The organism is Oerskovia gallyi, from assembly GCF_014836745.1.
GTDB lineage: Bacteria > Actinomycetota > Actinomycetes > Actinomycetales > Cellulomonadaceae > Oerskovia > Oerskovia paurometabola.
In genome coordinates this window covers 10,838-62,375 of sequence record NZ_JACSQE010000011.1, presented here as the reverse complement: position 1 = coordinate 62,375, position 51,538 = coordinate 10,838, and the positions used below count along the sequence as shown (strand labels likewise).

The following is a 51,538-nucleotide window of genomic DNA, read 5'->3' as shown; positions in this document are numbered from 1 at the left end:
CCCCACGCCCGATAAAGGGCACTAGCACCTCAAGCTAGCGCGTCTGCCATTCCGCCACCCGGACAGGTGTCAGGTCCCGGCGTTCCCGCCGGGGGCCTTGCGGGGAAAAACATAACACGTCTCGGGCACCGAGCGTGCATCCGGCCCGTGGGGCAGACTGGGGAGCGTCCCCGGGCCCGTCGCACCGGTCGGTGCAGGTCAGGGGCGGTTTCATCGTCAAACCGACAGCGGATGGGGTGCTCGTGGCTGAGGACAAGGACGCAGGACCCGACGACGTCACGGCGTCGAGCCCGGGGAGCGGGGCCGACCGCCCGGCGGCGTCCGTCAAACACCTGGCCGGGCTGAGCCCCGCGGCCAAGAAGGTCGCGGGCGCGCGCCGCAACCCGTCGGTCGTGGGGGCCGACGACTCCGTGCCGGCGTGGCTGCGCACGAGCGCGGGCTGGTCGTGGCGGATCCTGCTGCTGGTCGCGGCGGTCGGCCTGGTCTTCTTCGCGACGTCCCAGGTGCAGATCGTCTTCATCGCGGTCTTCCTGGCCCTGGTCATCACCTCGGTCCTGAATCCCGTGACCGACTGGTACGCCAAGATCATGCCGCGCGGGCTCGCGACGGGCCTCGCGCTCCTGTCGGCCTTCCTGGTGCTCGGCGGGCTGCTGACGTACGTCATCACGTCGGTCGCGGGCCAGTGGGAGAGCCTCGCGGGGCAGTTCAACACCGGCATCGAGAAGATCTTCGACTTCCTGGAGAACGGGCCGCTGCCCGTGACGATCACCCCGCAGGACATCGAGACCTGGATAGAGAACGCCCGCACGTGGATCACCGAGCACGGCGGCGACATCGCGAGCCAGGCCGCGGCGAGCGCGGGCTCGGTCTTCGAGGCGTTCGCGGTCCTCGCTCTCGCGATCTTCTGCACCATCTTCTTCCTGGCGCGCGGCAAGGACATGTGGACGTGGTTCCTCAACCAGCTCCCGTCCCGCTCGCGCGAGACCTGGACGCTGGCCGGGGGAGCGGGCTGGTACACGTTCTCCGGCTACGCCCGGGGCACGGTCATCATCGCCCTGGTGGACGGGATCCTCGCCGCCATCGTCCTGGTGGTCCTCGGGGTGCCGCTCGCTGCGCCGCTCGCGGTCCTGGTGTTCATCGGCGCGTTCATCCCCCTCATCGGTGCCCCGGCCGCGATGGTCATCGCGATGGTCGTCGCGCTGGCGGCGAACGGCATCGTCAACGCCGCGCTCGTCGGCATCTTCATCGCCCTCATCGGCCAGTTCGAGGGGCACATCCTGCAGCCCCTGGTGATGGGCAAGCAGGTCTCGCTGCACCCGGTCGTGGTGGCGCTCGCGGTGACGTCCGGGACGTTCATCGCGGGCATCCTCGGTGCGGTCGTGTCCGTGCCGCTCGTCGCGGTCGCGTGGGCGGTGTTCAGCAGGCTGCGACGCAAGGACCCGCCCATGGAGAAGGAGATCCCCACGGCCAAGGAGATCGCGCTCTCCGGCAAGGAACGCTCCTCGAACGGCTCGAACGGCTCGAACGGCTCGAACGGCAAGGGGAGCGACAAGGAGGCGACGGCCGACGCCTGAGGCGGGCGTCGTCGTCGGGCAGGAGGACGGCCCGACGGCGCCGCTCGCCTCGCGCCGCCGGCGCCCGCGCGACAGCACCAGGACGAGCGGCGCAAATCGCTCGCCGCTCCGGCCGGCGGCCTGCCACAGTTCTCGCCATGAGCACGAACACCACGAAGAACGCGGCGACCCGCCTGACCCCGACCCTGTGGAGCTGGGCCTCGATCCTCGACGACGGCGCCCGCGAGCAGGCAGAGCGCACGTCGACCATGCCCTTCGTCCACCCGCACCTCGCCCTCATGCCCGACGCGCACCTGGGCCTGGGCGCGACCGTGGGCTCCGTGATCCCCACGCTGCGCTCGATAATCCCCGCCGCGGTCGGCGTCGACATCGGCTGCGGCATGGTCGCGGTCCGGACCCAGTACACGGCCGGCGACGTCACCGGGCCCGCATTGCGCGACCTGCGGCTCGCGATCGAGAAGGCCGTGCCGACGAGCGCCGGCTCCTACAACCAGCGCCTGACCGACACGGCGACGGCTCGCGTCGCCGAGCTCGAGGCGCTCGCGGACAAGGCGGGGTTCGATCCCGCGCGGTACGCCGGGAACTGGCGCCTGCAGCTCGGTTCGCTGGGGTCCGGGAACCACTTCATCGAGGTCAGCCTCGACGAGGAGGACCGGGTCTGGTTCTTCCTGCACTCGGGGTCGCGCGGCGTGGGCAACAAGATCGCGCAGCACCACATCGCGGTCGCGCGCGAGCTCATGACCCGGTACTGGATCGACCTGCCGGACAAGGACCTCGCGTACCTCGTCGAGGGCACCGACGAGTTCTGGGCGTACATCCGCGAGCTGCGGTGGGCCCAGCACTTCGCGCTGCTCAACCGCGAGGAGATGATGGACCGCGTCGTGGCCGCGTTCGACGCCTGGTCGGGGCTCGCCCCGGTCGAGGAGGCCGAGCGCATCAACTGCCACCACAACTTCACCGAGCGCGAGCACCACTTCTCGAAGGACGTGTGGGTCTCGCGCAAGGGCGCGATCCGTGCCCGCGAGGGCGACCCGGGGCTCATCCCGGGGTCCATGGGCACCGCGTCGTACGTCGTCGTGGGCAAGGGGCACCCGCTCGCGCTCGACTCCGCGCCGCACGGGGCGGGGCGCGAGTACTCGCGGAGCAAGGCGCGCAAGACGTTCACGCACGACCAGCTCCGCGAGGCCATGGCCGGGATCGAGTACCGCGACACCGACGCGTTCATCGACGAGATCCCGGCCGCCTACAAGTCGATCGACCGGGTCATGCAGGACGCGGCGGACCTCGTCGAGGTCCGCCACACCCTGCGGCAGATCGTCAACGTCAAGGGCGACTGACCTGTCGCCCTGGGGTGCCGAGAACGGGGTTGAGATCGTCTCCGGGTCGGAAACGGCCTCAACCCCGTTCTCGGCACCGGGGCCCGGCCCGACGGCGGAGCGCCCCCTCGACGAGGGTGCGCTTCCGGGCGCTCGACGCGCGCGATCCGCGTGCACGCGACACGCTGACGGCATGAGGATCGGGATACCTGCCGAGGTCAAGAACAACGAGTTCCGCGTCGCGCTGACCCCCGCGGGCGCCCATCACCTGGTCGCGGCGGGGCACGAGGTCCTGGTCCAGGCGGGTGCCGGGACAGGCTCGGCCATCTCCGACGAGGACTTCACGTTCGCGGGCGCGCAGGTCCTGGGCACGGCCGAGGAGGTCTGGGGGCGCGCCGAGCTCGTCTGCAAGGTCAAGGAGCCCGTGCCGAGCGAGTACCCGTTGCTGCGCAACGACCTGCTGCTGTTCGCCTACCTCCACCTGGCCGCCGATCCCCTCGGCACGGCCGCGCTGCTCGACGCCGGGACCACCGCGGTCGCCTACGAGACCGCCCAGGCGCCCGACGGTTCCCTGCCGCTCCTCGCGCCCATGAGCGAGGTGGCCGGGCGCATGGCGACCCAGGTCGGGGCCTACCACCTGATGCGACCCGCGGGCGGCTCGGGCGTGCTGCTCGGCGGCGTCCCCGGCAGCAGGCCGGGACGCGTCGTGATCCTCGGTGGCGGGACCGCCGGCCGGCACGCGGCCGAGATCGCCGTCGGGATGCGCGCCGAGGTCACGATCCTCGACCTGTCGCTGCCCGTGCTGCGCGCGCTCGACCAGGAGTTCGCGGGCCACGTGCGGACCGTCGCGTCGAGCGCGTACGCGATCGAGCAGGAGGTGCTCACGGCCGACCTGGTGATCGGTGCGGTGCTCGTCGCGGGGGCCAGGGCGCCGCGCCTCGTCACGAACGACCTCGTGTCCCGCATGAAGCCCGGCTCGGTGCTCGTCGACATCGCCGTCGACCAGGGCGGGTGCTTCGAGGACACCCGCCCCACCACCCACGACGAGCCCACCTTCCGGGTGCACGGCTCCACGTTCTACTGCGTCGCGAACATGCCCGGCGCGGTCCCCGTGACCAGCACGCACGCCCTGACGAGCGCGACCCTGCCGTACCTCGCGCTCCTCGCGGACGGCGGGACGAGCGCGCTGCGCAGCGTCCCGCTGCTGCGCAGCGGGCTGACGACCGTGTCCGGGACCCTCGTCAACGAGCAGGTGGGCGCCGCGCTCGACCTGTCCTGGACGCGCGCCGAGGACGTCCTGGGGGACTAGCTCCGGTCGCTTCCCGAAATGCCCTGTCGGCCCTCATGGCGTGGTGGCATGCTGTCCGGATGGAACCTTTCGTCCTCGCCAACGAACGCGTCCACCTCGCCATGCCCACCGCGACGGACGTCGACCGCATCACCGAGCTCTGCCAGGGAGCGGAGATCGCCGCGTGGACTACCGTGCCCAGCCCGTACACGCGCGCCGACGCAGCGTCCTTCATCGAGGAGATCGTGCCCGAGGCGTGGCGCACGGGGCGGGGGAGCACGTGGGCGATCCGCCGCCCGGACGCCCCGGACGCTCCCGTCCTGGGCATGGTCGGGATCACCCTGGACCCCGCGCCCACGCGCGAACGATCGGCCGAGATCGGGTACTGGCTCGCGCCCGAGGCGCGGGGCGAGGGGCTCATGTCGGAGGCCGCCCGCCTCGTGGTCGACTGGGCGTTCGACCCCGAGGGCCTGGGGCTCTCGCGCATCGTCTGGACCGCGTACACCGGCAACTGGGCCTCGCGCCGCGTCGCGTGGCGGCTCGGGTTCCGGGTCGAGGGCACGGTGCGGGGCTTCGGCATCCAGCGGGGCGCACGTCGGGACGCGTGGATCGGGACGTTGCTCGCCGGCGACCCGCGCGAACCGGTCGAGCCGTGGCCGTCCGCCGAGGCAGGGGACCACGCGGGCCAGACGCGGGCACGCTGACCTCGCCGGGAATGATGTCGTGAGCCGGGCGCCCGCCGGGTGAAGATAGGACGCATGACGAGCACCCTCGACCCGGCCAACCCGTTCGCCGCGGCGTCCACCCTCCCGTACCAGCTCCCCGACTTCACGACGATCCGCGAGGAGCACTACCTCCCCGCCCTCCGCGCCGGCATGGAGGCCGAGCGTGCGGAGGTCGAGGAGATCGTCACCAACCCCGAGGCGCCCACGGTCGCCAACACGCTCGAGGCTCTCGAGTCCGCGGGCCAGCTCCTGACCCGCGCGGTCACGGTCTTCTACAACGTCGCGAGCGCCGACTCGACACCCGGCCTCGAGGACATCGAGGAGACCGTCGCGCCCGAGCTCTCGGCGCACCACGACGCGATCTACATGGACGCGCGCCTGTACGCGCGGGTCCGGGCGCTCCAGGACGCCGTCGACGCCGGTGAGCTCACGCTCGAGGCGGACACGGCCTGGCTCCTGCACACGCTGCTGGTCGACTTCCGCCGCTCGGGCATCGAGCTCGACGCCGCCGACCAGGACCGCCTGCGCGAGCTCAACGGGAAGCTGACCTCGCTCGAGGCCGCGTTCGGTCGCAAGCTGCTCGCGGGCGCCAACGCCGCGAGCGTCCTGGTCGACGACGCCGCCGAGCTCGAGGGCCTGCCCGAGGACGCGATCGCGGCCGCGGCCGCCGCGGCCGCGACGCGCGGTCACGAGGGCAAGTACCTCCTGGAGATGCAGCTGCCCACGCAGCAGGGCGTCATCGCGTCGCTCGCTCGCCGCGAGACCCGCGAGCGCGTCCAGCAGGCGTCCATGACGCGTGGCGCCACGGCCGACGACAACGACACGCGCCAGATCGTGCTCGACCTCGCGCGCCTGCGCGCCGAGCACGCGCGGCTCCTCGGGTACGACCACCACGCGTCGTACATCGCCGAGGACGCGACGGCCAAGACGACCGACGCCGTCAACGCGATGCTCGCGCGCCTCGCGCCTGCCGCGGTCGCGAACGCCCGCCGTGAGGCCGGGGACCTCGAGGTCGCGCTCGCCCGCGAGGCCGGCGACGACGCCGAGCTGCGCGCCTCGGACTGGGCGTACCTCGCCGAGCAGGTCCGCAAGGAGCGCTACTCGCTCGACGACGCCGCGCTGCGTCCCTACCTCGAGCTCGACCGGGTCGTGACCGACGGCGTGTTCAAGGCCGCGAACCTGCTCTACGGCATCTCGTTCGCCGAGCGCACGGACCTCGTGGGCTACCACCCCGACGTCCGCGTGTTCGAGGTCTTCGACGGCCCGGTCGGCGAGCGCGACCAGGGCCTCGGGCTGTTCCTCGCCGACTTCTACACGCGCGAGTCCAAGCGGGGCGGAGCGTGGATGAACAACCTCGTCGACCAGAACCACCTGCTCGACCAGCCGCCCGTCGTCGTGAACAACCTCAACATCGTCAAGCCCCCGGCGGGCGAGCCGACGCTGCTCGTGTGGGACGAGGTCATCACGCTCTTCCACGAGTTCGGCCACGCGCTGCACGGCCTGTTCTCGGACGTGCGCTACCCGTCGCAGTCGGGCACCGAGGTGCCTCGCGACTTCGTGGAGTACCCCTCGCAGGTCAACGAGATGTGGGCCTGGGAGCCCACGATCCTCACGTCCTACGCGGTCCACCACGTCACGGGCGAGCCCATGCCGGCCGAGTGGGCCCGGACCATGCTCGCCTCGCGCCTGTTCAACGAGGGCTTCGGGACGACCGAGTACCTCGCGGCCGCGCTGCTCGACCAGGCCTGGCACCAGCTCGCCCCCGAGCAGGTCCCCACGAGCGTCGACGAGGTCCTGCCGTTCGAGGCCGCTGCGCTCGACGCGGCCGGGGTCGCCTTCGCGCCCGTGCCACCCCGCTACCGCACGACGTACTTCAACCACGTGTTCGGTGGTGGCTACTCGGCCGGCTACTACTCCTACATCTGGTCCGAGGTCCTCGACGCCGACACCGTGACCTGGTTCGAGGAGAACGGTGGCCTGAACCGGGCCAACGGCGACGCGTTCCGCAAGAAGCTGCTCGCACGCGGCGGCTCGGTCGACCCCATGGTCGCGTTCGCGGACCTGCGTGGCCGCGACCCGGAGATCGCGCCGCTCCTGACGCGTCGCGGGCTCGACGCGTAGTCCCCGCTCCATCGCGCTCCCGAGCGCCGAGGTGGCCCCCGGTCGACCTCGGCGCTCGGCCGTCCGGGCCAGGGTCGGTTCAGGGGCCAGGTGGGGGACACCCCCGATGTGCCCGACGGCGGGCCCTGCCTAGCCTGGGGTGAGCCGCACCGGGCGTCCGCACGACAGCGACCCGCTCACCGCGGCACCAGCCACCTTGGGAGCATCGCACCGACATGACCGCCACCCCCGACGACGACGCCGTCGCCTCTGCGACCACCGCCGAGGCGGACGGTCCCGTCGGGCCTGCGCCCCGCCGTCGGCGCCGCTGGGTGGTCGTCGTGGGGGTGCTCGTCGCCCTCGTCGCCGGTGGGATCGCCGGCGGCGTCGCCGTGGCCTTCTCGCGCGGTGCGACCTCGACGGCCGGCGAGGTCGAGTTCACACGGCCCCTCGCGATCCCGCCGCTCGCGACCTCGACCGTCGAGGACGGGGTCCGGGTCTTCACGCTCGACCTGCAGGAGGGCGAGACGGACCTGGGCCAGGGCGGTCCCACCCCGACCCTCGGCGTCAACGGCTCGTTCCTGGGCCCGACGGTGCGCGCGGCGCGCGGCGAGCAGGTCCGGATCGACGTCACGAACTCGATGACCGAGACCAGCACGCTGCACTGGCACGGCATGAAGCTGCCCGCGGTCATGGACGGCGGCCCGCACCAGCAGGTCGAACCGGGGCAGACGTGGTCGCCGACCTGGACGATCGACCAGCCCGCCGCGACGCTCTGGTACCACCCGCACCTGCACGGACGAACCGCCGACCACGTGTACCGGGGCCTGGCCGGTCTCTTCCTGCTCGACGAGCCCGCAGGGTCGCCCGAGGCTGCGGTCCAGGACGCCCTGCCGCACGAGTACGGCGTCGACGACGTCCCGCTCGTCGTCCAGGACAAGAAGTTCCACGCCGACGGCAGGCTCGACGACGCGGACCCGTTCCTGTCGAGCACGGGGGTGCGGGGCTCGGTCGTCCTCGTGAACGGCACCGCGAACCCCTACCTCGACGTCACGACCGAGCGGATCCGGCTGCGGATCCTCAACGGCTCCAACGCGCGCGTCTACGCCTTCGGGTTCGACGACGGCCGCGACCTCCAGGTGGTCGGCTCCGACGGCGGTCTCCTGGACGGGCCCGTCACGACCGACCGCCTCCAGCTCTCCCCGGGGGACCGCGCCGAGGTCGTGGTCGAGGTCTCGCCGGGAGAGCGGGCCGTGCTGCGCAGCTTCCCGCAGGAGCTCGGCGCGAACCCGTTCACCGTGCGGTTCTCCGGCGGTGACGACACGCTCGACGTCCTCGAGCTGCGGGCCGCAGCCGAGCTGGCACCGTCGGCCCCCGTGCCGGCCGTGCTGGGGGTCCTGCCCGTCGCGGACGAGTACGCCTCGACCGTCACGCGCCGCTTCGAGCTCTCGGGAACCTCGATCAACGACCAGGACATGGACCTTCGCCGCATCGACGAGGTCGTCGACGCCGGCGCGACCGAGGTCTGGGAGGTCACGGGACTCGACGACACCCCGCACAACTTCCACGTCCACGACGCGCAGTTCCAGGTGCTCGACGTCTCGGGAGCCCCTCCGCCCCTCGAGCTCCAGGGCTGGCAGGACACCGTCTACGTCCGCCCGGGCAAGGTCACCCGGCTCCTGGTCACGTTCGGCGCGACCCCCGACGCCGACAGCCCCTACATGTTCCACTGCCACCTGCTCCGCCACGAGGACCAGGGAATGATGGGGCAGTTCGTGGTCGTGGACCCGGCGGCAGTCGCGGGTACGGCGGGACGCCCCGCCCCGGGGGACCTGCTGCCCGGGGTGAGCGACGACGTCGGGCACGAGGACGGGCACACGGACGCAGCGCCGCGGGGCGGGAGCGGTCCGCGGCTCCCGGCCCAGGGGAGCGTGGGCCACTCCACCCGCGACCACGGCTGAGGTCCGACCACAGCCCGGTCGGGCGCGTGCCCACGGGTCGAGACACCCCGGGAATGCCCCGGAGCGTGCCGCGACAGCGGGTACCGTGTGGCCATGACGAGCCACGCCCACCCCGCGAACCCGCCGCAGACCCACCCGACCGCCGAGCAGGAGGTCGCCCGCATCTGCCAGGAGCTGCTGCGCATCGACACCTCCAACTTCGGGGACGGGTCGGGGCCCGGTGAGCGCGCCGCCGCGGAGTACGTCATGGCCTCGCTCCACGAGGTCGGGCTGAGCCCCGAGCTGTTCGAGTCCGCGCCGGGGCGCGCGAGCGTCGTCGTGCGCCTGCCGGGGCAGGACCCCACACGGCCCGCGCTCGTCCTGCACGGGCACCTCGACGTCGTGCCCGCCCAGGCCTCCGACTGGTCGGTCGACCCGTTCGCGGGCGAGGAGAAGGACGGGCTCCTGTGGGGGCGCGGCGCGGTCGACATGAAGGACATGGACGCGATGATCCTCGCGGTCGTGCGCCAGATGGTCCGTGAGGGACGCCAGCCCGCCCGTGACATCGTCGTCGCGTTCTTCGCCGACGAGGAGGCCGGCGGCACGTACGGCGCGAGCTGGGCCGTCGACCACCGCCCCGAGATCTTCGAGGGTGCGACCGAGGCCATCAGCGAGGTCGGCGGCTTCTCGGTCGACATCGACGGCAAGCGTGCCTACCTGCTCCAGACCGCGGAGAAGGGCATCGCCTGGCTGAAGCTCGTCGCCGACGGTCGTGCCGGGCACGGCTCGCAGGTCAACACCGACAACGCCGTGACGCACCTCGCGGCCGCGGTCGCGCGCATCGGCGCCTACCAGTGGCCCTACACGATCACCCCGACCGTCGACGCGCTGCTGCGCGGCGTCGCCGAGCTCACGGACCTGCCGTACGACCCCCGCGACGAGGCGAGCATCGACGCGCTCGTCGCGGCCCTCGGTCCCGCCTCGCGGTTCGTCGGCGCGACCGTGCGCCACACGTCCAACCCGACCCAGCTCGACGCGGGCTACAAGGCCAACGTGATCCCCGGCCGGGCCGAGGCCGCGATCGACGCGCGCCTGCTGCCGGGCCACGAGGACGAGGGCTTCGCGGTCATCGAGGGCCTCGTGGGCGAGCACGTGCGCATCGAGCCCATCCACCGCGACATCTCGCTCGAGGTGCCCTTCGAGGGCGACCTGGTGGACGCCATGATCGCGTCCCTGCACGCCGAGGACCCCGGCGCGACGGTCCTGCCGTACACGCTCTCCGGTGGCACCGACAACAAGTCGCTCGCGCGCCTGGGCATCACGGGCTACGGCTTCGCCCCGCTCCAGCTCCCCGCGGACCTGGACTTCTCCGGGATGTTCCACGGCGTCGACGAGCGTGTCCCCGTCGAGTCCCTGAAGTTCGGCGTGCGCGTCCTGGACCGGCTCCTGCGGACCTGCTGACCTGGCGCTCGACGCGTCAGAGCGTCGAGCGCACCCGGATGATCTTGCGGCGCAGCCACACGCGGCGCTCGCCGCCCACGTAGAGCCGGGTGCGGTCGAGCTCCCATCGTCCGTACTCGGCCTCCTCCGTCAGGAGGCGGACGGCGTCGTGGCGGCTCACGGACCTGTCGATCGTGAGCACCCGGTACTCGTACTGGCTGCTGGGCTCGGCGCGGGCCACGCGCTGCGGGGGAGGAGTGCTCGCCATGTTCCACCGTCCTCGGGTCGGTCGTGAGCGGGGGAGCCGTGAGCCGTACCTCACTCTCCCGCGCCGGGATTCCGAGTGCCATTGTGCCTCGGGCAGGGCTACCGTCAGGGTATGACCGCTGACCCGCGCGCCGCGCTCGACCGATTCATCGCGGCCCTCGAGGCCCACTACAACGCTGTCGCCGCGCGCCGAGGCGAGGACGATCCCGCGGTCGACGACGCATACTACGTGCTCGCGGACGCGTACGAGGTGTACGACGAGTCGCTCGCGCAGGTCCACGGCGAGGCCACGCCGTTCTACCTCGCGGAGGACGACGACGAGGACGACGACGACTCGAACGACGACGAGGACGACGAGGACGACGAGGACTCGGACGACGAGAGGGACGGGGACCCGGACGACGACCGGCTCGACGAGGAGTTCGACGAGGTCGACCTCCACGACGGCGCCAGCCGCTGACCGGCCCCGACGGGAGGGGCTACCAGCGCTCGGGGTAGCCGAACGAGAGCGCACTGACGTCGTCGAGCGCGTGGTGGACGGCGTCGGGCAGCTCGAGGTCGCTCGCCGCGAGCGAGGCGCGGAGCTGCGACGGGGTCCGCGCCCCGACGATCGCGCTCGATACGCCGGGGCGCTCCAGGAGCCAGGCCAGGGCGACGTCGAGCGGTGCGCGCCCCAGTCCGTTCGCGGCCGTCACGACGGCCTCGACGATGCCCGACGACGGGCCGTCCAGGTAGGGCTGGACGAACCCGGCCAGGTGCGAGGACGCCCCGCGAGAGTCCGCGGGCAACGAGGTGCGGTACTTGCCCGTGAGCACGCCGCGGCCCAGGGGAGACCACGCGAGGACCCCGAAGCCCATCTCGGTCGCGGCGGGCACGACGTCGCGCTCGATCCCGCGCTGCAGCAGCGAGTACTCGAGCTCCACGGCACTGAGCCCGACGTCGCCGCGCGCGTCGAGCGTCGCGGCGGCCCGCGCGGCGGCCCACCCGGGGTGGTTGGACAGACCCACGTAGCGGGCTCGCCCGGTCGTCACGGCCAGGCGCAGGGCCGAGAGCGTCTCGTCGAAAGGCGTCCGGGGGTCCGGGGTGTGCACCAGGAACAGGTCCACGTGATCCGTCCCGAGGCGCGCGAGCGAGGCGTCGAGCGAGTCGAGGAGCGCGCCCCGGGACGCGTCGACGGTGTTGCCGTCCGCGGTCGTGCGGATCCCGGCCTTGGTGCACAGCAGCACGTCGCCCCGGTCGACCTTGCCCGCCGCGAGCAGCGAGCCGATCATCGACTCGCTCGCGCCCCCGCCGTACGAGGCCGCGGTGTCCACCAGGTTGCCGCCTGCGTCGACGAAGTCCCGGAGCTGCTCGGCCGCGTCGATCTCGTCGGTGTCCCGACCCCACGCCATGGTCCCGAGACCCAGCGGCGAGACGCGAAGGCCGGTGCGGCCGAGCTGACGAAGTTCCATGCGCGGCAGGTTACCGGCGAAGAGGTCGCGATGCCCGGAGACAGGGCGCTGCCGGGAGGGTGAGGTCCGTCGCTCTGTCTCGCGCGCGGGTCCCCAGGTGACCGGCCGGTGTCTTGCGCGGGGCCGTGGGGTGTCCACCGGACGACGCTCCGACGACGCTTTCCCCGATCCGGCCTGTCCGGCCGGGCGGGGGCTCGTGGCGCCGGTATCGTGCCCCTCGTGAATGCGTGGGATGCCGTCCTTCTCGGCCTCGTCCAGGGCCTGACCGAGTTCTTGCCCGTCTCCTCGAGCGCGCACCTGCGCATCGTGGGTGAGCTGATCGGCTCGTCGGACCCGGGGGCGGCGTTCACGGCGATCACGCAGATCGGTACCGAGACCGCGGTCCTGCTGTACTTCCGGCGGGACATCGCGACGATCTGCCGAGCCTGGTGGCGTGCGGTGCGGGGCGAGAACGGCACCGACTGGCGTGCCCGGATGGGCAAGGGCGACCACCACGCCGCCATGGCGTGGTTCATCGCACTGGGCTCGGTCCCGATCGTGGTCCTCGGCCTGCTGTTCCAGGACGCGATCGAGGCCTCGCTGCGCAACCTCTACATCACGGCGTTCATGCTCGCCGCGTTCGCGCTGCTGCTCGGGCTCGCGGACCGGGTCGGGGCCAAGCGGAGGACGCTCGACGAGCTGACCCCGCGCCAGGCCGTCGGGTTCGGGCTGGCGCAGGCGCTCGCCCTGGTCCCCGGCGTCTCCCGGTCCGGCGGCACCATCACCGCGGGCCTGCTCATGGGCTTCACACGGGAGGCAGCCGCACGCTACTCGTTCCTGCTCGCGATCCCCGCGGTCCTCGGCTCGGGGTTCTACCAGCTCGCGAAGTCGGTCGCGGCGGACCCCGTGCCCGGCTCGCCGGGCTTCGGGGCGACCCTGATCGCGACGCTCGTGGCGTTCGTCGTCGGCTACCTCGTGATCATCGCGTTCCTGAAGATCGTCTCGACCTTCAGCTACACGCCGTTCGTGATCTACCGGCTCGTGCTCGCGGGAGTCGTGGTCCTGCTGCTCACGTTCGGTGTCCTGCAGCCGCTCGCCTGACCCGCGCCCGCCGACCCGGTGGGTCGTGCCCGCTACATCCAGCCGACCTTCTTGAACGCCCCGTACAGCCCGCAGCAGCCGACCACCATGATCGCGAGCGCCATCGGGTAGCCGAGCGACCAGTGCAGCTCGGGGATGTGGTCGAAGTTCATGCCGTAGATCCCACCGACGATCGTCGGGAACACGAGGATCGCGGCCCAGGCGCTGATCTTGCGCATGTCCTCGTTCTGGCGAACCGAGACCTGCGACAGGTGCACCGAGAGCATGTCGGACAGCAGGTCGTCGTGCGCGTCGAGGTGGCGGTCGATGCGCTCGACCGTCGAGACCAGGCGGTCCATGAGCCGCTTGTCGAACGTGACACGCGACCGTGCGCTGCCCGACACGAGCTCGGGCAGCTCTGCCGTGATGGGCAGCAGCGCCCGCCGGGCCTCGGTGATCTCCCGCTTGAGGTCGTAGATGGGCAGGACGGGGTCGGCGTGCCGCCGGGGCTCGAACACGATCTTCTCGACCTCGGCGACCGCGTCGCCCAGGGCGAGCTCGACGTCGGAGGCGGTCGCCACGAGCGCGAACAGGGCCTCGCCCGCGAGGTGCTGGACGCCCTTGCCGCGCCCGTGCGCCGGGCCCGTCAGGTGCTCGCGCATCCGGTCGTGGACGCCCCCGGCGCCCTTCTCGACCGTCACCACGACGTCCGGCCCCACGAGGATGCAGAAGCTGCCCGTGCTGACCTGCCGGTCCTCCTCCGAGAAGGCCAGGGTCGGGGTCACGACGAGCAGCCAGTCCATGCCGATGTGCTCGACGTGCGCCAGGGGGTGCTTGACGTGCCGCACGTGCACGGGCAGGTGCCCGCGCCCCCACTGCGTGCTCAGGCCGACGCCGAGGGCCTCTGCGGCCTCCACGAAGTCGTCGAGCGTGCGTACCTCGTACCAGCGCGCACCGGCCTCCTGGTCGGCCGCCCCCGGCTCGGGTGCGTCCGCGGTACCACCCGGTCCCGTGCGCCCCTGGGCGGGCCGCACGCGCCCGTCGGCCCCCTCGACCCACAGCTCCTTGTAGCGCGTCGGCTCCGAACGCGGCTTCTCGTGGGCGTCCGGCTCGGCGGGTCGGGGGTCGGCGGGGCGTGTGGGTTCGGTCACCCCTGCATTCTTGCCCGACGCCGCAGGCACGCCACCCAGGACGGGCTCGCGGCGCCGTCGGGCAGGCTGGGGCGCCCACGCACGACGACCGTCGAGGAGCCCGGGGCCGTTCGCGGCTAAGGTTGTCGCGTGCACAGCTGGCCCATGCCTCAGATCCCGTCCCTGCCCGGTCGAGGACTCCCGATCCGGGTGCACGACAGCACCACCGGGGAGCTCGTCGTCGCCGCGCAGGGGGACACCGCGACCATGTACGTCTGCGGGATCACCCCGTACGACGCGACCCACATCGGGCACGCCGCGACCTACGTCGCGTTCGACCTCCTGAACCGCGCCTGGCGCGACGCCGGGCACGAGGTCACCTACGCGTCCAACGTGACCGACGTCGACGACCCCCTGCTCGAACGCGCGACCGCGACAGGCGTCGACTGGTGGGACCTCGCCGTCGAGCAGACCGCCCTGCTCGCCGAGGACATGACGGCGCTCGGCGTCGTGCCCCCCGACGTGTACCGGGGCGCGGTCGAGGCCATCCCGGACGTCGTGCAGGCCGTCGAGGCCCTCATCGAGGACGGCTTCGCGTACCGCGTGCCCGTCGAGCCCGGAGCAGGCGGCGACACCCCCGAGCTCGGCGACGTGTACGCCGACCTCAGCGCCGACGCGCGCTTCGGTGCCGTGTCGCGGTTCAGCCGTGAGGACATGCTGCGCCTGTTCGGCGAGCGCGGGGGAGACCCCGAGCGCGACGGCAAGAAGGACCCGCTCGACCCGCTGCTCTGGCGACGCGAGCGTGCGGGCGAGCCCACCTGGGACGGCGCGAGCCTCGGCACCGGGCGCCCCGGGTGGCACATCGAGTGCGCCGTCATCGCGCGCGACGGACTGGGCCTGCCCTTCGACATCCAGGGCGGGGGAGCGGACCTGCTCTTCCCCCACCACGAGATGTCGACCTCGCACGACCGCCTGCTCGACCACGGGTTCGGGGCGCGCAACCACGTCCACGCGGGCCTCGTCGCCTACCAGGGCGAGAAGATGAGCAAGTCGCGCGGGAACCTCGTGTTCGTCTCGCGGCTGCGCGCCACGGGCGTCGACCCCATGGCCATCCGCCTGGCCCTGCTCGCGCACCACTACCGCTCCGAGTGGGAGTGGACCGACACCGACCTCCCCGCCGCCGTCGAACGCCTCGAGCGGTGGCGCTCAGCGGTCTCGGGCAACGGTGGCCCCGACGCCGACGCGACGCTCGCGGCCGTCCGGGCGGCGCTCGCGGACGACCTCGACGCCCCCACCGCGCTCGCCGCGGTCGACGCGTGGGCCGACGTCTCGCTCGCCGACGGCCGCGACACCTCGGCCGACACCGAGGGCGCGCCCGGCGTGATCTCGCGCGCGGTCAACGCGCTGCTCGGCGTGCGGCTCTAGTCCCTGCACGTCACCGCTCCGTGCGTGACGACGGCCCGTGGCTCCCCCTGGGGGCCACGGGCCGTTCGTCGTGCCGGGCGTGCGTGCCGGGCGGGCGGGCGGGGCCGTGCTCAGGCGAGCGGGCCGCCCGTGCCGTCGTCCCGGCGCTTGAGGTAGCGCTCGAACTCGCGCGCGATGGCCTCGCCGCTCGCCTCGGGCAGCTCGGCCGTGTCCTTGGCCTCCTCGAGCTGGTGGACGTACTCCGCGATCTCCTCGTCCTCCGCGGCGAGCTCGTCGACGCCGTGCTGCCACGCCTCGGCCTCCTCCGGGAGGTCGCCCAGCGGGATCGGGTCGGACAGCAGCTCCTCGACCCGGGACAGGATCGCGATGGTCGCCTTGGGCGAGGGCGGGTTCGCGACGTAGTGCGGCACCGCGGCCCACAACGACACGGACTGCATGCCTCGCTCTGCGGCGGCGTGCTGGAGGACGCCCACGATCCCCGTCGGCCCCTCGTACGAGTTGGGCTCGACGTCGAGGACCGCGCGCAGGCCTGCGCTCTCGGACGTCGCGGTCATGGGGATGGGGCGGGTGTGGGGCACGTCGGCGAGCAGCGCCCCCAACGTCACGACCGTCGTGACCCCCTCGCGCTCGGCGAGGTCGAGCAGCTCGCGGCAGTACCGGCGCCAGCGCATCGACGGCTCGATGCCGTGGACCAGCAGGACGCGGCGCCCGCTGCCCGGGGCGGTGGCCGCGACGATCTTGGTCGCGGGCCAGCTGATCTCGCGGCGGCCGTCCTCCCCGGTCGTGACGACCGGCCGGATCACCTGGAAGTCGTGGTACTCCTCGGGGTCCAGCTCCGCGAGGTCCTGGGCGTCCCAGAGGTCGTGCAGGTGCAGGAGCGCCGCGGTCGCGGCGCTGCCGGCATCGTTCCATCCCTCGAATGCGGCGAGCATGACCGTCTGGCGGTGCTCGGCCGGCTCGGCCGGGAGTGTCGGCTCGGGCAGGTCGGCCGGGTCGAGCGGTTCCCTGGTCTCGTTCATCGTCCCAGCCTAGGACGCCGGAGGTCCGGCGGCTGACGCGGCGGCCCGGTGCGCTCGTCGCCCGTCGCAGCAGGGAGGCGCGCGTGGGCCGCAGCAGGACCGCCAGCTAGGGTGGCAGGACGGCCACGAACCGTTCCCCGAAGCATGGAGTACTCGTTGAACCCCCTGGAATCACCCGATCTCGTACGCCCCGACGCCGCCTCCCGTGAGGCGCTCGTCCTGCCGCAGGCCGTCCTGTGGGACATGGACGGCACCCTGGTCGACACCGAGCCCTACTGGATCGCCGCCGAGCACGAGCTCGTCGAGGCGCACGGCGGGACCTGGTCGCACGAGCAGGCGATGCAGATGGTCGGCAACCCGCTCATCGAGTCGGCCAGGATCCTCCAGGCCGAGGGCGTCGACCTGCCGGCCGAGCAGATCATCGACTTCCTCATCTCGCGCGTGATCGCGCAGGTCGAGGTCGAGGTCCCGTGGCAGCCCGGCGCGCGCGAGCTGCTGGCCGAGCTGCGCGAGCGCGGCGTGCCGTGCGCGCTGGTCACGATGTCGTACCGCTCGCTCGCCGAGCCCGTCGTCGGGATGACCCCGCCCGGGTCGTTCGAGACGCTCGTGTGCGGGGACGAGGTCACGCACGGCAAGCCCCACCCCGAGCCCTACCTCGTGGCGGCCGAGCGCCTGGGCGTCGACGTCACGCGCTGCGTCGCGATCGAGGACTCGCCCACGGGCATCGGGTCCGCCCGCGCGGCAGGGGCCGCGACGCTGGGCGTCGAGGCCGTCGTCCCCGTGCCGGTCCTGCCCGGGCTGAGCCGGACGCCGTCGCTCGCCCTCGTGGACGTCGACACGCTCGCGCGCATCCTCGCAGGTGACGTGGTCGACCTCATCGAGGACTGAGGCGCGCTCGGCGTCGATCCGGGCGCACACCGCACGGTCCGGACGTGTGGCACCGGTACGTACGGGGGCCACTCCGGCCTGGATGTGTGTTCTGCGGAGCGCCAACAATTGTTGGTGCTCCGCAGAACACAGACCCTGGGGTCCCGACGCTCAGGGCTTCGTCCGCGCCGTGGCCGGGGTGCCAGTGCTCCCGCCGTGCTCCCCTCGTGCACGGCCCGAGCCAGTTCGGCCCGACCGCTCGACGCGTCCTACGACGCCACGGCCTCCGGCGCGATGCCGAGCGCGAGCTCGACCGCACCCTCGGGGATCTCCGGGGGCGTCCCGCCGAACTGCGGGCAGACAGCCTGGTACGCGCACCACCCGCACAGCGGGGTCCTGCGTGGGGTCCACTGCCCGGTACGTGCGGCCTGCGTGATGGTCGACCAGAGCGTGCGCACCTGCTCCTCGACCGCGAGGAGGTCCGCCTCCTGCGGCTCGGCGCGTAGCACCTGGCCGTCGCCCAGGTAGACGAGCTGGAGCATCTTGGGGATCTCGCCCCGCTCGCGCCACAGGACGAGGCCGTAGAAGCGCATCTGGAACAGGGCCGAGCCCTGGTACTGCGGGCGAGGCGACTTGCCCGTCTTGTAGTCGACGACCCGCATCGCGCCGTTCGGGGCGACGTCGAGCCGGTCGACGATGCCGCGCAGCAGCGGGCCTTCCTCGAGCTGGGTCTCGACGAACATCTCGCGCTCGGCGGGCTCGAGGCGGTTGGGGTCCTCGAGCGTGAAGTACGTCCCCAGGAGGTTCCCCGCGCCGTCGAGCCAGGCCTGCACCCCGCCGTCGACCCCAGCAGCGCCTCCGGCGAACAGCTCCGCGTACCGCGGCTCGGCCTGCTGCAGCCGCTCCCACTCGCCGGGCAGCATGGCCTGGGCGGCCGCGAGGGTGCGCTCGCCCAGCGGGGCGTCGTACAGGCGCTCGAGCACCGAGTGCACCAGGGTGCCGCGTGCGGCGGCCGAGCTGGGGGGCTCGGGCAGCTTGTCGACCACGCGGAAGCGGAAGAGCAGCGGGCACTGCATGAAGTCGTTCGCCCGTGACGGCGACAGGGCGGGCCGACGGCGCTCGCGGGGCGCACGGCCCAGGAGCTCGGCGGTCTCGACGGACTCGAGCGGCTCCGCGGCGTCTGCAGGCCCACCCGGCACGGCAGGCCCACCCGGCACGACGGGGCCGCCGGGCTCGCCAGGAGTGGGGCCGGAGCCGGTGAGGTCGGGGGCGAGGGACGTCATGCGTCGAGCCTACGTGTCGACGCCCACACGCTCGCCATGCTCCACAGCCCAGGTCCGGCCCAGGTGCCCGACATAGGGTGTCGACGTGGAGACCACCCCGGCACCGGCACGTCGCGCCCCCCGAGACCCGCAGCTCACGAAGGGCTGGACCATCGGTCGGGTGTCGGGCGCCCCCGTCATCCTGACCCCGTCCTGGTTCCTGGCCGCGGCCGTGCTGACGTTCCTGTTCGTCCCCACGGTGCGCAGCTTCGCGCCGCACCTCGGCAGCAGCGAGGTCTACCTGGTCTCGTTCGTCTTCGTGCTGCTGCTGTTCGTCTCGGTGTTCCTGCACGAGGTCGCGCACGCCGTGGTCGCCAAGGCCCGTGGGCACCAGGTCACGGAGCTCGCCGTGACGCTGTGGGGCGGCCACACCGCGTACTCGGGTGCGTCGAGGCGTCCGCTCGACGGCATCCTCGTCTCGGTCGTCGGCCCGCTCACGAACCTTCTCCTCGCAGCGGTGTGCTGGCTCGTCTTCCAGGTGCAGCCGACCATGACGATCCCCGCCCTGCTGCTGTACGCGGCGGCGTTCTCGAACGCGTTCGTGGGGATCTTCAACCTCCTGCCCGGCCTGCCGCTCGACGGCGGCCAGATCCTCGAGTCCGCGGTCTGGGCCGCGACCGGCTCGCGGACCAGGGGCACGATCGTCGCCGGCTGGGTCGGGCGCGTCGTGGCCGTCGGGGTCGTGCTGTGGGCGCTGGTGTGGCCGCCGCTCAACGGGTATCAGGTGTCTTTGTTCACGGTCGCGTGGGCCGCCCTGATCGGCGCGTTCCTGTGGTCCGGGGCGGGGGCCGCGATCAAGAACGGCCGCACGCGCGCGGCGGTCGCGGACCTGTCGGTCGCGGCGCTCGCGTACCCGGCCGTCGCGGTGCCCGTGACCAGTACGGTGGCCGACGCCGTCGGGTCGGCCCAGCGTGCCGGCGCAGGCCACGTCGTGCTCGTCGAGACCGACGGTCACCCCGTGGCCTTCGCGGACCCTGCGGCCGTCGCCGCGGTGCCCCCGGCACAGGCGGCGCTGACCCCGGTCGGGGCGGTCGCCGTCGGGCTGCCTCCGACCGCGTGGGTCGACGTGCACCTGCGCGGCCAGGCCATGCTCGACGCCGTGGCCGCGGTGACGCGCGACGCCCCCGTGGTCGTCGTGACGGACGGCGGTCGCGTCGTCGGGCTCCTGGACGTCTCGCGCGTCGTCGCGGCGCTCAAGGGGACCCGCGGGCGCTGACCCGTCACCGGGTCGCGTCGGAAGTGAGGGCGGTCCACGCCGCCGCGCCCGACTAGGATGGTCGCCCGTGACCCACGACCCCGCGCACGACGCCTCCGCCCTGCCCGTCCCGGCCGACGACGCCGCCACGCAGGCCCCCACGCCGACCGGCGCCGACGTGCGGCGCGGACCGCTGCGTCTGGGGGACAAGGTCCAGCTCACCGACCCGCGCGGCCGCCTGCACACCATCACGCTCGCGACGGGCGCCACGTTCCACACGCACCGCGGCTACCTCGCGCACGAGGACCTCGTGGGGCTGCCCGAGGGGTCGGTCGTGCGCAACACCGCGGGCATCGAGTACCTCGCGCTGCGCCCCCTGCTCGCCGACTACGTGCTCTCGATGCCGCGCGGCGCGGCCGTGGTCTATCCCAAGGACGCCGGCCAGATCGTCGCGATGGCCGACATCTACCCCGGCGCGCGCGTCGTCGAGGCGGGCGTGGGCTCGGGTGCGCTGACCATGTCGCTGCTGCGCGCCGTCGGCGACCAGGGCACTGTCCACTCGATCGAGCGTCGAGAGGACTTCGCGGCGATCGCGCGCGGGAACGTCGAGCTGTTCTTCGGTGGGGAGCACCCCGCGTGGGAGCTGTCGGTCGGCGACCTGTCCGACGTCCTGCCGCAGGTCGCGGAGAAGGGCTCGATCGACCGCGTCGTGCTCGACATGCTCGCGCCGTGGGAGAACCTCGACGCCGTGGCCGACGCGCTCGCCCCCGGCGGGGTCCTCATCTGCTACGTCGCGACCGCGACCCAGCTCTCGCGCCTCGCCGAGGACCTGCGCTCCGACGGCCGGTACGCCGAGCCCTCGGCGTGGGAGTCGCTCGTGCGCGGCTGGCACCTCGAGGGGCTCGCGGTGCGCCCGCAGCACCGCATGGTCGGGCACACGGGCTTCCTGCTCACGGCGCGCCGCCTCGCGGACGGCACGGTCGCGCCCCTGCGCAAGCGTCGCCCCGCGAAGGGGTCCTACCCGGTGGCCGAGGAGTGGACGCCCGAGGACCTCGGCGAGCGGTCGGTCTCCGACAAGCGCGTGCGCCGCGTGCGCCGCGACGTCGGCCAGGGGCCTCAGCTGGACCCGCGCACGGGCCAGCCGCTCGAGCCGGTCGACACCGTGGACGGCGTCGACGAGCCCCTGGCGGACCCCGCGTCCTCGGTCGAGGACACCCGGGACGATTCGGGCGCAGTCGACAACGATTGAGGAACGGCCGTCTCAGCCCAGGTGTTCCTGGAGCGCCTGCGGGAGACTTGTGCGTAAGGTCGTGCCTCGATCACCGGGTTGCCGGGGGTCGGTGACGCGCCGGTGACGGGGTCGACCGCACGACCTCCTGACGGTGCCTGCGAGAGGGAGAAGCCGGATGACCGACACACCTGGACTGACACCTGGACCGACCCCGAGCCGTGACGCGGAGCGCCAGCAGGCGATCCTGTCCGCGAAGAACGAGCGGCTCGCCGAGGCCCTGCGGGCCGCGCGGGACCAGATCATCGACCTCAAGCGGCAGATCGACGAGCTCGCCAAGCCGCCGGGCACCTACGCGCTGTTCCTCGGTGCGCACCCCGACGGCACCGTGGACGTGTCCGCGGCGGGCCGCAAGATGCACGTCGGGGCGAGCCCGAGCCTCGACGTGTCGCGGTTGCAGCCGGGCCAGGAGGTCAAGCTCAACGAGGCCATGACGGTCGTGGCCGCTGGCGGGTACGAGCAGGTCGGCGAGCTCGTGACGGTCAAGGAGCTCCTGGGCTCCGACCGGGCGCTCGTCGTGGGGCGCTCGGACGAGGAGCGCGTCGTGCGGCTCGCGGGCTCGCTCGCCGACTCGCCGCTGCGCGTCGGGGACTCCCTGACGATCGACACGCGCAGCGGGTTCGTGTTCGAGATCGTGCCCAAGTCCGAGGTCGAGGAGCTCGTCCTCGAAGAGGTCCCCGACATCGACTACTCCGACATCGGTGGCCTGGGGCCGCAGATCGAGCAGATCCGCGACGCGGTCGAGCTGCCGTTCAGCCACCCCGACCTGTTCCGCGAGCACGGGCTGCGCCCGCCCAAGGGCGTCCTGCTGTACGGGCCTCCCGGGTGCGGCAAGACGCTCATCGCCAAGGCCGTCGCGAACTCGCTCGCGCACACCGTCGCCAAGGCGCGCGCCGCGGCGGGCGAGCTCGCGGGGGAGACGGTCGTCTCGGACCCCGAGGGTGCCAAGAGCTACTTCCTCAACGTCAAGGGGCCCGAGCTCCTCAACAAGTACGTGGGGGAGACCGAGCGCCACATCCGGCTCATCTTCGCCCGCGCCCGGGAGAAGGCCTCGCAGGGCACCCCGGTCGTGGTGTTCTTCGACGAGATGGAGTCCCTGTTCCGCACGCGCGGCACGGGCCTGTCGTCCGACGTCGAGACGACGATCGTCCCGCAGCTCCTGAGCGAGATCGACGGCGTCGAGCGCCTCGACAACGTCATCGTCATCGGCGCCTCCAACCGCGAGGACATGATCGACCCGGCGATCCTGCGCCCCGGGCGGCTCGACGTGAAGATCAAGATCGAGCGCCCCGACGCCGAGGGGGCCAAGGAGATCTTCGCGAAGTACCTGACCACGGACCTGCCGATCCACGCGGAGGACCTGGCCGAGCACGGCGGGAGCCCGCAGGAGGCCCTCGACGCGATGATCACGAGCGTCGTCGAGCGCATGTACTCCGAGGAGGACGAGAACCAGTTCCTCGAGGTCACGTACGCGAGCGGCGACAAGGAGGTCCTGTTCTTCAAGGACTTCAACTCGGGCGCCATGATCCAGAACGTCGTGGACCGCGCCAAGAAGTCCGCCATCAAGGACCTCCTGGCGACCGGTCAGCGCGGCATCCGGGTCGAGCACCTGCTCGCGGCGTGCGTCGACGAGTTCAAGGAGAACGAGGACCTGCCGAACACGACCAACCCCGACGACTGGGCGCGGATCTCCGGCAAGAAGGGCGAGCGCATCGTCTTCATCCGCACGATCGTCCAGAAGAAGGGCGACGGGGCGGGTGCCACGGCGCGCACCATCGACACCGTGACCAACACGGGGCAGTACCTGTAAGTACCTGTAGTCGCCTCCTGGGGCGGCACGCGCGGCGCCGCGCCGCACGACCAGGCCCGACGGCGCAGCCCGCCGCCGGGCCCGGCTCGCGTCGGGGACGGGGCGGGCAGGTGCGTCGTGACGGTCCTCTCCGTGGACAGCCCGCCCCGCCGTCACGGCCCCGGCATAGGGTGGTGCTCGTGACCGTGCGACGCGTGATGGGGATCGAGACCGAGTACGGCGTGCTGCAGCCCGGGCGGCCGCTCGCGAACCCGATGCTCATGTCGAGCCAGGTCGTGACGACCTACCGGGCGCTCGCGGCCCGTGCCGACGGCGCTCGCGGCAAGGCCCGCTGGGACTACGACGACGAGGACCCGTTGCAGGACGCCCGGGGGTTCCACCTCCAGCGCGCCGCGGCCCACCCCTCGCTGCTGACGGACGACCCGACCCGGCCTGCGCCGTCGGGCCCCGTGGCGCAGCGCCCCGGCGTGGCGACCTCCCTCCAGGAGGTCGCGCGCCCCACGCACGAGGAGTACGACGACCCGAGCGCCGCGAACGTCATCCTGACGAACGGTGCGCGGCTGTACGTCGACCACGCGCACCCGGAGTACTCGTCGCCCGAGGTCACGAACCCGGCCGACGCGGTGTGCTGGGACGTCGCGGGCGAGCGCATCATGCTCGCTGCCTCGCGCGAGCTGAGCGCCGTGCCGGGCTCGGAGGTCGTGCTCTACAAGAACAACGTCGACGGCAAGGGCGCCTCGTACGGCACGCACGAGAACTACCTCGTCGACCGAGAGGTACCGTTCTCGACCATCGTCGAGCTGCTCACGCCGTTCCTCGTCACGCGCCAGGTCTTCACGGGCTCGGGGCGCGTGGGCCTCGGTGCCGTGGGGCAGGAGCCGGGCTTCCAGCTCTCGCAGCGCGCGGACTACATGGAGGCCGAGGTCGGCCTCGAGACCACGCTGCGCCGCCCCATCGTCAACACGCGCGACGAGCCGCACGCCGACCGTCAGCGCTGGCGGCGCCTGCACCTGATCATCGGGGACGCGAACCTGTTCGAGGTCGCGACCTACCTCAAGCTCGGCACCACCTCGCTCGTCCTGTTCGTGATCGAGCAGCTCGACGCGCTCGCGACCGTCGAGGGGGCGTCCGGGGCCTCGCTGCGCGCCGAGCTCGCGGCCCTGCGCCTGCACGACCCGGTGACGGACGTCCAGAAGGTCAGCCGCGACCTCGACCTGACCGCGCCGCTCCTGCTCGCCGACGGGCGCCGGCTCACGGCCCTCGACGTCCAGCGCGCGTACGCCGACGTGGCACGCCGCGCGGCCGAGCACCTGGGCACGCTCGACGACGAGACCCGGTCGGTCCTGGACCGCTGGGACTCGGTCCTCGAACGCCTCGGGACGGACCCCTCCTCGTGCGCCAAGGAGGTCGAGTGGGTCGCGAAGCTGCGCCTGCTGGACCGGCTGCGCCAGCGCGACCACCTCGACTGGGACCACCCGCGCCTGGCCGCGATGGACCTCCAGTGGTCGGACGTGCGCCCCGAGCGCAGCATCTACCACCGGTTGCTCGCCGCCGGCGCGGCCGAGCGCGTCGTCGACGAGCGCGCCGTCTCCCAGGCCGTGCACCACGCGCCCGAGGACACGCGCGCGTACTTCCGGGGCGAGGTCATGGCCCGGTTCGGCGACCAGGTCTCGGCCGCGAGCTGGGACTCGGTGATCTTCGACGTCGTGGGCGCCCCGTCGCTCCAGCGCGTGCCCATGCTCGACCCGTTGCGCGGCACACGGGCGCACATCGGCGCGCTGCTCGACGCGAGCACGGACGCGGGCGCGCTCCTCGAGGGTCTCGCGGGCAGCCGATGAGGTACCCCGCCGTGCGCTCGCGGCTCGTCGCACCTCGCGAACTGCACGCAAGAGCCTAGGCTTCAAGAAGACGCGGGCCTCGCGCAGGGCCGCCCACGGATCAGCAGGACAGCACGCACACCCAGGAGGCGAAGATGGCCCAGGAACGCACCAGCGCATCGCACGAGGACCGACGTCCCGACGACGACGCGGCCACCCCCGCGCCCGTCGCCCCGCAGGCCCAGAACCGGGACGCCGAGGTCGACTCGCTCCTGGAGGAGATCGACGAGGTGCTCGAGTCCAACGCCGAGTCGTTCGTCCGAGGGTTCGTCCAGAAGGGCGGCGAGTAGCCGGACCGGCCAGGAGCTGATGACCATGGACTTCTCCGGGCGTCTGCCGCACGCCTTCACCACGCCGGGCTCGTCCTCCTTCGTGGAGTTCCTCGCGAGCCACGCCCCCGACCTCCTGCCGTCCGCCCGGGCCGCTGCCGCGGGCTCCGCCGCCGCCGGCCACGGCGCTGCCGGCGCGCAGCTCGCCCCGCACGCCACGACGATCGTCGCGCTGACCTTCGGTAACCCCGGTTCGCTGGGGGCGGGGGTCGTCATGGCGGGGGACCGCCGCGCCACGATGGGGTCGATGATCGCCAACCGCGAGATCGAGAAGGTCTTCCCGGCCGACGAGTTCTCCGCGGTGGGCATCGCGGGGACCGCGGGCATCGCGGTCGAGCTCGTGCGACTCTTCCAGCTCGAGCTCGAGCACTACGAGAAGATCGAGGGCGCGCTGCTGTCGCTCGACGGCAAGGCGAACCGGCTCTCGACCATGATCCGGGCGAACCTCGGCCTGGCCATGCAGGGCCTGGCCGTCGTCCCGCTGTTCGCGGGCTACGACCTGGACCGCGGGTTGGGGCGCATCTTCTCCTACGACGTCACGGGCGGACGGTACGAGGAGCGCGACCACCACAGCGTGGGGTCGGGCTCGGTCTTCGCGCGCGGGTCGCTCAAGAAGCGCTGGCACCCGGGGCTCGACCCCGCCGACGCGGTCCACGTGGCCGTCGAGGCCCTGTACGACGCGGCCGACGACGACTCGGCCACGGGCGGACCGGACGCGGTCCGTCAGATCTGGCCCGTCGTGGTCACCGTGACCGCTGAGGGGTACCGCCGGGTCCCGGACGACGAGCTCGCGGCGGTCGCGGCGCGGATCGTCGCGGAGCGCACCGAGGCGGCCGACGGAAACCGTGCGGCGCGCGTGCGCATCGCACGCCCCACCGCCGGCCTCGCCCCGGAGCCGCCGGGGGTCCCGCCCGACCTGCCGGACCCCACCGACCACGCCGGCCCGACCGACCAGGCGCACGAGGGAGGTGACGCACGATGAGCATGCCGTTCTACGTCTCGCCCGAGCAGCTCATGAAGGACCGGGCAGACTTCGCGCGCAAGGGCATCGGCCGGGGTCGTTCGGTCGTCGTGCTCGCGTACGACGAGGGCATCGCGTTCGCGACGCACAACCCGTCCCGGTCGTTGCACAAGATCTCGGAGATCTACGACCGCATCGCGTTCGCGGCGGTCGGCAAGTACAACGAGTTCGAGAACCTGCGCGTCGCGGGCGTGCGGTACGCGGACCTGCGCGGCTACTCGTACGACCGGTCCGACGTGAACGCGCGCGGACTCGCGAACGCGTACGCGCAGACGCTCGGCACGGTCTTCACGACCGAGTCCAAGCCGCTCGAGGTCGAGCTGGTCGTGGCCGAGGTCGGGCCGAGCCCGTCCCAGGACCAGATCTACCGCCTGTCCTACGACGGGTCCGTCGCGGACGAGACCGGCTTCGTCGTCATGGGCGGTCAGGCCGAGCAGCTGGGCCGGGACCTGGGCGAGGCCTGGCACCCCGGCATGACGCTCCCCGAGGTGCTGCGCCTCGCGGTCGCGACGCTCGGCGGCGCGGGGGCCCACGACGCCCGCGACGCGCTCGAAGGGGCGGAAGCGATCCCCCCCAGCCAGCTCGAGGTCGCGGTCCTCGACCGCACCCGCCCCCGCCGCGCGTTCCGCCGCCTGACCGGCGCGGTGCTGGCCGGGTTGCTCGAGGAGATGCCCGAGGAGGCACCGGATGGACCGTAGGATCTTCGGTCTCGAGACCGAGTACGGCGTGACCTGCGCCTCGGACGACGGCCGCGGCCTGTCCGCGGACGAGGTCGCGCGCTACCTGTTCCGCAAGGTCGTGGCGTGGGGCCGGTCGTCGAACGTCTTCCTGCGCAACGGCTCGCGCCTCTACCTCGACGTCGGCTCCCACCCCGAGTACGCGACGGCCGAGTGCGACGACGTCCGCCAGCTCGTGGCGTACGACCGCGGCGGCGAGCGCATCCTGGAAGGCCTCGTGGCCGACGCCCAGGAGCGGCTCGAGCACGAGGGCCTGCCGGGACGCATCCACCTGTTCAAGAACAACACCGACTCGGCGGGCAACTCCTACGGGTGCCACGAGAACTACCTCGTGCGGCGCCAGGGCGACTTCGCGCGCCTGTCGGACGTGCTGGTGCCGTTCCTCATCACGCGTCAGGTGCTCACGGGGGCCGGGAAGATCCTCGCGACACCACGTGGCGCGATCTACGCCCTGTCGCAGCGCGCGGACCACATCTGGGAGGCCGTCTCGAGCGCGACCACGCGTTCGCGCCCCATCATCAACACGCGCGACGAGCCGCACGCGGACGCCGAGTCCTACCGGCGCCTGCACGTCATCGTCGGAGACTCGTCGATGGCGGAGACCACGACGATGCTCAAGGTCGGGGCGACGGACCTGATCCTGCGCATGATCGAGGCAGGGGTCCCGATGCGGGACATGGCCCTCGAGAACCCGATCCGTGCCATCCGCGAGATCAGCCACGACATGACCGGCAAGCACCCCGTGCAGATGGCGAACGGGCGTACGGTCACCGCCGTGGACCTGCAGGGCGAGTACCTGCAGCGGGTCAAGGAGTTCGTCGACGCGAACGGGACCCCCACGCCGGTCGTGAAGCAGGTCCTGGACCTGTGGGAGCGCGGGCTGCGCGCCCTGGAGACCGACGACCTGTCGCTCGTGGACCGTGAGCTGGACTGGGTCATCAAGCTCAAGATCCTGCGCCGCTACCAGGAGAAGCACGGCCTCGAGCTCGACGACCCGCGCATCGCGCGCCTGGACCTGGCCTACCACGACATCTCGCGGACCGACGGGCTGTACAACATGCTCGCGGCGCGCGGCATGGTCGAGCGCATCACGACGGACCTCGAGGTCTTCGAGTCGACCGCGATCCCGCCGCAGACCACCCGGGCCAAGCTGCGCGGAGACTTCGTGCGCAAGGCCCAGGAGGCCAGGCGTGACTACACGGTCGACTGGGTGCACCTCAAGCTCAACGACCAGGCGCAGCGGACCGTGCTGTGCAAGGACCCGTTCGAGAACGTCGACGAGAGGGTCGAGCGGCTCATCGAGTCCATGTGACGTCGGCCCGCCGCGCCGCGACGAGCCCGCCGCGGCGCACCGACCCGGGCCGGCTGCGCGTGCGGCTCGCGGACCGGACACGAGCGGGGACGGGGTACTGCCACCGTTAGGGTGGTGGCACCCCGCCCCCGTTCGTCCTGAGGAGTTCCGTGCGCCGCCAGCACCACTGGTCGTCCGTCGTCGTCGCCGTGGTGCTCGCACTGACCACCACGGCCTGCTCGGAGCTGCCGGAGCGCGGCGAGTCGTCCGCGAACACCGAGGTCACGGTCTCGGGCATGATCGGGGACCCGCCCGTCGTCGAGTTCCAGCAGCCCCTGAGCGTCCCCGAGGAGCGCGGCGTGGTCGTCGTCCCGGGGACGGGCGCGGAGCTCGTCGAGGGCCAGGACGTACTCCTCAACATGTACGCGCTCGACGGGCGCGACGCGACCGTGCTCCAGAACACCTACACCGACGCCCCGACCTCCCTGGTCCTGACGGACGCGGAGGCCGGGTCGGAGATCGTCGACCTCCTGGTCGGGCAGCGCGTCGGGGCGCGCGTGATGTACCTCGAGGAGGCGAACGACGTCCCCCTGGTCCTCGTCATCGACGTGCTCCCGACCCGTGCCTCTGGCGAGGAGATCCCCGCGGTCGACGGGCTGCCCGGGGTGGCTCTCGACGAGAACGGCGCGCCGACGGTGACGATCCCTGCGGACACCGCCCCTCCGGGGGACCTGGTCGTCCAGCCGCTGGTCCGGGGCGGCGGGGTCCAGGTCGAGGCCGGGCAGGTGATCACGGTCCGCTTCACGGGGGTCGCCTGGTCGTCGGGCGAGGTCTTCGACTCGAACTGGGTCGAGGGCACCAAGCCGGCGTCGACCATGATCGGCATCGGGCAGATCATCGAGGGGTGGGAGCGCGGGCTCCTGGAGCAGAGCGTCGGCAGCCAGGTCCTGCTCGTCGTCCCGCCCGAGCTCGCCTACGCGGGGACGGGGCGGGCCTACGCGGACGAGACGCTCGTGTACGTGGTGGACATCCTGGACGCGCACTTCCCGGTCATCGACGAGACGCCGGGCCAAGAAACGGAAGGTCAGTAGCTCATGTCGGTCACGGTCCGTGTCATCCCTTGCCTGGACGTCGACGCAGGACGCGTCGTGAAGGGCGTCAACTTCGAGAACCTGCGCGACGCGGGCGACCCGGTCGAGCTCGCGGCGCGCTACGACGCGGAGGGGGCGGACGAGATCACGTTCCTCGACGTCTCGGCCTCGTCGGGCAACCGGGAGACCACCTACGACGTGGTGCGCCGCACGGCGGAGCAGGTCTTCGTGCCGCTCACGGTCGGCGGGGGCGTGCGCACGACAGACGACGTCGACAAGCTGCTGCGTGCGGGGGCGGACAAGGTCGGGGTCAACACCGCGGCGATCGCGCGCCCCGAGCTCGTCGCGGAGATCGCCGACCGGTTCGGCAGCCAGGTCCTGGTGCTCTCGGTCGACGCGCGGCGCGTCACCGGCGAGGTGCGGACGCCGTCGGGCTTCGAGGTCACGACGCACGGCGGGCGCCGGGGGACCGGGATCGACGCGGTCGAGTGGGCCGTGCGCGCGGCGGAGCTGGGCGCGGGCGAGATCCTGCTGAACTCGATGGACGCCGACGGCACGACCGGCGGCTTCGACCTCGAGATGTTCGGTGCGGTGCGTTCCGAGGTGACGGTCCCGCTCGTCGCGAGCGGTGGAGCGGGCACCCCGGAGCACTTCGCGCAGGCCGCGCACGCCGGCGCGGACGCCGTCCTGGCCGCGAGCGTGTTCCACTTCCGGACCCTGACGATCGGTGACGTCAAGGCGCACATGCGCGAGGCCGGCCTGCTGGTCCGGTGAGACCGTGACGTCCTGAGCGTTGCCCGACGGCGGCGCGCGCCTCAGCGCGGCCCGGGCACCGCCGTGTCGAGCGCCTCGACGTCGGTCGCGTCGCCCTGGAACGCGACCCCGGCGTGGCGCCCGCGGCCGAACGCGTGGAGCACGAGCTCGCCCACCTGGCCCGTCACGACGACGGTGCCGTGGAGGCGGCCGTCCTCGGCCGGACGCGACGGGGGCGCCTTGACCGCCAGGCGCTGCCCGCCGGGGACGACGAGCACGACCCCCACGGGGGACCGGCGGAAGAACAGCGGCGCCGCGCGGCGGAGCTGGGCCCAGAGCGCGTCCCGCAGGCCGGGCGGCAGGTCGCGGGCGCGCCCGTCCGAGGGGTTCGTGCCGCTGGTGCCGCCGTCCGTCCCGGAGTCACCCGGCCCCGCGTCCCACGTGCCGCGTCGCGCGTCCTCGGTGTGCACGAAGTACTCGGCGAGGTTGACGAGGTCCCCGGCCCAGGACCACGGGCTCCAGGCGGCGGGCGGCTGCTCGACGCGGGCCAGGAGCGCTGCGTACCCGCCGGGCTCGAGCGCGGTCGCGGCGAGCTCCTGGAGGTGGCGATCGGACCAGCCGTGCAGCGGCCCGCCGTTCGCACCGGCCTGCGTCCAGGGCTGGTGCTCGCGCAGGATCACGTGTGCCGCGAGGTGGCGCGTGCGCCATCCCTCGCAGAGGGTCGGGGCGTCGGGGCCTGCCTGGGTGAGGGCGTGGACGAGAGCGGCTCGCTCGTGGGCGTGCCAGGCGGTGGGCTGCATCCGGCCATGCTCGCACGAGCACGCCGTGTCCCGTGTGAGAAGATCGTGCCAACCCCCACGAAAGACGAGGATCGTCCGTGTCCGCGCGACGGAGCACCCCCACGAACACCACGCCCCGGCCCCAGGACGCGCGCACCGACGCTGCGCCCGGCCGGTCGGAGCCCACCCACCCGCACTCCGGCGCACCCGCAGGGTCAACCGGGCAGGCAGCGTCCCCTGCGCCCGCACCGTCGTCGGCGTCGAGCACGCGCCGCCACGCCCTGACCGGGTCGCGCACGCGACGCTCGCTCCAGCTCATGGGGCGCGGCATGCGGTCCGAGTGGCGCATCTACATCCTCGCGATCGGGGCCTCCGCGCTGTTCGGAGCGACGACCGTGGGCATCAGCCTCGCGGTCGGCCGGGTCACCGACGAGGTCGTCGTCCCGGCCCTCGCGGGGGACACCGACGCCCGCGGCGACCTGTGGCTCGCGGGGCTCGTGCTGGTGGGCATCGCCGTGACGCTCGCGCTCACGGTCGCGGGGCGGCGCATCTTCGCGGGCTACGGCTACGCGAACATCCAGGCGAGGCACCGCACGGCCGTCACGCACCAGTACCTGCGCCTGCCCATGTCGTGGCACCGGAGCCATCCGGCCGGGCAGCTCCTGTCGAACGCCAACTCGGACGTCGAGGCCGCGACGGGTGTGTTCAACCCGTTGCCCTTCGCCCTGGGCGTCGTCGTGATGATCGGTGTGTCCGCGGTCATGCTGTTCCGCATCGACGTGTGGCTCGCGTGCGCCGCGCTGATCGTCATCCCGGTCGCGGTCGCGGTCAACGTCGTCTTCCAGAAGTACATGTCGCCCGCGATCACGCACGCGCAACAGCTGCGTGCCGAGGTCTCCGACGTCGCGCACGAGAGCTTCGAGGCCGCGCTGCTGGTCAAGTCGCTGGGCACCGAGGCACGCGAGGAGCGGCGCTTCGCGGCGCGCACCGACGAGCTGCGCGCTGCCAACGTCCGCGTGGGCGTGGTCCGCGCGTTCTTCGACCCGGTCATCGAGCTCCTGCCCTCGCTGGGCACGCTCCTGGTCCTGGGGGTCGGAGCCGCCCGCGTGTCGGCCGGCGCGGTCGGCACGGGCGAGATCGTGACGGCGGCGTACCTGCTGACGATCATGGCCGTCCCGGTCCGTGCGTTCGGGTGGGTCCTGGGTGAGCTGCCGCGCGCGCTCGTCGGCTACGAGCGCATCGCGAGCGTGCTCGACGCCCCGGGCATCCCGGTCGCGGGCGCGCAGCGCCTGCCTGCCGCGACGCGGGGCGCGCACGTGCGCTTCGAGGACGTGGGTGTCGACGTCCGCGCGGGTGGTCGTGACGTGACCCTGCTCGACGGCGTGGAGCTCGACCTGGCGCCCGGGCGCACGATCGCGGTCGTCGGGCCGACGGGCGCTGGCAAGACCACGCTGGTGTCCCTGCTCGCCCGCCTCTCGGACCCCACGCGTGGCCGGGTCCTGATCGACGGTGTCGACGTGCGCGACGCGCTCGCGGCCGACCTCACGCGTCAGGTCGCTCTCGTCGCGCAGTCCACGTTCATCTTCGAGGACACGGTCCGCTCCAACGTGACGCTCGCGGACGAGGGCGTCGGCCCGACCGACGAGCAGGTGTGGGACGCGCTGCGCCTGGCCAAGGTCGACGACGTCGTCTCGCGCCTGCCCGGCGGCCTCGACTCGCCGCTGGGTGAGCGGGGCTCGAACCTGTCGGGCGGGCAGCGCCAGCGGCTAGCGATCGCGCGCGCCCTGGTGCGGTCCCCGCGCCTGCTGGTCCTCGACGACGCGACCTCCGCCGTCGACCCGCGCGTCGAGCAGCAGATCCTCGCCGGGCTGCGGGGCGACGGCCCGACGGGCGCGGCCGCGCAAGGCCCGACGGCGGAGCACCCCACGGTCGTCATGGTCGCCTACCGCATGTCGAGCGTCGCGCTCGCGGACCAGGTGGTCCACGTCGAGTCGGGCCGGGTCGTCGACGTCGGGACGCACGACGAGCTGCTCGCTCGCGACGCCGGCTACCGCGACCTGGCCATGGCCTACCAGCGCGAGGCCGAGCGCCGCGCGGAGGCCGACGAGCTCGACGGCGACCTGCCGGCCGGGCGCGACGAGCACGACCGGGGGGACGAGCAGCGCGAGGAGATCGAACGCTGCGAGCAGGAGGAGACCGACGAGATCGTGCGTCACGCCGAGGAAGGGACGGTGACCGAGTGAGCACCGCGACCACCACCGAGCCCCGCGAGCGTCGCCGCCGGGGCCGCACCACGAAGCCCGAGGTCGTCGTCGAGGACGCGACCGGCGCACGGATCGCCTCGGCGAGCTCGCTGGGCGTCTTCGCGACGCTGCGCAAGGGCGTCCAGATGTCCCCGGAGATCCTCCAGGGCGTGTGGATCACCCTGCTCCTGGCCGTCGCGGCAGCGCTGGGGCGCATCGTCGTCCCGATCGCGGTCCAGCAGACCGTCGACAGCGGCATCATGGCCCCTGGCGGACCCGACACGAGCCGCGTGACGCTGCTCGTGGGGCTCGCGGCCCTCGTCCTGGTGGTCGCGGGCCTGTGCTCGGCGCTCGTCAACGTGCGCCTGTTCCGTTCGACCGAGGCCGGGCTCGCGAGCCTGCGCGTGCGCGCGTTCCGGCACGTGCACGACCTGTCGGTCCTCACGCAGAGCACCGAGCGGCGCGGGGCACTGGTCTCGCGCGTCACGAGCGACGTCGACACCATCTCGCTGTTCGTCCAGTGGGGCGGCATCATGCTGCTCGTCTCGGTGCTGCAGATCGGTGCCGCCACGATCCTCATGGCGTTCTACTCGTGGCAGCTCACGCTGCTCGTGTGGGCGTGCTTCGTGCCGCTCTTCCTGATCCTGCGTCCCGCCCAGAAGCACGTGAACGCCGCGTACACCGCGCTGCGCGAGCGGGTCGGCGCGATGCTCGGCGCCATCTCGGAGTCGGTCGTGGGCGCCGAGACGATCCGCGCCTACGGCGTCGGGGAGCGTACCGGGCGCCGCATCGACGCGGCCGTCGAGAGCACGCGCACGGGCATGGTCCGAGCGCAGAAGCTCGTCTCGACGGTCTTCTCGAGCGGCGTGCTCGTGGCGAACCTGGTCCTGGCCGTCGTCGTGGTCGTGGGCACCCTCCTGGGCATCGACGGGTCGATCACCGCGGGCAAGCTCCTCGCTTTCCTGTTCCTCGTCCAGCTCTTCACGGGACCCGTGCAGATGGCGACCGAGATCCTCAACGAGCTCCAGAACGCGGTCGCGGGCTGGCGCCGGGTCCTCGCGGTCGTCGAGACCCCGATCCAGGTCGTCGACAAGGGGGAGCAGGGCGTGCGCTCGCCGCGCGGGCCGGCCCACGTGACCCTGGAGGACGTGCGCTTCGCCTACCCGGACGGCCCCGAGGTCCTGCACGGCGTGGACCTGGACTTCCCGGCCCGCACGTCCGTCGCGGTCGTCGGCGCCACGGGTTCGGGCAAGACCACGATCGCCAAGCTCGTGACGCGCCTCATGGACCCGACGTCGGGCGCCGTCCGGCTCGACGGCGTGGACCTGCGCGACCTGTCGGCCGCGAGCCTGCGCGAGCGCGTGGTCCTCGTGCCGCAGGAGGGCTTCCTGTTCGACGGGACGCTCGCCGAGAACATCGCGTACGGCGTGCGGGACGCGTCCGAGCCCGGAGGCCGGCCGACGGGGGAGACCTCCGCGCAGGCCGCCACCCGGCACGCCGGGCGCATCGACGCGGCGGTCGCCGAGCTCGGCCTGACCGACTGGGTCGCGGACCTTCCGCACGGGCTGGGCTCCGCCGTCGGGCAGCGGGGTGAGGCGCTGTCCGCGGGGGAGCGGCAGCTCGTCGCGATCACGCGCGCCTACCTGGCCGAGGCCGACCTGCTCGTGCTGGACGAGGCGACCTCGGCCGTGGACCCCGCGACCGAGGTGCGCATCGCGCGCGCCCTCGACTCGCTCACGGCCGGTCGCAGCACCATCACGATCGCGCACCGGCTCTCGACCGCCGAGGCCGCCGACCTCGTGGTCGTGGTCGACGCGGGGCACGTGGTCGAGGTCGGCCCGCACGCCGAGCTCGCGGCCGCGGGCGGCGTCTACGCGTCGATGCACGCGTCCTGGGTCGCGCAGACCCGATGAGCACCGGGGAGGTCGGTGGGATGGCCGAGGCGCGGACCGCGGACGAGGGGACCCGGGGGATCTGGCAGGATTCTCGGGTGCCCCAGAACGCAGCCCCGACCGCAGACCAGCCCGTCCCTGCGGACAAGATCTCCGGCGAGACGTCCGCCGCCGCTCCCGCCGCGCTGCCCGCGACCCTCGCCGCGCGCCTCAAGCGCGACGTCGACGGCCTCGTCGCGGCGATCGTCCAGCAGCACGACACCGGTGAGGTGCTCATGCTCGGCTGGATGGACGACGAGGCGCTGCGTCGCACCCTGACGTCGGGCCGGGTCACGTTCTGGTCGCGCTCCCGGCAGGAGTACTGGCGCAAGGGCGACACGTCGGGCCACGCGCAGTGGGTCAAGTCCGTCGCGATCGACTGCGACGGCGACGCGCTGCTCGTCCGCGCCGACCAGGTCGGCGCAGCGTGCCACACGGGTGCCCGCACCTGCTTCGAGGCGGGCGGGGACCTGGGCGCCGTCGTCGGGAACCGCCCCGAGACCGAGACCTCCGAGGAGAAGACGCAGTGACCGGACCGTCCCCCGTGACCAGCACGCCCGTCCCCGTGGTGCCCGCCGCGGGCCTGCCGTGGGGCGAGACCTGGCCCACGGTCGAGGGGTTCCGTGCGCTCGCGTCGTCGCGCCGCGTGGTCCCGGTGGTCCGCCGCCTCCTGGCCGACGACGTCACGCCCGTGGGCCTGTACCGCACCCTCGCGCAGGGACGCCCGGGCACGTTCGTCCTGGAGTCCGCCGAGGTCGACGGCTCCTGGGCGCGCTACTCGTTCGTGGGCGTGGCCTCGCGCGCGACCCTGACCGCGCGCGCCGGCCAGGCCGTGTGGACGGGCGACGTCCCCGCGGGCGTCCCGACGTCCGGGGACGTCGTCGACGTGCTCGAACGGACGCTCGACGCGCTGCGCACCCCCGCGATCGACGGTCTGCCGCCCCTCACGGGTGGGCTCGCGGGCGCCCTGGGGTGGGACGTCGTCCGCCACTGGGAGCCCACGTTGCCCGCGAACGCGCCCGACGAGCTGGGCGTCCCCGAGGTCACGCTGTGCCTCGCGACCGACCTCGCGGTCGTGGACCACCGCGAGGGCAGCGTGTGGCTCGTGGCCAACGCCATCAACTTCGACGACACCGACGAGCGCGTCGACGAGGCCTACGCCGATGCCGTGGCGCGCCTCGACCGGATGCAGGGCGAGCTCGTCGCCGGCACCGGCCGCGGGTCCTCGACCGCGGTCGTGGCGGACGTCCCCGAGCCCGAGCTCGAGTTCCGCTCGACGCGCGAGGAGTTCGAGGACGCCGTGCTCGCGGGCAAGGAGGCCATCCGCGAGGGCGAGGTCTTCCAGATCGTCATCTCCCAACGGCTCGACCTCGACTGCCCGGCCCCACCGCTCGACGTCTACCGGGCTCTGCGGACCATCAACCCGAGCCCGTACATGTACTACTTCCAGCTCACGGACGCCGACGGGGCGGACTTCGCCGTGGTCGGGTCGAGCCCCGAGACGCTCGTCAAGGTCGACGACGGGCACGTGGTCACGTTCCCCATCGCGGGATCGCGGCCGCGTGGCACGACGCCCGAGCAGGACGTCGCGCTGGGGGAGGAGCTGTTGGCCGACCCCAAGGAGCGGGCCGAGCACATCATGCTCGTCGACCTCTCGCGCAACGACCTCGTGAAGGTCTGCGACCCGGCCTCGGTCGAGGTCGTCGAGTTCATGGCCACCAAGCGGTTCAGCCACATCATGCACCTGTGCTCGACCGTCGTCGGGACGCTGCGCGAGGGCGCACGGGCGCTCGACGTGCTCCGCGCCACGTTCCCCGCGGGCACGCTCTCGGGAGCGCCCAAGCCGCGCGCGATCGCCCTGATCGACGAGCTGGAACCCGCCTCGCGCGGCATCTACGGCGGGACCGTGGGCTACTTCGACTTCGACGGCAACATGGACATGGCCATCGCGATCCGCACGGCCCTGATCCGCGACGGACGCGCGAGCGTCCAGGCGGGCGGCGGGATCGTCGCCGACTCGGTGCCCGCGCTGGAGTACGAGGAGTCGCGCAACAAGGCGGCCGCCGCGGTGCGCGCCGTCCAGCTCGCCGCGCGCCTGCGGAGCCTGTCGTGACCGCGGCGTCCGGGGCCGCAGGAGGAGCAGGAGCCGGGACCGGTGGGTCCTCCGCGGCCGCCCGGCAGCCGCGTTCGTGGCGCCTGGCGCGTCGCAGCGCGATCCTCCTGCTGCTCGTGCTCGGCGGCGGCGCCCTCGCGGCCGCCGCACCCACCTGGCTGCGCACCACGGGGGCCACGCCCCTGGACCCGGACGTCCTGGTCCACGTCGCCGGCACCTCGGCCGCGCCGGGCGTGGGCGCGGGGGCGCTGGTCGTCGTGGCGAGCGCACTGGCCCTCGGTCTCGTCGGTCGGATCGGTCGCTGGCTCGTGCTCCTGGTCACCGCAGCGAGCGGGGTCGTCGTCGCGGCGTCGGCCGCCGCGATCCTGCGCGACCCCACGCAGGCCGCCCGGACGGCGGTCGCCGAGGCGACCGGCGTGACGGACATGACGAGCGACATCGTCCTGACGCCGTGGCCCTACGTCGCCTGCGCGGTGGGCGTGCTCGTGGTCCTGGTGGCCCTCTGGACCGCCGTCTCGTCGCCGTCGTGGGGGCGTGTCTCCAACCGCCACGAGATCGTCCGCCCCGGGAGCGCGTCGTCGGGCACGACGGACCGCCCGGAGGCTCCGTCGACCGCGTCTGCGGGCGCCACGGCGGACGACGCCGCCGACCCCTCGGAGGGTGACGAGCCGGACGAGCAGGAGACGTGGGACTCGCTGACCCGCGGCGAGGACCCCACCGACCGCTGAACATCACGTACTGCCAGCAGGAACAGACCGACCCGCGTCCGATAGGCTGGGCGCACATCTTGACGAAAGGCACATCCCCATGGCCGAGAAGCCGCAGACCACCGAGATCTCCTACCTGCCGCCGTCGGCACCTCCCACGAACCACGGGCACACCGTCGCGGCCTGGTTCACCATGATCGGCATCATCGTGGGCGCGGTCGTCGCAGGTGTCGCCGTCGCGATGGCCCAGGTGTGGCTCTTCTGGGTCGGCATGGTCGTCGTCGCCCTCGCCCTCGTCGGCGGTGGCGTGCTGCGCAACATGGGGTACGGCCAGCCGAAGCCCGGGGTCGCGCCCCGGACGACGACGCAGCACTGACCCCCCGGGCGAGAGCCCGGACGTGCCTCCACGCGCCGCGCACCATCTCCGGTGCGTGGCGCGTGCCGTACCACCGGCAGCAGACCCGGCATCGACCGGGCCGCGCAGCCGTCTCGTAGAGAGCAGGTCGCACCATGAGCTACCCACCCACCCCCCCGAACGACCCCTACCGCCCCGAGGGCGAGCAGCCCGGCGGCGAGCCGGTGGAGCCGCACGCCCCGGGGCAGACGCCCCCACCGGCTCCCGGGCACCCCGGCTACCCGACCTACCCCGGGCAGCCTGCGCAGCCCGGGTCGCCCTACGCGACGCCGACGGGGCAGCCTGCCCCGGGGCCGGTGCCCGGCGGCGAGCAGGGCGGGTACTCGTACCCGCCGCCCGTGCAGCCGCCCTACGGCGCACCCGCGCAGGCCCCGTACGGAGCCTCGCCGTACCCCGCTCCGGGGGGCTACGGCTACTTCCCCCGCAACGACCTGGGCATCTGGGCCCTCGTGCTGGGCATCGCGTCGTTCGTGCTGTCCTGCGGGTTCCTCACGGGCATCCCCGCCATCATCGTCGGCACGAAGGCCAAGCGCGCGGTCGAGGCCGGCGAGGCGAACAACGGCGGGCTCGCGCAGGCGGGTGTCATCCTCGGCTGGGTCGCGTCGGCGCTGTCGGTGCTCGTGATCGTCTTCTTCGTGATCGCGCTGGCGTTCGGGCTGGCGAACGCCGAGTTCGACTCGACGTACTACTGACGAGACCGACGAGCGGTGCGGGACGAGCGGGGAGCGCGGCGATGACGAGACCACCGGTGTCACCGGCTCCGTCGACGACGGCTCTCGCCGAGGCAGGCCGGCCGAGCAGGAGCGCCCTGCGCACGTCCCTCGCGGTCGGGGCGGGCGTGGCGGCAGGCACCGTCCTCCTCGCTCTCGTGGACCCGCACCAGGGTGGCTACCCGCTGTGCCCGCTGCTCGCCCTCACCGGGTGGGCGTGCCCTGCGTGCGGGGGCCTGCGCGCGACGCACGACCTCGCGACGGGAGACCTCGCGGGGGCGTGGGCCATGAACCCGCTCTGGGTGCTGGTCGTGCCGTTCCTCGTCGTCGCCTGGGCCCTGTGGGTCCGGCGGGCGTGGCGCGGCACGACCGCGAGGGCGGTCCCGCCGTGGGTCGGGGTCGTCGGGCTCGTGGTCCTCGTCGGGTTCGGGATCGCGCGGAACGTCCCCGTGATGGCACCGTTCCTGGGCCCGGTCTGAGGTCCTGGCAGGGGTGCGGGGCACGTCTCGCGGGGTGACACGTGTCCCTGGTCACTCTCGGGCGGCTCTACGATGGCAGGTATCTCCCTGTCAATGGTTCGCGGAGAGATGCTGCGGGTGACCCGTCACGGTCCCCGCGGACACGCGCGAGCCTCAGGTGGCATGGAGTCGACGACGAGCACGGGGAGATATCACATGACGGTTCTGGAGGACATCGTCGCGGGAGTCCGCGAGGACCTTGCGGAGCGCCAGGCGAGGACGACCCTGGACGAGCTGAAGGAGCGCGCCTCGCGTGTGCACGGGGCGCTCGACTGCATCAGCCGCCTCAAGGCCGAGGACGCCGTCGCCGTGATCGCCGAGGTCAAGCGTTCGAGCCCCAGCAAGGGTGACCTGGCGGCCATCGCCGACCCCGCGTCGCTCGCCTCGGAGTACGAGAAGGGCGGCGCTGCCGTCATCTCGGTGCTCACCGAGCAGCGGCGTTTCAACGGCAGCCTCGCGGACCTCGACGCCGTGCGGGGCAAGGTCGACATCCCGGTCCTGCGCAAGGACTTCGTCGTCACTCCCTACCAGGTCTGGGAAGCCCGCGCGCACGGGGCGGACCTCGTCCTGCTCATCGTCGCGGCCCTCGAGCAGACGGTCCTGACGTCGCTCGTCGAGCGCGTCCACTCGCTCGGCATGACGGCCCTCGTCGAGGTGCACACGCTCGACGAGGTCTCGCGCGCGATCGACGCGGGTGCCCGTGTCATCGGCGTCAACGCTCGCGACCTCAAGACGCTCGAGGTCGACCGCACGACCTTCGCGCGGCTCGCTCCGGCGATCCCCGACGAGTACGTGCGCATCGCGGAGTCCGGGGTGCGCGGACCGCACGACGTCATGGACTACGCCCGCTCCGGCGCGCACGCCGTCCTCGTGGGCGAGGCCCTCGTCACGGACGCCGCGCCCCGTGCGTCGGTCGCCGACCTCGTCGCGGCGGGCTCGCACCCGTCCCTGTGGTCCGTCCGACACTGAGCAAGCCCCCGACACCCCCAGATCCCGTACCGAGGAGGTCAGGCCGCGTGCCCGACGCAACACGTTCCCTGCAGGACCAGCAGGGCCCCTACTTCGGGGACTTCGGCGGACGCTTCGTCCCGGAGGCCCTGATCGCCGCTCTCGACGAGCTCGAGGCCGAGTACCGCAAGGCCGTCGTCGACCCGACCTTCCAGGAGGAGCTGGCCCGGCTGCACCGCGAGTACACCGGGCGCCCCAACCCCCTCACGGAGGTGCCCCGCTTCGCGGAGCACGCCGGGGGTGCGCGCGTCTTCCTCAAGCGCGAGGACCTCAACCACACCGGCTCGCACAAGATCAACAACGTGCTCGGCCAGGCGCTGCTCGTCAAGCGCATGGGCAAGAAGCGTGTCATCGCGGAGACCGGCGCAGGGCAGCACGGAGTGGCCACGGCGACCGCCGCGGCGCTCATGGACCTCGAGTGCGTCGTCTACATGGGCGAGGAGGACACCGAGCGCCAGGCGCTGAACGTCGCGCGCATGCGCCTGCTCGGTGCGACGGTCGTCCCGGTCACGATCGGCTCGCGCACCCTCAAGGACGCGATCAACGAGGCGCTGCGCGACTGGGTCGCCAACGTCGACACCACGCACTACCTGCTGGGCACCGTCACCGGGCCGCACCCGTTCCCGGAGATGGTCCGCGACTTCCACCGCATCATCGGTGAGGAGGCGCGCGCACAGATCCTCGACCGGATCGGTCGCCTGCCCGACGCGCTCGCCGCGTGCGTGGGCGGGGGGTCGAACGCGCTGGGCCTGTTCAACGCGTTCCTCGACGACGAGGACGTCGCGCTCTACGGCTTCGAGGCCGGGGGAGAGGGCGTCCCGACCGGCAAGCACGCCGCCCGGTTCAGCGGTGGCGCCCCGGGCGTGCTGCACGGCGCACGCTCCTACCTCATGCAGGACGAGGACGGGCAGACGCTTCCCAGCCACTCGATCTCCGCAGGGCTCGACTACCCGAGCGTCGGGCCGGCCCACTCGTGGCTCCACGACCTGGGCCGGGCGACGTACGAGCCCGTGACCGACGTCGAGGCCATGGAGGCCTTCCGCCTCCTGTGCCGCACCGAGGGCATCATCCCCGCGATCGAGTCGGCGCACGCGCTGGCCGGTGCGCTGCGGATCGGCCGCGAGGCGCAGGCCGCGGGCAAGGAGGACACCGTGATCCTGGTGAACCTCTCGGGCCGCGGGGACAAGGACGTCGCGACCGCGGCGCGGTGGTTCGACCTGATCGACGCGGACACCGTGGTCGACGGCGAAGGGAGCAGCCTGTGAGCGGGACCGTCGGGGGCGTCCGCGCCCCCCACGCGACGTCGGCGCGGATCGACGAGCTGGCGGCGGAGGGGCGTGCCGCGCTCGTCGGCTACCTGCCCGTCGGCTACCCGAGCGTCGAGGGGACGGTCCAGGCCGCGACGGCGCTGGTCGAGTCCGGGGTCGACATCATCGAGCTCGGCCTGCCGTACACGGACCCCGTCATGGACGGACCGGTCATCCAGCGCGCGGTCGAGCACGCGCTCGCGGGCGGCACGCGCGTGCGTGACGTCTTCACCGCCGTCGAGGCCGTGGCCGCGCTCGGGGTCCCCGTGCTCGTCATGACCTACTGGAACCCCGTGCTGCGCTACGGCGTCGAGGCTTTCGCCCGCGACCTGGCTGCCGCCGGGGGAGCCGGGCTCATCACGGCCGACCTCATCCCGGACGAGGCCGGCGAGTGGATCGCCGCCGCGGACGCGCACGGCCTCGACAAGGTGTTCCTCGTCGCGCCGAGCTCGACCCCCGAGCGCCTGCGCCTGACGGCGGCCGCGTCGCGCGGCTTCGTCTACGCAGCCTCGACCATGGGTGTGACCGGAGTCCGCGCCGAGGTCGGCAGCAGGGCCGAGGAGCTGGTCGCAGCGACCCGCGCCGCGGGGGGCGAGCACGTGTGCGTGGGGCTCGGCGTCTCGACGGCCGCGCAGGCCGCGCAGGTCGGTCGCTACGCCGACGGCGTGATCGTCGGCTCGGCCTTCGTCCGTCCGCTCCTCGGTGACGAGCCGTGGGAAGAGCGCCTCGAGAACCTGCGCGCTGTCACCCGCGACCTGGCGGAGGGGGTCCGCACGGCTCGCACCGCCGACGGGACCACCGGGCAGGTGACGGCGTGAACGGGCTGGTCTCCGCCGTCGGGCCCGTGGTCGCCTCGATCCCCAGCCCCTCCGAGCACACCTGGTACATCGGACCCTTCCCGCTGCGCGCCTACGCGCTCGCCATCCTCGCGGGCATCGCCGTCGCGGTGTGGCTCACGCGCAAGCGGTGGGTCGAGCGTGGTGGCGACGCCGACGACGTCCTCGAGATCGCGTTCTGGGCCGTGCCCTTCGGGATCGTCGGCGGGCGCCTGTACCACGTCATCTCCTCTCCCGACGCGTACTGGGGCCCGGACGGCGACCCCCTCAAGGCCCTGCGCATCTGGGACGGGGGCCTCGGGATCTGGGGCGCGATCGCCCTGGGGGCCGTGGGCGCCTACATCGGGTGCCGCCGCCAGAAGGTGAGCTTCCCGGCGTTCGCGGACGCGCTCGCCCCGGGCCTCCTGCTCGCCCAGGCGATCGGGCGGCTGGGCAACTGGTTCAACCAGGAGCTCTTCGGCAGCCCGACCACGCTCCCGTGGGGGCTCGAGGTCGACCCGAGCATCGCCGACTACGTGTGCAGCAACGCAGGCCTGACCTGCGGGGCCGGGACGCTGTTCCACCCGACCTTCCTCTACGAGATGCTGTGGAACGTCGCGGCGGCCTTCCTGCTCATGTACCTCGACCGTCGCTTCAGGCTGGGTCACGGTCGGGTATTCTGGCTGTACGTTCTCTTCTACACGCTTGGCCGCGTGTGGATCGAGATGCTACGCATCGACGACGCCGAGCTGGTGCTCGGTCTCCGACTGAACGTCTGGACCTCCATCCTGGTCGGAGTCGGTGCGTTGATAGCGTTTATCGTTGTCGGGCGCCGAAACCCAGGGCGCGAAGAGACAGTATCGCTCGATGCTGCGGAGCCCGAGCAGGCAGATGCTGCCAGACCCGACCCAGGTCGCTGAAGCATCCGTCTTTTCATAGGCGAACCCGCTGGACAACCATCCAGCAGGTTCAGTCATGTCCGTTGGGCCGATGAAGTCCCACAATCCCCCAAGTTGGATCAAAGCCCGGCCCATGGCCGGGCGCCTGTGAGGACGGTGTTGATGACCACGCCGCTGCACCGGGCTGCTGCGCCTACGGCACAGGGCCTGTACGACCCTGTGGCCGAGCACGACGCGTGCGGTGTCGCCTTCGTGGCGACGCTCCGCGGCACACCCGGACGCGACATCGTTGACGCGGGGCTCACGGCCCTGCTCAACCTGGACCACCGCGGCGCCGTCGGCGCCGAGGAGAACAGCGGTGACGGGGCAGGCATCCTGACCCAGATCCCCGACGCCTTCGTGCGGGACGTCGTCGACGTCGAGCTTCCGCCCGCGGGCCACTACGCGATCGGTATGGCCTTCCTGCCGCAGGACCCTGTGGCTGCGGCCGAGGCGGTCCGGCAGGTCGAGGCCATCGCGGCCGAGGAGAAGCTCGTCGTCCTCGCCTGGCGCGACGTGCCCGTGACCGCGGACCTCGTCGGGCCGAGCGCGCGCGCCTCGATGCCGACGTTCCGCCAGCTCGTGGTCGCCGACCTGACCCGCGAGCTGTCCGGCCTCGAGCTGGACCGTCGGACGTACCGCCTGCGCAAGCGTGCCGAGCACGAGCTGGGGCTGTTCTTCGCGTCGCTGTCCTCGCGCACGCTCACCTACAAGGGCATGCTGACCGTCGCGCAGCTCGAGCCGTTCTTCCCGGACCTCTCGGACCCGCGCTACGCGAGCGAGCTGGTCCTGGTGCACTCGCGCTTCTCGACCAACACGTTCCCGTCGTGGCCGCTGGCCCAGCCGTTCCGCATGATCGCGCACAACGGCGAGATCAACACGGTGCGGGGCAACCGCAACTGGATGGCCGCCCGCCAGGGCATGCTCGCGAGCGACAAGCTGGGCGACCTCGGTCCGCTGCTGCCGGTCTGCTCGGAGGGCTCGAGCGACTCCGCCAGCTTCGACGAGGTGCTCGAGCTGCTGCACCTGTCGGGCCGCTCGCTGCCGCACGCCGTCCTGATGATGGCCCCCGAGGCGTGGGAGAACCACACCGAGATGGACCCGGACCGTCGGGCCTTCTACGAGTACCACTCCACGCTCATGGAGCCGTGGGACGGCCCCGCGTGCCTCAACTTCACCGACGGCACCCTCATCGGCGCCGTGCTGGACCGCAACGGGCTGCGCCCGGGGCGGTACTGGGTGACCGAGGACGGCCTCGTCGTCCTGGCGTCCGAGGCCGGGGTCCTGGACCTCGACCCCGCCACGATCGTGCGCAAGGGCCGGCTCGAGCCGGGCCGCATGTTCCTCGTCGACACCGGCCAGGGCCGGATCATCGAGGACGAGGAGATCAAGGGGCAGCTCGCCGCGCAGCGTCCGTACGCGCAGTGGGTCGCCGACAACTCGGTCTACCTCGACCGCATGCCCGAGCGCGAGCACGTCGCGCACAGCCCCGCCTCGGTCCAGCGTCGCCAGCGGGCGTTCGGGTACACCGAGGAGGAGCTGCGGATCCTGCTCACCCCCATGGCGAGCACGGGCGCCGAGCCGCTCGGCGCCATGGGCACCGACACGCCCATCGCGGTGCTGTCGAGCCGTCCGCGGCTGCTGTTCGACTACTTCACGCAGATGTTCGCCCAGGTCACGAACCCGCCGCTCGACGCGATCCGCGAGGAGCTCGTGACGTCGATCGGCGGGGCGATCGGCCCCGAGCCGAACCTCCTGGACGACAGCCCGCTGCACGCCCGCAAGCTCATCCTGCCGTTCCCGGTGCTCGACAACGACGAGCTCGCGAAGATCCTGCGCGTCGACCGCGACCCGGCCCTCGAGGGCATCTTCCGGGCCGTGACCGTCAAGGGGCTCTATCCCGTCGGCGGCGGCGGCGAGGCGCTCCAGGAGCGCCTCGAGGAGATCTTCGCCGAGGTCGACCAGCACGTGGCCGAGGGCGCGAGCTTCATCGTGCTCTCCGACCGTGACTCGAACCAGGAGCTCGCGCCGATCCCGTCGCTGCTCCTGTCGAGCGCGGTGCACCACCACCTGCTGCGCCGTCACACGCGCACCCAGGTCTCGCTCGTGGTGGAGGCCGGTGACGTCCGCGAGGTGCACCACGTGGCCCTCCTGATCGGCTACGGCGCGGCTGCGGTCAACCCGTACCTCGCGATGGAGACCGTCGAGGACCTCGCCAAGTCGGGCTTCGTCACGGTCAGCCCCGAGCAGGCGGTGAAGAACCTCATCAAGGCGCTCGGCAAGGGCGTCCTGAAGGTCATGAGCAAGATGGGCATCTCGACCATCTCCTCGTACCGGGGTGCGCAGGTCTTCGAGGCCCTCGGGCTCTCGCACGAGCTCGTCGCGGACTACTTCGCCGGGACCACGAGCCGCCTCGGCGGCATCGGCCTCGACGTCCTCGCGGCCGAGGTCGCCGCACGGCACGCCGAGGCCTACCCGGCCTCGGGCAACCACCAGGCGCACGTCCGTCTCACCACGGGCGGCGAGTACCAGTGGCGCCGTGACGGCGAGGAGCACCTCTTCGACCCGGAGACGGTCTTCCGCCTGCAGCACGCGACGCGCGAGCGCCGGTACGACGTCTTCCGCCAGTACACCCAGCGGGTCGACGACCAGTCGACGCGTCTGATGACGCTGCGCGGGCTCCTGGAGTTCCAGGAGGGGCAGCGCCCCGCGCTGTCGGTCGACGAGGTCGAGCCGGTCAGCGAGATCGTCAAGCGCTTCAACACGGGCGCGATGTCCTACGGTTCCATCTCGGCCGAGACGCACGAGACCCTCGCGATCGCGATGAACCGCCTCGGCGGACGGTCGAACACGGGCGAGGGCGGGGAGGACTCCGAGCGCCTGTACGACCCGGAGCGTCGCTCGAAGGTCAAGCAGATCGCGTCGGGCCGCTTCGGCGTCACGTCCGAGTACCTGACCAACGCGGACGACATCCAGATCAAGCTCGCCCAGGGCGCCAAGCCCGGCGAGGGCGGTCAGCTGCCGGGACACAAGGTCTACCCGTGGGTCGCCAAGACGCGTCACTCGACGCCGGGCGTCGGGCTCATCTCCCCGCCGCCGCACCACGACATCTACTCGATCGAGGACCTGGCGCAGCTCATCCACGACGCCAAGAACGCGAACCCGTCGGCTCGCGTGCACGTCAAGCTCGTGAGCGAGTTCGGCGTGGGCACCGTGGCGACCGGTGTGTCCAAGGCGCACGCGGACGTCGTCCTCATCTCGGGGCACGACGGCGGCACGGGCGCCAGCCCGTTGACCTCGCTCAAGCACGCGGGCACCCCGTGGGAGCTCGGCCTGGCCGAGACCCAGCAGACGCTCGTGCTGAACAACCTGCGAGACCGCATCGTGGTCCAGGTCGACGGTCAGATGAAGACCGGGCGCGACGTCGTGATCGGTGCGCTGCTCGGCGCCGAGGAGTTCGGCTTCGCGACGGCGCCCATGGTCGTCTCGGGCTGCGTCATGATGCGCGTGTGCCACCTGGACACGTGCCCTGTCGGCGTCGCGACGCAGAACCCCGAGCTGCGGGCCCGCTTCACGGGCAAGCCGGAGTTCGTCGTGAACTTCTTCGAGTTCATCGCCGAGGAGGTGCGGGAGCACCTGGCCCGCCTCGGGTTCCGTTCGATCGAGGAGGCCGTCGGCCACGTCGAGGCGCTCGACACGCGCAAGGCGGTCGAGCACTGGAAGGCCCAGGGTCTCGACCTCGGGCCCGTGCTCGAGAAGCCGCAGCCGGTCGAGGGCTCGTCGCTGCGCAACACGACGACGCAGGACCACGGTCTCGAGCGCGCGCTGGACAACCAGCTCATCGCGCTGGCGACCGACGCGCTCGAGAACCGCGAGCCCGTGCGCATCGCCCTGCCGATCCGCAACGTCAACCGCACCGTGGGCACCATGCTGGGTCACGAGGTGACGAAGCGGTACCGCGGCGAGGGCCTGGCCGACGACACGATCGACGTCTCCCTCACGGGGTCGGCCGGTCAGTCGATGGGCGCGTTCCTGCCGCGAGGGATCACGCTGCGCCTGTTCGGCGACGCGAACGACTACGTCGGCAAGGGGCTGTCGGGCGGACGCATCATCGTCCGTCCGGACCGTGCTGCGGTCCTCACGGGGTCGAGCAACGTCGTCGCGGGCAACGTCATCGGCTACGGCGCCACGTCCGGGCAGATCTTCCTGCGCGGCCTGGTGGGCGAGCGCTTCGCGGTCCGTAACTCCGGTGCCACGCTCGTCGTGGAGGGCGTGGGCGACCACGGACTGGAGTACATGACCGGCGGCTCGGTCGTGATCCTCGGTCCGACCGGACGCAACCTCGGCGCGGGGATGTCGGGAGGCACGGCCTACGTGCTCGACCTGCGCCCGCAGGCGATGAACACGACCGGGGTGTCCTCGGGCGAGCTGCTGCTCGACCCGCTCGACGACGCGGACGCCGCGCTCGTCGAGGGCCTGGTCCGGACGCACCTCGAGGAGACGGGCTCGACCGTCGCGGCCGAGCTGCTCGAGGACTTCGACGCGGCCCGCGCTCGCTTCACGCGCATCCTGCCGGCCGAGTTCGCCCGCGTGCGCAAGGCGCTCGCGCAGGCCGAGCTCGACGGTCTCGATCCTGCCGCCCCCGGCGTGTGGGACCAGATCTTGGAGGTGGCCCGTGGCTGATCCCCGCGGATTCCTGAAGGTGCGGGAGCGTGAGCTCCCGCCCAACCGCCCTGTCGAGGTCCGTCTGCGCGACTGGCGCGACGTCCACGAGCACCGTGTCGAGGGGCAGCCGTTCCTCAAGGAGCAGGCGGGCCGCTGCATGGACTGCGGCATCCCGTTCTGCCACCAGGGGTGCCCGCTCGGGAACCTCATCCCCGAGTGGAACGACCTGGTGTGGCGTGACCAGTGGGCCGAGGCCAGCGAGCGGCTGCACGAGACGAACAACTTCCCGGAGTTCACGGGGCGCGTGTGCCCGGCTCCGTGCGAGTCGAGCTGCGTGCTGGGCATCAACCAGCCGGCCGTGACGATCAAGAACGTCGAGGTCTCGATCATCGACGAGGCGTTCGCTCGAGGCTTCGTCACGCCGCACGTGCCCCAGCGCCTCACGGGCTCGACGGTCGCCGTCGTCGGGTCGGGGCCGGCGGGGCTCGCCGCGGCGCAGCAGCTCACGCGCGCCGGCCACACGGTCGTCGTGTACGAGCGAGACGCCGCGATCGGCGGCCTGCTGCGGTTCGGCATCCCGGACTTCAAGCTCGAGAAGACGCACATCGACCGCCGTCTCGCGCAGATGGAGGCCGAGGGCACGCGCTTCCGCGCGGGCGTGGAGATCGGCGTGGACATCACCTGGGACGAGCTGAGGCGCCGGTTCGACGCCGTCGTGCTCGCCACCGGTGCGACGATCCCGCGCGCGCTCCAGGTGCCGGGCAACGACCTGGACGGCGTGCACTTCGCGATGGAGTTCCTGCACCAGGCCAACACCGTGGTCGCGGGCGGGACGGTCGAGGACCAGATCGTCGCGACGGGCAAGAACGTCATCATCATCGGCGGTGGGGACACCGGTTCCGACTGCCTGGGCACCTCGCTCCGGCAGGGCGCGGCGAGCGTCACGACCCTCGCGATCGGCAAGCAGCCGCCGCGCGAGCGGGCCGCGAGCCAGCCCTGGCCGACCGACCCGATCCTGTTCGAGGTCTCGTCCTCGCACGAGGAGGGCGGCGAGCGCGCCTACCTGGCCTCGACCGTCGAGTTCCTCGCGGACGAGGACGGTCGGGTGCGCGCGCTGGTCGTCGCCGAGACCGAGTACCTCCCCGACGGCCGTCGTGTCCCGAAGGCCGGCACCGAGAAGGAGATCCCTGCCGATCTCGTGCTCGTGGCCATGGGCTTCACGGGGCCGGAGACGGACTCGCTCTCGGCGCAGTCCGACATCGAGCTGACGGCGCGCGGGCTCGTGGCGCGCGGCGACGACTTCGCGGCCACCGTGCCGGGTGTCTTCGTCGCGGGCGACGCCGGCCGGGGCCAGTCGCTCATCGTGTGGGCGATCGCCGAGGGTCGTGCCGCGGCGGCGTCGGTCGACGCGTACCTGCAGGGCAGCAGCGAGCTGCCCGCTCCGGTGCGCGCGTCGACCGTGTCGCTGAGAGCATGACAGGACAGTGAGACGCGCCCCGGAGTCCGGTCAGGACGTCGGGGTGGAGACGGGGCCCAGGCAGGGGCCCGAAGCGGTCCGGTTCCGCCGGACACGAAGGAACAATGAGGCTGGAGAAATGCGCAGAGCAAAGATCGTTTGCACCATCGGACCCGCGACCGAGTCGAAGGAGCAGCTCCGGGCGCTCGTCGACGCCGGGATGGACGTGGCGCGGATCAACCGCAGCCACGGCAGCGCCGAGGAGCACGCAGCCGTCTACCACGGCGTGCGCGAGGCCGCTGCGGCGTCGGGCCGTTCGGTCGCGGTGCTCGTCGACCTGCAGGGCCCCAAGATCCGCCTGGGCCGCTTCGGCGGCGACGAGAAGCACTGGCTCAACGAGGGTGACGTCTTCACCATCACGACCGAGGACGTCGTCGGCACCAAGGAGCTCGTCTCCACGACGCACAAGGGTCTGCCGGGCGACGCTCGCGTCGGTGACCCGATCCTCATCGACGACGGCAAGGTGCTCGTCCGCGTCACCGCCGTCGAGGGCCCGCGCGTCGTCACGCGCGTCGAGGTCGCAGGCCCCGTGTCGAACAACAAGGGCCTGAACCTCCCGGGCGTCGCGGTCTCCGTGCCGGCGCTGTCCGAGAAGGACCGCGACGACCTGCGCTGGGCGCTCCGCCTGGGCGCGGACATCATCGCGCTGTCGTTCGTCCGCTCCGCGGCGGACTTCGACGACGTCAAGGCGATCATGGACGAGGAGGGCCGCACGGTCCCCGTCGTCGCGAAGATCGAGAAGCCGCAGGCCGTCGAGAACCTCGCCGAGATCGTCGACGCGTTCGACGGCGTGATGGTCGCTCGTGGTGACCTCGCGGTCGAGCTCCCGCTCGAGCAGGTCCCGCTCGTGCAGAAGCGCATCGTCGAGATGGCTCGCCGCAACGCGAAGCCCGTCATCGTCGCGACGCAGGTGCTCGAGTCCATGACGAACTCGCCGCGCCCCACGCGCGCCGAGGCGTCGGACTGCGCGAACGCCGTCCTCGACGGGGCCGACGCCGTCATGCTCTCGGGCGAGACGAGCGTGGGCGAGTTCCCGATCCTCACGGTCGAGACGATGGCCCGCATCATCGAGGCGACGGAGGAGGCGGGCCGTGAGCGCATGGCTCCGCTCGGCTCGACGCCGCACACGCGTGGTGGCGCCATCACGCGTGCCGCTGCGGAGATCGGTGAGATCCTCGGGGCGAAGTACCTCGCGACGTTCACGCAGTCGGGGGACTCGGCTCGCCGCATGTCTCGTCTGCGTTCGTCGATCCCGCTGCTCGCGTTCACGCCGCGCGAGCACGTGCGCAACGTCCTGTCGCTCACCTGGGGCACCCAGACGTACCAGGTGCCCGAGGTGCACAACACCGACGCGATGGTCGGCCAGGTCGACACGACCCTGCAGGCCAACGGCCTGGCAGAGGTGGGCGACCTCGTGGTCGTCGTCTCCGGCGCCCCTGTGGGCCAGCCGGGCACGACGAACTCGATCCTCGTGCACCGGATCGGTGACAGCACGGACGTCTGATCCGCGCTGACCTCTGGTCGACGCAGGGCCCCCGGGGGGGGGGGGGGGGGGGGG

General features: G+C 72.5%; 42 protein-coding genes. 36 read left to right on the top strand and 6 right to left on the bottom strand.

The annotated features are described in order from the left end of the window. Positions 1 to 341: 341 nt before the first annotated feature. From H9640_RS13960 to H9640_RS13930, 7 genes are all read left to right on the top strand, one after another. Complete coding sequence (locus H9640_RS13960; protein ID WP_372440797.1) at positions 342 to 1,574, top strand: AI-2E family transporter; 1,233 nt, start codon at positions 342 to 344, stop codon at positions 1,572 to 1,574. 137 nt (positions 1,575 to 1,711) lie between these two features. After that, complete coding sequence (locus H9640_RS13955) at positions 1,712 to 2,911, top strand: RtcB family protein (RefSeq protein ID WP_191791312.1); 1,200 nt, start codon at positions 1,712 to 1,714, stop codon at positions 2,909 to 2,911. A 172-nt stretch (positions 2,912 to 3,083) separates the two neighbouring features. Next, entirely contained in the window at positions 3,084 to 4,199 is a 1,116-nt protein-coding gene (ald, locus tag H9640_RS13950; RefSeq protein ID WP_191791311.1) for an alanine dehydrogenase, read from the top strand. A gap of 59 nt (positions 4,200 to 4,258) precedes the next feature. After that, positions 4,259 to 4,882 (top strand): GNAT family N-acetyltransferase, encoded by a 624-nt coding sequence (locus tag H9640_RS13945; protein ID WP_191791310.1) that lies wholly within the window; start codon positions 4,259 to 4,261, stop codon positions 4,880 to 4,882. Between the two features lie 54 nt (positions 4,883 to 4,936). Continuing rightward, positions 4,937 to 7,024, top strand: coding sequence for a M3 family metallopeptidase (locus H9640_RS13940; RefSeq protein ID WP_191791309.1), 2,088 nt, complete (start codon positions 4,937 to 4,939; stop codon positions 7,022 to 7,024). A gap of 215 nt (positions 7,025 to 7,239) precedes the next feature. After that, positions 7,240 to 8,964 (top strand): multicopper oxidase family protein, encoded by a 1,725-nt coding sequence (locus H9640_RS13935; RefSeq protein WP_191791308.1) that lies wholly within the window; start codon positions 7,240 to 7,242, stop codon positions 8,962 to 8,964. A gap of 93 nt (positions 8,965 to 9,057) precedes the next feature. Beyond that, the gene (locus H9640_RS13930; protein WP_191791307.1) at positions 9,058 to 10,404 is read left to right on the top strand and encodes a M20/M25/M40 family metallo-hydrolase; all 1,347 of its coding nucleotides are present in this window, start codon (positions 9,058 to 9,060) and stop codon (positions 10,402 to 10,404) included. A gap of 16 nt (positions 10,405 to 10,420) precedes the next feature. Here the strand turns inward: H9640_RS13930 and H9640_RS13925 are convergent, their stop codons facing one another. Then, positions 10,421 to 10,651 carry a DUF5703 family protein gene (locus H9640_RS13925; RefSeq protein ID WP_191791306.1) on the bottom strand — a complete coding sequence of 77 codons (231 nt, stop codon included), beginning with the start codon at positions 10,649 to 10,651 and terminating at the stop codon, positions 10,421 to 10,423. Positions 10,652 to 10,762: 111 nt separating this feature from the next. Between H9640_RS13925 and H9640_RS13920 the strand changes: the two genes are divergently transcribed. Next, positions 10,763 to 11,110 carry a primosomal protein gene (locus tag H9640_RS13920; RefSeq protein ID WP_191791305.1) on the top strand — a complete coding sequence of 116 codons (348 nt, stop codon included), beginning with the start codon at positions 10,763 to 10,765 and terminating at the stop codon, positions 11,108 to 11,110. A 19-nt stretch (positions 11,111 to 11,129) separates the two neighbouring features. Here the strand turns inward: H9640_RS13920 and H9640_RS13915 are convergent, their stop codons facing one another. Then, positions 11,130 to 12,101: an aldo/keto reductase gene (locus H9640_RS13915; RefSeq protein WP_191791304.1), complete on the bottom strand. Its 972-nt coding sequence runs from the start codon at positions 12,099 to 12,101 to the stop codon at positions 11,130 to 11,132. Positions 12,102 to 12,320: 219 nt separating this feature from the next. On the opposite strand from H9640_RS13915, the gene H9640_RS13910 reads away from it, so the two are divergent. Beyond that, complete coding sequence (locus H9640_RS13910; RefSeq protein WP_191791303.1) at positions 12,321 to 13,181, top strand: undecaprenyl-diphosphate phosphatase; 861 nt, start codon at positions 12,321 to 12,323, stop codon at positions 13,179 to 13,181. A 32-nt stretch (positions 13,182 to 13,213) separates the two neighbouring features. Here H9640_RS13910 and H9640_RS13905 read toward each other — a convergent pair whose 3' ends face one another. Then, the gene (locus H9640_RS13905; protein ID WP_191791302.1) at positions 13,214 to 14,311 is read right to left on the bottom strand and encodes a CorA family divalent cation transporter; all 1,098 of its coding nucleotides are present in this window, start codon (positions 14,309 to 14,311) and stop codon (positions 13,214 to 13,216) included. Positions 14,312 to 14,440: 129 nt separating this feature from the next. Here H9640_RS13905 and mshC point away from each other — a divergent pair, with 129 nt between their 5' ends. Beyond that, positions 14,441 to 15,715 carry a cysteine--1-D-myo-inosityl 2-amino-2-deoxy-alpha-D-glucopyranoside ligase gene (gene mshC / locus H9640_RS13900; RefSeq protein WP_191791301.1) on the top strand — a complete coding sequence of 425 codons (1,275 nt, stop codon included), beginning with the start codon at positions 14,441 to 14,443 and terminating at the stop codon, positions 15,713 to 15,715. Positions 15,716 to 15,825: 110 nt separating this feature from the next. Here the strand turns inward: mshC and H9640_RS13895 are convergent, their stop codons facing one another. Next, the gene (locus tag H9640_RS13895; RefSeq protein WP_191791300.1) at positions 15,826 to 16,734 is read right to left on the bottom strand and encodes a PAC2 family protein; all 909 of its coding nucleotides are present in this window, start codon (positions 16,732 to 16,734) and stop codon (positions 15,826 to 15,828) included. A 144-nt stretch (positions 16,735 to 16,878) separates the two neighbouring features. Between H9640_RS13895 and H9640_RS13890 the strand changes: the two genes are divergently transcribed. After that, entirely contained in the window at positions 16,879 to 17,622 is a 744-nt protein-coding gene (locus H9640_RS13890) for an HAD family hydrolase (protein WP_191791299.1), read from the top strand. A 248-nt stretch (positions 17,623 to 17,870) separates the two neighbouring features. On the opposite strand, the gene H9640_RS13885 is transcribed toward H9640_RS13890, so the two are convergent. Beyond that, entirely contained in the window at positions 17,871 to 18,884 is a 1,014-nt protein-coding gene (locus tag H9640_RS13885) for a RecB family exonuclease (RefSeq protein WP_191791298.1), read from the bottom strand. An 85-nt stretch (positions 18,885 to 18,969) separates the two neighbouring features. Between H9640_RS13885 and H9640_RS13880 the strand changes: the two genes are divergently transcribed. The 10 genes from H9640_RS13880 to hisF all read left to right on the top strand — a co-directional run bounded on the left by H9640_RS13880 (position 18,970) and on the right by hisF (position 30,336). Then, positions 18,970 to 20,139, top strand: coding sequence for a site-2 protease family protein (locus H9640_RS13880; protein WP_191791297.1), 1,170 nt, complete (start codon positions 18,970 to 18,972; stop codon positions 20,137 to 20,139). Positions 20,140 to 20,206: 67 nt separating this feature from the next. Next, positions 20,207 to 21,367 carry a tRNA (adenine-N1)-methyltransferase gene (locus tag H9640_RS13875; RefSeq protein ID WP_372440718.1) on the top strand — a complete coding sequence of 387 codons (1,161 nt, stop codon included), beginning with the start codon at positions 20,207 to 20,209 and terminating at the stop codon, positions 21,365 to 21,367. Positions 21,368 to 21,524: 157 nt separating this feature from the next. Next, positions 21,525 to 23,216, top strand: coding sequence for a proteasome ATPase (gene arc / locus H9640_RS13870; protein ID WP_191791296.1), 1,692 nt, complete (start codon positions 21,525 to 21,527; stop codon positions 23,214 to 23,216). Between the two features lie 197 nt (positions 23,217 to 23,413). Beyond that, positions 23,414 to 25,054 (top strand): depupylase/deamidase Dop, encoded by a 1,641-nt coding sequence (gene dop / locus H9640_RS13865; protein WP_225227240.1) that lies wholly within the window; start codon positions 23,414 to 23,416, stop codon positions 25,052 to 25,054. Between the two features lie 134 nt (positions 25,055 to 25,188). Further along, the gene (locus H9640_RS13860; RefSeq protein ID WP_030152318.1) at positions 25,189 to 25,383 is read left to right on the top strand and encodes a ubiquitin-like protein Pup; all 195 of its coding nucleotides are present in this window, start codon (positions 25,189 to 25,191) and stop codon (positions 25,381 to 25,383) included. 19 nt (positions 25,384 to 25,402) lie between these two features. Next, positions 25,403 to 26,404 (top strand): proteasome subunit beta, encoded by a 1,002-nt coding sequence (gene prcB / locus H9640_RS13855; RefSeq protein ID WP_191791295.1) that lies wholly within the window; start codon positions 25,403 to 25,405, stop codon positions 26,402 to 26,404. Beyond that, a complete protein-coding gene (gene prcA, locus H9640_RS13850; protein WP_191791294.1) occupies positions 26,401 to 27,141 on the top strand; it encodes a proteasome subunit alpha in 741 nt (246 codons plus the stop codon). Before prcB ends, prcA begins: the two co-directional genes overlap by 4 nt. Continuing rightward, on the top strand, positions 27,131 to 28,492 hold the full coding sequence (gene pafA, locus H9640_RS13845; protein WP_191791293.1) for a Pup--protein ligase: 1,362 nt from the start codon (positions 27,131 to 27,133) through the stop codon (positions 28,490 to 28,492). The genes prcA and pafA overlap by 11 nt, the downstream gene beginning before the upstream one ends. A gap of 149 nt (positions 28,493 to 28,641) precedes the next feature. Next, positions 28,642 to 29,562 carry an FKBP-type peptidyl-prolyl cis-trans isomerase gene (locus H9640_RS19710; protein WP_191791292.1) on the top strand — a complete coding sequence of 307 codons (921 nt, stop codon included), beginning with the start codon at positions 28,642 to 28,644 and terminating at the stop codon, positions 29,560 to 29,562. A gap of 3 nt (positions 29,563 to 29,565) precedes the next feature. After that, positions 29,566 to 30,336 carry an imidazole glycerol phosphate synthase subunit HisF gene (gene hisF / locus H9640_RS13835; RefSeq protein WP_191791291.1) on the top strand — a complete coding sequence of 257 codons (771 nt, stop codon included), beginning with the start codon at positions 29,566 to 29,568 and terminating at the stop codon, positions 30,334 to 30,336. Positions 30,337 to 30,377: 41 nt separating this feature from the next. Here hisF and H9640_RS13830 read toward each other — a convergent pair whose 3' ends face one another. Beyond that, complete coding sequence (locus H9640_RS13830) at positions 30,378 to 31,115, bottom strand: TIGR03085 family metal-binding protein (RefSeq protein ID WP_191791290.1); 738 nt, start codon at positions 31,113 to 31,115, stop codon at positions 30,378 to 30,380. A 296-nt stretch (positions 31,116 to 31,411) separates the two neighbouring features. Between H9640_RS13830 and H9640_RS13825 the strand changes: the two genes are divergently transcribed. From H9640_RS13825 to pyk, 15 genes are all read left to right on the top strand, one after another. Beyond that, positions 31,412 to 33,337, top strand: coding sequence for an ABC transporter ATP-binding protein (locus tag H9640_RS13825; RefSeq protein ID WP_191791397.1), 1,926 nt, complete (start codon positions 31,412 to 31,414; stop codon positions 33,335 to 33,337). A gap of 146 nt (positions 33,338 to 33,483) precedes the next feature. Continuing rightward, positions 33,484 to 35,250 carry an ABC transporter ATP-binding protein gene (locus H9640_RS13820; RefSeq protein WP_191791396.1) on the top strand — a complete coding sequence of 589 codons (1,767 nt, stop codon included), beginning with the start codon at positions 33,484 to 33,486 and terminating at the stop codon, positions 35,248 to 35,250. A 77-nt stretch (positions 35,251 to 35,327) separates the two neighbouring features. Beyond that, complete coding sequence (gene hisI / locus H9640_RS13815; RefSeq protein ID WP_404821901.1) at positions 35,328 to 35,798, top strand: phosphoribosyl-AMP cyclohydrolase; 471 nt, start codon at positions 35,328 to 35,330, stop codon at positions 35,796 to 35,798. Further along, positions 35,795 to 37,381 (top strand): anthranilate synthase component I, encoded by a 1,587-nt coding sequence (locus tag H9640_RS13810; protein ID WP_318243777.1) that lies wholly within the window; start codon positions 35,795 to 35,797, stop codon positions 37,379 to 37,381. The genes hisI and H9640_RS13810 overlap by 4 nt, the downstream gene beginning before the upstream one ends. After that, positions 37,378 to 38,109, top strand: a complete 732-nt coding sequence (locus tag H9640_RS13805) for a Trp biosynthesis-associated membrane protein (RefSeq protein WP_191791289.1) — start codon at positions 37,378 to 37,380, stop codon at positions 38,107 to 38,109. Before H9640_RS13810 ends, H9640_RS13805 begins: the two co-directional genes overlap by 4 nt. 79 nt (positions 38,110 to 38,188) lie before the next feature. Then, on the top strand, positions 38,189 to 38,464 hold the full coding sequence (locus H9640_RS13800) for an HGxxPAAW family protein (RefSeq protein WP_191791288.1): 276 nt from the start codon (positions 38,189 to 38,191) through the stop codon (positions 38,462 to 38,464). A 134-nt stretch (positions 38,465 to 38,598) separates the two neighbouring features. Next, positions 38,599 to 39,195: a DUF4190 domain-containing protein gene (locus tag H9640_RS19450; RefSeq protein WP_191791287.1), complete on the top strand. Its 597-nt coding sequence runs from the start codon at positions 38,599 to 38,601 to the stop codon at positions 39,193 to 39,195. A 41-nt stretch (positions 39,196 to 39,236) separates the two neighbouring features. Continuing rightward, positions 39,237 to 39,692, top strand: a complete 456-nt coding sequence (locus tag H9640_RS13790; protein WP_191791286.1) for a DUF2752 domain-containing protein — start codon at positions 39,237 to 39,239, stop codon at positions 39,690 to 39,692. 195 nt (positions 39,693 to 39,887) lie between these two features. Further along, positions 39,888 to 40,700 (top strand): indole-3-glycerol phosphate synthase TrpC, encoded by an 813-nt coding sequence (gene trpC, locus H9640_RS13785; RefSeq protein WP_191791285.1) that lies wholly within the window; start codon positions 39,888 to 39,890, stop codon positions 40,698 to 40,700. Between the two features lie 47 nt (positions 40,701 to 40,747). Beyond that, complete coding sequence (gene trpB, locus H9640_RS13780) at positions 40,748 to 42,004, top strand: tryptophan synthase subunit beta (protein ID WP_191791284.1); 1,257 nt, start codon at positions 40,748 to 40,750, stop codon at positions 42,002 to 42,004. Beyond that, positions 42,001 to 42,864: a tryptophan synthase subunit alpha gene (gene trpA, locus H9640_RS13775; RefSeq protein WP_191791283.1), complete on the top strand. Its 864-nt coding sequence runs from the start codon at positions 42,001 to 42,003 to the stop codon at positions 42,862 to 42,864. The genes trpB and trpA overlap by 4 nt, the downstream gene beginning before the upstream one ends. Before the next feature lie 5 nt (positions 42,865 to 42,869). Continuing rightward, positions 42,870 to 43,781 (top strand): prolipoprotein diacylglyceryl transferase, encoded by a 912-nt coding sequence (gene lgt, locus H9640_RS13770; RefSeq protein ID WP_225227231.1) that lies wholly within the window; start codon positions 42,870 to 42,872, stop codon positions 43,779 to 43,781. Between the two features lie 141 nt (positions 43,782 to 43,922). After that, complete coding sequence (gene gltB / locus H9640_RS13765; protein WP_191791281.1) at positions 43,923 to 48,482, top strand: glutamate synthase large subunit; 4,560 nt, start codon at positions 43,923 to 43,925, stop codon at positions 48,480 to 48,482. Next, positions 48,475 to 49,941, top strand: a complete 1,467-nt coding sequence (locus H9640_RS13760) for a glutamate synthase subunit beta (protein WP_191791280.1) — start codon at positions 48,475 to 48,477, stop codon at positions 49,939 to 49,941. The genes gltB and H9640_RS13760 overlap by 8 nt, the downstream gene beginning before the upstream one ends. A 118-nt stretch (positions 49,942 to 50,059) precedes the next feature. Further along, entirely contained in the window at positions 50,060 to 51,484 is a 1,425-nt protein-coding gene (gene pyk / locus H9640_RS13755; protein WP_191791279.1) for a pyruvate kinase, read from the top strand. The last annotated feature ends 54 nt before the right edge of the window (positions 51,485 to 51,538 follow it).

Bases quoted from the DNA above. Each gene is read 5' to 3' on its own strand.
- H9640_RS13860 (WP_030152318.1), top strand. From the start codon at position 25,189: ATGGCCCAGGAACGCACCAGCGCATCGCACGAGGACCGACGTCCCGAC.
- H9640_RS13825 (WP_191791397.1), top strand. From the start codon at position 31,412: ATGGGGCGCGGCATGCGGTCCGAGTGGCGCATCTACATCCTCGCGATC.
- pyk (WP_191791279.1), top strand. From the start codon at position 50,060: ATGCGCAGAGCAAAGATCGTTTGCACCATCGGACCCGCGACCGAGTCG.
- H9640_RS13885 (WP_191791298.1), bottom strand. From the start codon at position 18,884: ATGACGTCCCTCGCCCCCGACCTCACCGGCTCCGGCCCCACTCCTGGC.
- H9640_RS19450 (WP_191791287.1), top strand. From the start codon at position 38,599: ATGAGCTACCCACCCACCCCCCCGAACGACCCCTACCGCCCCGAGGGC.
- H9640_RS13895 (WP_191791300.1), bottom strand. From the start codon at position 16,734: ATGAACGAGACCAGGGAACCGCTCGACCCGGCCGACCTGCCCGAGCCG.
- arc (WP_191791296.1), top strand. From the start codon at position 21,525: ATGACCGACACACCTGGACTGACACCTGGACCGACCCCGAGCCGTGAC.
- H9640_RS13920 (WP_191791305.1), top strand. From the start codon at position 10,763: ATGACCGCTGACCCGCGCGCCGCGCTCGACCGATTCATCGCGGCCCTC.
- H9640_RS13940 (WP_191791309.1), top strand. From the start codon at position 4,937: ATGACGAGCACCCTCGACCCGGCCAACCCGTTCGCCGCGGCGTCCACC.
- H9640_RS13800 (WP_191791288.1), top strand. From the start codon at position 38,189: ATGGCCGAGAAGCCGCAGACCACCGAGATCTCCTACCTGCCGCCGTCG.
- H9640_RS13830 (WP_191791290.1), bottom strand. From the start codon at position 31,115: ATGCAGCCCACCGCCTGGCACGCCCACGAGCGAGCCGCTCTCGTCCAC.
- prcB (WP_191791295.1), top strand. From the start codon at position 25,403: ATGACCATGGACTTCTCCGGGCGTCTGCCGCACGCCTTCACCACGCCG.
- prcA (WP_191791294.1), top strand. From the start codon at position 26,401: ATGAGCATGCCGTTCTACGTCTCGCCCGAGCAGCTCATGAAGGACCGG.
- ald (WP_191791311.1), top strand. From the start codon at position 3,084: ATGAGGATCGGGATACCTGCCGAGGTCAAGAACAACGAGTTCCGCGTC.
- H9640_RS13930 (WP_191791307.1), top strand. From the start codon at position 9,058: ATGACGAGCCACGCCCACCCCGCGAACCCGCCGCAGACCCACCCGACC.
- trpC (WP_191791285.1), top strand. From the start codon at position 39,888: ATGACGGTTCTGGAGGACATCGTCGCGGGAGTCCGCGAGGACCTTGCG.
- H9640_RS13915 (WP_191791304.1), bottom strand. From the start codon at position 12,101: ATGGAACTTCGTCAGCTCGGCCGCACCGGCCTTCGCGTCTCGCCGCTG.
- H9640_RS13820 (WP_191791396.1), top strand. From the start codon at position 33,484: ATGTCCCCGGAGATCCTCCAGGGCGTGTGGATCACCCTGCTCCTGGCC.
- H9640_RS13890 (WP_191791299.1), top strand. From the start codon at position 16,879: ATGGAGTACTCGTTGAACCCCCTGGAATCACCCGATCTCGTACGCCCC.
- H9640_RS13790 (WP_191791286.1), top strand. From the start codon at position 39,237: ATGACGAGACCACCGGTGTCACCGGCTCCGTCGACGACGGCTCTCGCC.
- H9640_RS13955 (WP_191791312.1), top strand. From the start codon at position 1,712: ATGAGCACGAACACCACGAAGAACGCGGCGACCCGCCTGACCCCGACC.
- dop (WP_225227240.1), top strand. From the start codon at position 23,414: ATGGGGATCGAGACCGAGTACGGCGTGCTGCAGCCCGGGCGGCCGCTC.
- H9640_RS13925 (WP_191791306.1), bottom strand. From the start codon at position 10,651: ATGGCGAGCACTCCTCCCCCGCAGCGCGTGGCCCGCGCCGAGCCCAGC.
- H9640_RS13945 (WP_191791310.1), top strand. From the start codon at position 4,259: ATGGAACCTTTCGTCCTCGCCAACGAACGCGTCCACCTCGCCATGCCC.
- gltB (WP_191791281.1), top strand. From the start codon at position 43,923: ATGACCACGCCGCTGCACCGGGCTGCTGCGCCTACGGCACAGGGCCTG.
- H9640_RS13935 (WP_191791308.1), top strand. From the start codon at position 7,240: ATGACCGCCACCCCCGACGACGACGCCGTCGCCTCTGCGACCACCGCC.
- hisF (WP_191791291.1), top strand. From the start codon at position 29,566: ATGTCGGTCACGGTCCGTGTCATCCCTTGCCTGGACGTCGACGCAGGA.
- pafA (WP_191791293.1), top strand. From the start codon at position 27,131: ATGGACCGTAGGATCTTCGGTCTCGAGACCGAGTACGGCGTGACCTGC.